The sequence below is a fragment of the Niallia sp. Sow4_A1 genome (assembly GCF_052116745.1).
GTDB classification, from domain to species: domain Bacteria; phylum Bacillota; class Bacilli; order Bacillales; family Cytobacillaceae; genus Niallia; species Niallia hominis.
This window is the reverse complement of record NZ_JBQKKM010000043.1, coordinates 1-42,362: the sequence shown is the minus strand read 5'-3', so window position 1 is coordinate 42,362 and position 42,362 is coordinate 1. Positions and strand designations below refer to the sequence as shown.

43 protein-coding genes and 1 riboswitch are annotated in these 42,362 nt (G+C 36.2%); of the genes, 8 read left to right on the top strand and 35 right to left on the bottom strand.

The features are described from left to right. Nucleotides 1–284: 284 nt before the first annotated feature. The 4 genes from ACTQ5K_RS19765 to ACTQ5K_RS19750 form a co-directional block, all read right to left on the bottom strand. Nucleotides 285–1,157 (bottom strand): nucleotidyltransferase-like protein, encoded by an 873-nt coding sequence (locus ACTQ5K_RS19765; protein ID WP_349205025.1) that lies wholly within the window; start codon nucleotides 1,155–1,157, stop codon nucleotides 285–287. 280 nt (nucleotides 1,158–1,437) lie between these two features. Continuing rightward, nucleotides 1,438–1,893: a peroxide-responsive transcriptional repressor PerR gene (gene perR, locus ACTQ5K_RS19760; protein ID WP_269320393.1), complete on the bottom strand. Its 456-nt coding sequence runs from the start codon at nucleotides 1,891–1,893 to the stop codon at nucleotides 1,438–1,440. A 387-nt stretch (nucleotides 1,894–2,280) separates the two neighbouring features. Further along, the gene (bcp, locus tag ACTQ5K_RS19755; RefSeq protein WP_031539768.1) at nucleotides 2,281–2,751 is read right to left on the bottom strand and encodes a thioredoxin-dependent thiol peroxidase; all 471 of its coding nucleotides are present in this window, start codon (nucleotides 2,749–2,751) and stop codon (nucleotides 2,281–2,283) included. Nucleotides 2,752–2,821: 70 nt separating this feature from the next. Further along, nucleotides 2,822–3,226, bottom strand: a complete 405-nt coding sequence (locus ACTQ5K_RS19750) for an ion channel (RefSeq protein WP_031539766.1) — start codon at nucleotides 3,224–3,226, stop codon at nucleotides 2,822–2,824. Between the two features lie 218 nt (nucleotides 3,227–3,444). On the opposite strand from ACTQ5K_RS19750, the gene ACTQ5K_RS19745 reads away from it, so the two are divergent. Then, nucleotides 3,445–4,749, top strand: a complete 1,305-nt coding sequence (locus ACTQ5K_RS19745) for a glutamate-1-semialdehyde 2,1-aminomutase (RefSeq protein ID WP_031539763.1) — start codon at nucleotides 3,445–3,447, stop codon at nucleotides 4,747–4,749. A 382-nt stretch (nucleotides 4,750–5,131) separates the two neighbouring features. After that, complete coding sequence (locus ACTQ5K_RS19740; RefSeq protein ID WP_031539762.1) at nucleotides 5,132–6,217, top strand: FUSC family protein; 1,086 nt, start codon at nucleotides 5,132–5,134, stop codon at nucleotides 6,215–6,217. A gap of 39 nt (nucleotides 6,218–6,256) precedes the next feature. Here the strand turns inward: ACTQ5K_RS19740 and ACTQ5K_RS19735 are convergent, their stop codons facing one another. From ACTQ5K_RS19735 to fabL, 5 genes are all read right to left on the bottom strand, one after another. After that, the gene (locus tag ACTQ5K_RS19735) at nucleotides 6,257–8,005 is read right to left on the bottom strand and encodes an ABC transporter ATP-binding protein (RefSeq protein WP_031539759.1); all 1,749 of its coding nucleotides are present in this window, start codon (nucleotides 8,003–8,005) and stop codon (nucleotides 6,257–6,259) included. A 385-nt stretch (nucleotides 8,006–8,390) separates the two neighbouring features. Beyond that, entirely contained in the window at nucleotides 8,391–8,921 is a 531-nt protein-coding gene (ntdP, locus tag ACTQ5K_RS19730) for a nucleoside tri-diphosphate phosphatase (RefSeq protein ID WP_031539758.1), read from the bottom strand. 188 nt (nucleotides 8,922–9,109) lie between these two features. Further along, nucleotides 9,110–9,373 carry a YgaB family protein gene (locus tag ACTQ5K_RS19725; protein ID WP_031539757.1) on the bottom strand — a complete coding sequence of 88 codons (264 nt, stop codon included), beginning with the start codon at nucleotides 9,371–9,373 and terminating at the stop codon, nucleotides 9,110–9,112. A 234-nt stretch (nucleotides 9,374–9,607) separates the two neighbouring features. Then, nucleotides 9,608–9,787 (bottom strand): gamma-type small acid-soluble spore protein, encoded by a 180-nt coding sequence (locus ACTQ5K_RS19720; protein WP_251629704.1) that lies wholly within the window; start codon nucleotides 9,785–9,787, stop codon nucleotides 9,608–9,610. Between the two features lie 138 nt (nucleotides 9,788–9,925). Next, nucleotides 9,926–10,669 carry an enoyl-[acyl-carrier-protein] reductase FabL gene (fabL, locus tag ACTQ5K_RS19715; protein WP_031539753.1) on the bottom strand — a complete coding sequence of 248 codons (744 nt, stop codon included), beginning with the start codon at nucleotides 10,667–10,669 and terminating at the stop codon, nucleotides 9,926–9,928. A gap of 118 nt (nucleotides 10,670–10,787) precedes the next feature. On the opposite strand from fabL, the gene ACTQ5K_RS19710 reads away from it, so the two are divergent. Continuing rightward, nucleotides 10,788–11,012 carry a hypothetical protein gene (locus ACTQ5K_RS19710; RefSeq protein WP_031539751.1) on the top strand — a complete coding sequence of 75 codons (225 nt, stop codon included), beginning with the start codon at nucleotides 10,788–10,790 and terminating at the stop codon, nucleotides 11,010–11,012. Nucleotides 11,013–11,034: 22 nt separating this feature from the next. Here ACTQ5K_RS19710 and mutY read toward each other — a convergent pair whose 3' ends face one another. Continuing rightward, a complete protein-coding gene (mutY, locus tag ACTQ5K_RS19705; protein ID WP_031539750.1) occupies nucleotides 11,035–12,144 on the bottom strand; it encodes an A/G-specific adenine glycosylase in 1,110 nt (369 codons plus the stop codon). Between the two features lie 416 nt (nucleotides 12,145–12,560). Between mutY and ACTQ5K_RS19700 the strand changes: the two genes are divergently transcribed. Next, complete coding sequence (locus ACTQ5K_RS19700; RefSeq protein WP_235252041.1) at nucleotides 12,561–13,541, top strand: metal-dependent hydrolase; 981 nt, start codon at nucleotides 12,561–12,563, stop codon at nucleotides 13,539–13,541. Between the two features lie 51 nt (nucleotides 13,542–13,592). Here the strand turns inward: ACTQ5K_RS19700 and ACTQ5K_RS19695 are convergent, their stop codons facing one another. After that, nucleotides 13,593–13,862: a YfhJ family protein gene (locus tag ACTQ5K_RS19695; protein WP_235252044.1), complete on the bottom strand. Its 270-nt coding sequence runs from the start codon at nucleotides 13,860–13,862 to the stop codon at nucleotides 13,593–13,595. 126 nt (nucleotides 13,863–13,988) lie between these two features. On the opposite strand from ACTQ5K_RS19695, the gene ACTQ5K_RS19690 reads away from it, so the two are divergent. Then, on the top strand, nucleotides 13,989–14,138 hold the full coding sequence (locus ACTQ5K_RS19690; RefSeq protein WP_031540334.1) for a small, acid-soluble spore protein K: 150 nt from the start codon (nucleotides 13,989–13,991) through the stop codon (nucleotides 14,136–14,138). 55 nt (nucleotides 14,139–14,193) lie between these two features. Here ACTQ5K_RS19690 and ACTQ5K_RS19685 read toward each other — a convergent pair whose 3' ends face one another. Further along, the gene (locus ACTQ5K_RS19685) at nucleotides 14,194–14,514 is read right to left on the bottom strand and encodes a YfhH family protein (protein WP_235252040.1); all 321 of its coding nucleotides are present in this window, start codon (nucleotides 14,512–14,514) and stop codon (nucleotides 14,194–14,196) included. A gap of 69 nt (nucleotides 14,515–14,583) precedes the next feature. Beyond that, on the bottom strand, nucleotides 14,584–15,393 hold the full coding sequence (recX, locus tag ACTQ5K_RS19680; RefSeq protein WP_251629706.1) for a recombination regulator RecX: 810 nt from the start codon (nucleotides 15,391–15,393) through the stop codon (nucleotides 14,584–14,586). 228 nt (nucleotides 15,394–15,621) lie between these two features. Between recX and ACTQ5K_RS19675 the strand changes: the two genes are divergently transcribed. Further along, a complete protein-coding gene (locus tag ACTQ5K_RS19675; protein WP_235252038.1) occupies nucleotides 15,622–15,738 on the top strand; it encodes a YfhE family protein in 117 nt (38 codons plus the stop codon). Between the two features lie 304 nt (nucleotides 15,739–16,042). Here the strand turns inward: ACTQ5K_RS19675 and ACTQ5K_RS19670 are convergent, their stop codons facing one another. The 4 genes from ACTQ5K_RS19670 to ACTQ5K_RS19655 all read right to left on the bottom strand — a co-directional run bounded on the left by ACTQ5K_RS19670 (nucleotide 16,043) and on the right by ACTQ5K_RS19655 (nucleotide 20,514). Then, the gene (locus tag ACTQ5K_RS19670) at nucleotides 16,043–16,225 is read right to left on the bottom strand and encodes a hypothetical protein (RefSeq protein WP_031540268.1); all 183 of its coding nucleotides are present in this window, start codon (nucleotides 16,223–16,225) and stop codon (nucleotides 16,043–16,045) included. 285 nt (nucleotides 16,226–16,510) lie between these two features. Continuing rightward, nucleotides 16,511–17,578 (bottom strand): aromatic acid exporter family protein, encoded by a 1,068-nt coding sequence (locus tag ACTQ5K_RS19665; protein ID WP_349205026.1) that lies wholly within the window; start codon nucleotides 17,576–17,578, stop codon nucleotides 16,511–16,513. 173 nt (nucleotides 17,579–17,751) lie between these two features. Then, a complete protein-coding gene (locus ACTQ5K_RS19660; RefSeq protein ID WP_349205027.1) occupies nucleotides 17,752–18,831 on the bottom strand; it encodes an ATP-grasp domain-containing protein in 1,080 nt (359 codons plus the stop codon). Nucleotides 18,832–19,284: 453 nt separating this feature from the next. Further along, on the bottom strand, nucleotides 19,285–20,514 hold the full coding sequence (locus ACTQ5K_RS19655) for an IS110 family transposase (protein WP_031540352.1): 1,230 nt from the start codon (nucleotides 20,512–20,514) through the stop codon (nucleotides 19,285–19,287). Between the two features lie 427 nt (nucleotides 20,515–20,941). Between ACTQ5K_RS19655 and ACTQ5K_RS19650 the strand changes: the two genes are divergently transcribed. After that, on the top strand, nucleotides 20,942–21,991 hold the full coding sequence (locus ACTQ5K_RS19650) for a lactonase family protein (RefSeq protein ID WP_031539191.1): 1,050 nt from the start codon (nucleotides 20,942–20,944) through the stop codon (nucleotides 21,989–21,991). Nucleotides 21,992–22,230: 239 nt separating this feature from the next. On the opposite strand, the gene ACTQ5K_RS19645 is transcribed toward ACTQ5K_RS19650, so the two are convergent. The 17 genes from ACTQ5K_RS19645 to ACTQ5K_RS19565 form a co-directional block, all read right to left on the bottom strand. Then, nucleotides 22,231–22,941: an ABC transporter ATP-binding protein gene (locus tag ACTQ5K_RS19645; protein WP_031539192.1), complete on the bottom strand. Its 711-nt coding sequence runs from the start codon at nucleotides 22,939–22,941 to the stop codon at nucleotides 22,231–22,233. A 13-nt stretch (nucleotides 22,942–22,954) separates the two neighbouring features. Next, on the bottom strand, nucleotides 22,955–23,731 hold the full coding sequence (locus tag ACTQ5K_RS19640; RefSeq protein WP_031539194.1) for an ABC transporter ATP-binding protein: 777 nt from the start codon (nucleotides 23,729–23,731) through the stop codon (nucleotides 22,955–22,957). 30 nt (nucleotides 23,732–23,761) lie between these two features. Beyond that, entirely contained in the window at nucleotides 23,762–24,994 is a 1,233-nt protein-coding gene (locus ACTQ5K_RS19635; protein ID WP_031539196.1) for a branched-chain amino acid ABC transporter permease, read from the bottom strand. A gap of 9 nt (nucleotides 24,995–25,003) precedes the next feature. Beyond that, complete coding sequence (locus tag ACTQ5K_RS19630; protein WP_031539197.1) at nucleotides 25,004–25,981, bottom strand: branched-chain amino acid ABC transporter permease; 978 nt, start codon at nucleotides 25,979–25,981, stop codon at nucleotides 25,004–25,006. A gap of 342 nt (nucleotides 25,982–26,323) precedes the next feature. Next, a complete protein-coding gene (locus tag ACTQ5K_RS19625; protein ID WP_031539198.1) occupies nucleotides 26,324–27,517 on the bottom strand; it encodes a branched-chain amino acid ABC transporter substrate-binding protein in 1,194 nt (397 codons plus the stop codon). Nucleotides 27,518–28,233: 716 nt separating this feature from the next. Continuing rightward, the gene (locus tag ACTQ5K_RS19620; protein WP_031539199.1) at nucleotides 28,234–28,755 is read right to left on the bottom strand and encodes an acyl-CoA thioesterase; all 522 of its coding nucleotides are present in this window, start codon (nucleotides 28,753–28,755) and stop codon (nucleotides 28,234–28,236) included. A 24-nt stretch (nucleotides 28,756–28,779) separates the two neighbouring features. Continuing rightward, nucleotides 28,780–30,138 carry a HAMP domain-containing sensor histidine kinase gene (locus ACTQ5K_RS19615; RefSeq protein WP_251629712.1) on the bottom strand — a complete coding sequence of 453 codons (1,359 nt, stop codon included), beginning with the start codon at nucleotides 30,136–30,138 and terminating at the stop codon, nucleotides 28,780–28,782. Between the two features lie 64 nt (nucleotides 30,139–30,202). Next, on the bottom strand, nucleotides 30,203–30,895 hold the full coding sequence (locus ACTQ5K_RS19610) for a response regulator transcription factor (RefSeq protein WP_349205029.1): 693 nt from the start codon (nucleotides 30,893–30,895) through the stop codon (nucleotides 30,203–30,205). Between the two features lie 117 nt (nucleotides 30,896–31,012). Further along, the gene (locus ACTQ5K_RS19605; protein WP_251629714.1) at nucleotides 31,013–32,191 is read right to left on the bottom strand and encodes an ABC transporter permease; all 1,179 of its coding nucleotides are present in this window, start codon (nucleotides 32,189–32,191) and stop codon (nucleotides 31,013–31,015) included. Continuing rightward, nucleotides 32,188–32,889 carry an ABC transporter ATP-binding protein gene (locus tag ACTQ5K_RS19600; RefSeq protein WP_235252035.1) on the bottom strand — a complete coding sequence of 234 codons (702 nt, stop codon included), beginning with the start codon at nucleotides 32,887–32,889 and terminating at the stop codon, nucleotides 32,188–32,190. Before ACTQ5K_RS19600 ends, ACTQ5K_RS19605 begins: the two co-directional genes overlap by 4 nt. Beyond that, the gene (locus ACTQ5K_RS19595; protein ID WP_048717298.1) at nucleotides 32,889–33,896 is read right to left on the bottom strand and encodes an efflux RND transporter periplasmic adaptor subunit; all 1,008 of its coding nucleotides are present in this window, start codon (nucleotides 33,894–33,896) and stop codon (nucleotides 32,889–32,891) included. Before ACTQ5K_RS19595 ends, ACTQ5K_RS19600 begins: the two co-directional genes overlap by 1 nt. Nucleotides 33,897–34,615: 719 nt before the next feature. Beyond that, nucleotides 34,616–35,854, bottom strand: coding sequence for a M20/M25/M40 family metallo-hydrolase (locus ACTQ5K_RS19590; protein ID WP_235252034.1), 1,239 nt, complete (start codon nucleotides 35,852–35,854; stop codon nucleotides 34,616–34,618). 62 nt (nucleotides 35,855–35,916) lie between these two features. After that, complete coding sequence (locus ACTQ5K_RS19585) at nucleotides 35,917–36,744, bottom strand: energy-coupling factor transporter transmembrane component T family protein (protein WP_031539211.1); 828 nt, start codon at nucleotides 36,742–36,744, stop codon at nucleotides 35,917–35,919. Further along, nucleotides 36,729–38,447 (bottom strand): ABC transporter ATP-binding protein, encoded by a 1,719-nt coding sequence (locus ACTQ5K_RS19580; protein WP_031539213.1) that lies wholly within the window; start codon nucleotides 38,445–38,447, stop codon nucleotides 36,729–36,731. Before ACTQ5K_RS19580 ends, ACTQ5K_RS19585 begins: the two co-directional genes overlap by 16 nt. Nucleotides 38,448–38,554: 107 nt before the next feature. Next, nucleotides 38,555–39,121: an ECF-type riboflavin transporter substrate-binding protein gene (locus ACTQ5K_RS19575; protein ID WP_031539215.1), complete on the bottom strand. Its 567-nt coding sequence runs from the start codon at nucleotides 39,119–39,121 to the stop codon at nucleotides 38,555–38,557. 72 nt (nucleotides 39,122–39,193) lie between these two features. Next, the gene (locus tag ACTQ5K_RS19570) at nucleotides 39,194–39,316 is read right to left on the bottom strand and encodes a hypothetical protein (protein ID WP_441994215.1); all 123 of its coding nucleotides are present in this window, start codon (nucleotides 39,314–39,316) and stop codon (nucleotides 39,194–39,196) included. A 230-nt stretch (nucleotides 39,317–39,546) separates the two neighbouring features. Next, entirely contained in the window at nucleotides 39,547–40,407 is an 861-nt protein-coding gene (locus ACTQ5K_RS19565; protein ID WP_031539216.1) for an EamA family transporter, read from the bottom strand. 229 nt (nucleotides 40,408–40,636) lie between these two features. Then, nucleotides 40,637–40,681, top strand: a riboswitch (PreQ1 riboswitch). An 11-nt stretch (nucleotides 40,682–40,692) separates the two neighbouring features. Here ACTQ5K_RS19565 and ACTQ5K_RS19560 point away from each other — a divergent pair. Further along, nucleotides 40,693–41,181, top strand: coding sequence for a QueT transporter family protein (locus tag ACTQ5K_RS19560; protein WP_031539217.1), 489 nt, complete (start codon nucleotides 40,693–40,695; stop codon nucleotides 41,179–41,181). Nucleotides 41,182–41,472: 291 nt separating this feature from the next. On the opposite strand, the gene ACTQ5K_RS19555 is transcribed toward ACTQ5K_RS19560, so the two are convergent. Further along, entirely contained in the window at nucleotides 41,473–42,144 is a 672-nt protein-coding gene (locus ACTQ5K_RS19555) for a 5'-methylthioadenosine/S-adenosylhomocysteine nucleosidase family protein (RefSeq protein WP_031539218.1), read from the bottom strand. Nucleotides 42,145–42,362: the final 218 nt, after the last annotated feature.

Sequence of the window (42,362 nt, the reverse complement as noted above, 5' to 3'; positions counted from 1 at the left end):
GATTAGCTCATTGCTAAACTCTAGCTTTTTATTACTTGTTGTCATTCTATAACATTCGTTATAAAACGATTATTGTTGACGTTTGTTTGTTCAGTTTTCAAAGAGCAATTTAGTTAGTCACTCAAGAAGCGACTTTCCTAATATAACATCTATCAACATTCACTGTCAATAGTTTTTCAAAAAAACTTTTCCCGTCGTTTACTTCAACATTTCGTGTTGTTTCAGCGACGGATATAAATATAACATTATTCCAACATAATGGTCAATACTTTTTTAAAACTTTTTTAGTTTTTTTCTAAAACCTTATAATATCGATGGTATACGCCTGGACTTTTCGTTGAAACATTAACTACCTCTATTAAATGTTTATCGATCAAATATTCTAAAAGCATCCCTAGATCAACTGCATAAATAAAAAGTTCTTCTTTTTCTAATAGCTCATTAAATGTCCAAGCTTCCTTCTCTTTTAAAACATCAAGAATATAGCTTGTACTAGTTCTCATTCTGGAATGAATTAAGAATTCACTTGCTAAGAATAATAACTCAAGCCTTTTTTCAATAGGCTCATCACTATTTACTAGCTCTACATATAATTTATAGATTTCTGGCTCTATTTGTTTTACTTGGCTCCAAACGGTTACCTCTGGATGGAATCCATTTTCAATCACAGCTAAACGTGCTAAGTGATGTAGGGAGTGAACAATATCATTATAAGCGTCAAGATAATGCTTATTTTCAAAGAAAGCTTTCCCGTCCATATATCGTTTAATAAGCTTAGCGAATTCTAACGCCATCTTTTGTTTTCGTTCGTTAACGGGAAATTCCTTTAACTCATTTTTGAGTTGATAGATATATTCGTTTCGATCGAAAACAACTCTTCCATTGTATATCCATTCAAATATTCTTTTATTATTCCCCAATAAAATCCAATTTCTTAATTGTTGTTCTGTGACAATATGCAAAGCTGCTTTCTTTTCCGCATAAGTATAGTGCTTTATAAAAACAGGGTGTTCTGCTTCTTTTACAATAATTAGCATCACTGTATCAAAAGTATCTGTCACGGTCATTTCATTTTGTTTTTTATCAATGATTAATACGCCCAATGTATTTGTCTGGCTAGCTCTTTCTTGATATATAGGACGAAGAATATCTTCCATCGTTATTCCTCCATCTCCATGAATAAATTTTATTCGTTTCGTATTATTTCGACATTTTCTATTAAAATCCTGCCCTATTTCCATGGCATACATGAAATCTTACTACAACTTCTAAAAAAATAGTATTACTTTTTTTCTTTATATTCCCCATCTATTATTTCCGTATAATGAAGAACCTTCTTTAGGAAAACAGAAAAAAGAGGTATCTTTTTAAGATTAACCTTCGCATGCATTTATACGAAAGCTAATCTTAAAAAGACAACCTCTTCTATTTCTTACATTAGTGCGCTTCTTTTTTAGCACAATCAGGACAAGTACCGTAAATTTCTAGACGGTGGTGACTGATTTTAAATCCTGAAACATGGCTGGCAAATTGTTCGACCTCATCCAGTCCTGGATAATGGAAATCAACTATTTTGCCACACTCTTTACAGATAATATGATAATGGTGAGAAGTAATGAAATCAAACCGACTAGAAGAATCTCCATATGTCAGTTCCTTTACTAAATTTACTTCACGAAAAACTCTTAAATTATTATAAACAGTGGCTACACTCATATTTGGGAATTTACCTTCAAGTGCTTTATAAATTTCATCGGCAGTCGGATGTGACATTGAGCTTATTAAATATTCAAGTATCGCATGACGCTGCGGGGTAATGCGCACTCCTGTTTCTTTCAGCTTGTCAAGAGCTTCCTGTAACTCATTATGCTCGCTATGCTCATTATGTTCCACGGACATGCACCCCATTTCTAAAAGATATTCTTATTTTATAATGTTTATAAATAGTGTACTAATAATAGGTGGGTTTTGTCAATACAGTTACTGTAATAACGCCGTTTATAGATGAATAAACCGTTTAAAATAACAACGATAATGATTATTTAACAATACAAACTATTAGATAATAGCAGTTGCCTGATTGCTATTGATAATACACTTTCATTATATGCATGTCACGCGCTACTTTTCACCAGAATTTTTATCCAATTCTCTTTTTATTCTAAAAAAAGACCAACGAACGCTTCGTTGGCCACCGACATATATATGAGGAGGTATATGCTCACTATACAATATGCTTATCGCTCCCTAATGAGTGGACAAAAGTCCCTAGCTTTAAAATTAGGCTTCGATTTTTTCTAATGCTTGTTTTATTTCGTCTACATGGCCAGCCACTTTCACTTTACGCCATTCCTTAACGAGCTTGCCTTCTTTATCAATCAAGAAGGTTGATCTTTCAATCCCCATATATTCTTTTCCAAAATTCTTTTTCCATTTCCATACATCGAAGCTTTCTGCAACTTCATGATTTTCGTCGGATAGTAATGGAAATGGCAACTCGTGCTTTTCGATAAACTTCTTGTGCCTTGAAATCGGATCAGGGCTAACGCCAAGTACCACTGTATGAAAGCCTTTAAAATCTGCATGGTTATCGCGGAAGTCACAAGCTTCTGTTGTACATCCAGGTGTCATATCTTTTGGATAAAAGTATAAGACTACATTCTTTCCTCGAAAATCTGACAGTTTTATTTTTTCTCCATTATCTGCTTGTAGTTCAAAATCTGGTACTGTATCTCCCAATTGAATCGACATCGTATCCCGCCTTTCTTTTCCTATACCAAGCGTACCGAATTTACTTGGATGAAGCAAGAAAAGGAGTTTGCTAATGATTCAAATCTAGGACGGCTCTTGTGACAAAGGCGGCTGGAATCGTGTAGCCTATTAATGCCTCGATAAGAACGATCATTCTTCCGATTCCAATAGGCATTAAATCACCAAACCCTACAGAGAATAAGGTGACACCACTAAAATAGATGCTAGTGTGTAACGTATGAAAGAAATCATAGTTTAGAGAAGGAGTCTGTCCATCATTATATACAGGGATTCCATTCATTTGAAACAACGTATAGATTAAGCCAAAGCCAATCATAATGGTGATATAAACAAAAATTAAGTACATAAAATTTTCAAAGGATACCCATTTTTCTTTTACGCGGTAAGGAACAAACAATGTTCTTAAGCTCATCGCAATAAAAAAAAGGATTAAAGCTAATAAGACATAAAACATCTCCTTACCCCCTTACTTTATTGCTGCACGTCCTTAAATACTCCATCATTAATATTTATGCTTGTCTAAGGTAATTATGCGTTTATCCAGTTACACCTATTGGGATCGTATGAAAGTTGCCTGTTGTTTAAAAGCTGTTTCCCTTTATCTTCTTTCAAAAAGTGCTAAAATGAGGGAAGGTATTCTATACAGAATGTTACGATTTATAGGAGGTTTATATGTTACATACCAATTCAGAACGATTACATGAAGAAGCTTTAGAGATTATTGTCGGAGGTGTCAACAGTCCTTCTCGCTCTTACAAAGCCGTTGGTGGCGGATCACCGATAGTGATGGAAAAAGGGCAAGGTGCATACTTCTTTGATGTAGACGGAAATCAATATATCGATTATTTAGCTGCATATGGTCCTATTGTGACTGGACATGCTCACCCACATATCACAAAGGCAGTCACTCGTGCAGCAGAAACAGGACTACTATTCGGTACTCCAACACCCCATGAAGTAAAATTTGCAAAAATGCTTCAGGAAGCAATCCCTTCCATGGAAAAAATCCGTTTTATGAATTCTGGAACAGAAGCCGTGATGACAACGATTCGTGTTGCGCGTGCTTATACTGGCAGAAACAAAGTCATTAAATTTGCGGGCTGCTACCATGGTCACTCTGATCCAATGCTAGTTGCAGCAGGTTCTGGACCTTCTACACTTGGCACTCCAGACTCTGCGGGTGTTCCTGCGGTAATTGCAGCTGATGTCATTACTGTTCCTTTCAATGATTTAGATGCCTATAAAGATGCCTTGGATAAATGGGGAGATCAAGTAGCAGCTGTTCTTGTGGAGCCAATCGTTGGAAACTTCGGTATCGTGGAACCTGTGGAAGGATTTTTACAAGGAATCAATGAGCTAACACATGAAGCTGGCGCACTTGTTATTTATGATGAGGTAATCACCGCTTTCCGCTTCACTTACGGTGGAGCACAGGATTTATTAGGCGTTTACCCCGACTTAACTGCCTTAGGAAAAGTAATTGGCGGCGGTCTACCAATTGGCGCTTATGGTGGTAAAAAAGAAATTATGGATCAAGTTGCACCAGTTGGACCAGCATACCAAGCAGGAACTCATGCCGGAAACCCAGCATCCATCCAAGCGGGCATTGCATGTCTCGAAGTATTAAAACAAGAAGGCGTATACGATTATCTAGATAAACTAGGCGCATTATTAGAAAAAGGTATTTTAGAAGCAGCTACTAAGTACAATGTTCCAATTACACTCAACCGTCTAAAAGGAGCACTTACTGTCTTCTTTACGACGGAAAAAGTATACAACTACAAGCAAGCAGAAAGCACAGATAGCGAAATGTTCGGCCGCTTCTTTAAACTATTAGTAGAACAAGGAATTATGCTAGCACCATCCAAATACGAAGCATGGTTCCTCACCATCGCACACACAGAAGAAGACATCGAAGCAACCCTACACGCTGTAGATCAAGCATTCGCTTCATTACAAGAAGAGTATAAATTTTAAATAGTTGTAAGGAAAAAGGTTCAGAGGAATTCTGGACCTTTTTTTATTTTCACAAAGGGGATCTTCCTCTTATAAATTAAAAAGATTAGAAGCTTTTTCTAATTTCCAACCACAGATAAATGAAGCGAACGCCTGTAGCGGAAATCAGCATCCCATTAAAACGTTTCACACCTCGAATATCGTTTAAATCCATTTCAATTTTAACAACAATATGTCCATTTTTTTAAAATCCATCGAAAAAAGAAAAAATCCGGCATTAGTCTATTGAAGTTAGCATCTAATCACTGTATAGTACATTATTGTGTTTACTTTTCGTGTTTTCCGCAAAAAGTAAGGGGTATAAGAAAATATGTTATTACGTTAAAGAAAGGAACACTTATTTATGACATTAGGAGCGCGTATTCTGAAAACAGGAATCGCCATCGTTTTAGCTTTATTTCTAGCACAACTATTAAATGCACCAACTCCTGTTTTCGCAGGAATTTCTGCCATTTTCGCCATACAACCAACCGTCTATCGTTCTTATTTATCTATCATTGAACAAGTGCAAGGGAATATCATCGGCGCCATTATAGCAGTAATATTTGTATTAAGCTTTGGAAACAACGTCTTTATTATCGGACTTGCTGCCATTATTGTTATTACTATTAACTTAAAATTAGGCTTAGAAAAGACGATTACCTTATCTGTTGTTACATTAATTGCGATTATGGAATCACCTACAGATGATTTCATCACATTTGCGATTATTCGTTTCTCTACCGTAATGCTAGGGATTCTGTCTTCATCAATCGTCAATCTGATTTTTCTACCACCTAAGTATGAAAATAAATTGTACAACCAAATTTCCGATATGAGTGAGGAAATAACAAAATGGATTCGCTTGAACATTAGACATGCATCCGAGCACAGTCTTTTAAAAAATGATATTGATAAAATGTCCGACCGGTTAATGAAAATAGACCAGTTATATATACTGTACAAAGAAGAACGGAATTACTTCAAAAAAACAACCTTATTAAAAACGAGAAAGTTAGTGATTTATCGGCAAATGATTGCAACATTAAAAAAATCATTTCAAACATTGAAAAAGATTCATCGCTATGAAAATGAGTTATTGAGTTTACCTGAATATTTTCAAAATATTATTCAGCAACAACTCGATTGTCTGATTCACCACCACGAACATGTGATGCTAAAATTTATTGGAAAGGTAAAGCCACATGTTATTTTTGAAGAAGGTAGCATTTCCCTTGACCGAAACATGCTATTCCAAGAATTGATGCAGTACTACAAGGAGACAGAGTCACTTGTCCACGAAAATGAAGAAGAACTAAAGCAATATCATATGATGCAAATCGTTTCAGCCATTATTGAGTATGATGAGAATGTGGAGCATCTTGATACATTGATTACCTCTATCCAGGTTCATCATAACCATGAAGCAGAGGTAACAATTGAAGAATAAAAAAACGATCCAGAGCGAAAATGCTTCTGGATCGTTTTTTCAATTCCCCAATTGCTGTATTTGAAATAGATCATGATAATGACCTTGTAATTTCATCAGCTCATTATGTGTGCCATCTTCCATGATTTTTCCGTGTTCGATTAAAACAATTCGATCTGCATGGGTAATCGTGGAGAGTCGATGGGCAACAATCAAGGTTGTTCTATCTTTTGCCAGTTCTTCAAGGGATTCTTGAATTGATTGTTCACTTTCCAAGTCTAAAGCAGAGGTTGCCTCGTCCAAAATTAAGATAGGTGGATTTTTCAAGAAAACGCGAGCTATCGCTACTCTTTGTTTCTGTCCTCCACTTAATTTCACTCCTCTTTCTCCAACTTTCGTTTCATAACCTTCTGGCAGCTGCATAATAAAGTCATGGGCATTCGCAGCTTTTGCGGCGGCAATCACTTCCTCTTCCGTCGCATTTGGTCTCCCAATCATAATATTTTCTCTAATGGATTCACTAAAGAGAATATTTTCTTGAAGAACCATTCCAATATGATCCCTTAAGGAACGAGCTTGTAAATCTCTTATATCTTTTCCATCTAAGAGAATCCTTCCACCTGTCACATCATAGAATCTTGGTATAAGACTAATTAACGAAGATTTTCCGCCCCCACTCATTCCAACAAATGCGATAGTCTCCCCTGGCTTAATATGTAAAGAAACATTATCTAATACTTTCGGATCCTTTGTATCATAGGCAAAATCAACCGCTTCAAATGCAATGTCACCTTTTACATTTGCACAAGGAATGGCATTTGGCTTATCCTGAATATCATATTTTTCATCAATCAAATCAAATACTCGATCCATTGAGGCAATCGATTGGGTTAATGTTGTCGAAGAATTCACTAATCTTCTTAATGGATTATACAATCTTTCAATATAGGCAAAAAATGCAATCATAGCCCCTAAAGTTAGATCACCATTTAATACTTGATAGCCAGAATAGGCAATCACAAACAATGGAGAAATATCGGTAATCGTATTAACAACCGCAAATGCTTTAGCATTCCACTTCGTATGATTGACCGCTTTTTCTAAGAAGGCATTATTATATTTTTGAAAATGCTTTTGTTCATGATTTTCCGTAGCAAAGCTCTTAATAACAGAAATTCCTTGTACCCTTTCATGCAAAAAGCTTTGTACTCCTGCTAGCGCCTGTGACCTTTCTCTTGTCAGCGTCCGTAAATTTCCAAAGAAATAACTCACGGAGAAAGCATAGAAAGGCAATAAAATGATGGAAACAAAGGTTAGCTTTATATTCATCGTGAACATGATAGCTATTGTAATCAATATTGTTACGGCATCTAACCATAAATTCATTAATCCTGTTAAAATAAAGTTTTTCGTTTGTTCGACATCATTTATTACACGGGAAATAACTTCTCCTGCCCGGGTATTAGAATAATATTTTAAACTTAATTTTTGAAGATGCATAAATAGCTGGTCTCTAATATCATATAGAATTTTATTAGAAGTCCATTGTGCGAAATATTGACGATAATACTCGATTGGTGGCCTTACTACGATAAAAATAATCGTCATGATGATCATAATCGTCCATAAATTGCTCATTTTAGTTGCCTGTGCTAAGTCTGGATTATTGATTATGTCATCGATTACGTACTTTAATAGCAATGGTATTAATAGCGGGATGGCAAATTTAACAATGCCGATGATAATGGTGCCAATGATTTGCCACCGATATGGCTTTACAAAAGCCATATATCTTTTAATACTGTCCACATATACTCCCCTCTCTATGTTGCCTTTGTTCTATTTCCTTTTTGGTAGTTTTGAAAACTTGTTTTGTGTTTGGCTTTGTTTACAGCTGTTAGGAAAACTTAGTGATTTCCTCTGTTACTTTTTCATTTTTCATGCTGGAATGGGCATGAAAATGTTGGCTTCAGTTACCTTTTGCTGTTTTTACCAGATGAATCGGGCACTGAAATGTTCTCTCTCAGGTTACCTTCCAAACTATCCCAACCACAATGCAAGCATTGATAATAAATCACACAATCTCTTCCATAACTAACTCTTTGATAACAATGAATCATTTTATCATTATTCGAAGCATATGCATAAGAAAAAAGCCTGCTGAATACCAACATGCTTTTTTCAGTCATCCATATTAACTTCTGTACGTTAAGTATCTTTCATACCACAAATCAACAAAATCTGGTGCAAAGGGACCTTTTCTTTGTCTTATCCATTGTATTAATTGATTTACTTGCGACTTTAAAATATGATCGATGACATCTGGATATTTCATTTCTTCACGGTGACGTTCATATTCATCCTCATCTAATAAATTGAATGTCATATCCGGGAAAATTTTGATGTCCAAATCATAATCAATATATTTAAGTGCCTCTCCATCGTATATAAATGGTGAGCTTAGGTTGCAATAATAATGAATGCCATCTTCTCTAAGCATGCCAATGACATTAAACCATTGTTGTGAATGAAAATAACAGATTGCAGGTTCACGCGTTACCCACGTTCTTCCATCTGATTCTGTAACAATTGTACGATCATTACCACCTATAATTAAGTTTTGCGTCCCTTTAAGTATCGTTGTTTCGTCCCAGATTCGATGGATGTGCCCATTATGCTTATAACTGTGAATTTGTATTGGTTCACCCTCGATAGGTACGCCCATTTTTATTTCTCCCCTACTTTCTATTTACGGACGCTTTGTAACCTGTTACATACTAAAAGCGATTCATTATTTCATTTAAGGCAACAAAGTACGATTCCTCTTTTTTCTTATTATAACGGTTATCTGGTAAATTTAAAACAAAAGAACCATTGAAATTACACAATGGTTTCAAATATTCCATATTTTTTTTATGAACTCGATGATAGTTTTAGCTCATTTTCTTGATAGACTCGAATGACTTTTTCTGTTTGCAATTCAAAAATTTGTTGTATTTGCTTAAGTTCTACTTTCATTTTGCCAATTTCTATTTGCACTTCTTTTAATTCGGTTTCTTTTTGCAGCATTTGTAATTGTGCTTCAATTTCTTCGCACCGCTCTAATTCTCCTTGTAAATATAGTAGTTTTTCCATTATTCGCATTTGCTCTCCAACTAAACCGTTAAATACATCCATGAAAAAACACATCCTACTCTTTATTTTTAGGTTCGGTAATACTTTATTTATCATCTTTCTTTAACTATTTCTGTGTATGTATGATTATTCCTTTGACTACTTCTGTAGACAAAGAAGAAGTTTTGTCGAACTATTTTTATTGTAAGCGGCACCGTATATTAAAAAAATTAATAATAGCTATTTCCATAAAAAGCAAAGGGCACTCTCCCGTAAGTGAAGTGCCCTTTGTTTGCATTATTTGCTTGTGTTTTGAGATTTTTTAGCTTCAGCTTGTTGGTTAGCTTTTCTTACTTCTGAAGCGTTTGTTTCGCTTGCAAATTCAGTACCAAATTGACCTTGGCCTGCTTGAGCGTTTTGTTGTTTTACTTCTTGGATGTTAGTTCCTGATTGAGTTACACCAGATTTTTTAGCCATGAATATCACCTCCACGCCTATTAATTTGTCCCAGACATTTCGGTTCTATCCAAAGTTTTTATTCTCCAATAAAATCCAATTTTTTCTCTAAAGAGAAAAAAGAGAATCTTCCTCAGAAGGAAAATTCCCTTTTCTTACTTACACTAATAACGAAATACCACCATCCACAATAATCGTTTGCCCTCTTATCATACTAGCGTCATCGCTTACTAAAAACATAACTGCGTTCACTAGGTCTTCCATTTCCACCATTCTTCCCGCTGGCGTTTTATCTGCTGCCGCTTGAAGCAATTCTTCTCTATTTGGGAAATGTGTTAATGCTTCTGTATCAACAGCTCCACCAGAAACAGCATTAACCACAATATTTTTTGGAGCTAATTCTACTGCTAAATATCTAGTCAACGCTTCTACTGCCGCTTTACTTACCCCAACAGTCGTATAGTTTTCTAAATAGCGAATCGCTCCTAATGAACTGATGCTGACAATCTTGCCTCCTTTATCCATTAATTTCGCCGCTTCTTGCGCACAGAATAATAACGCTTTACTGTTAATATTCATTGTCCAATTCCAATGAGACTCTTCTAATTCCATAATTGGTCGTAACACACCAGATGCTGCGTTATTAACGAAAACATCCAAACGCCCGAATTCTTCTTTCACTTCTGCGAACATTGCTTTAATTTTATCAACATCCCCAACATTCGCTTTTACTAAAAGAACTTTTCTTCCTAATGCCGTTATTTCATCGGCTGTTTCTTGGGCAGCCTTTCTGCTTCTTGCATAGTTAATAACGATATCATAGCCCTCTTTTGCTAATCGAATCGCTGTTGCTTTTCCTATTCCTCTACTGCTTCCTGTAATTAATGCTACTTTGTTTGTCATTCTTTTAATTCCTTTCCCATCCATTTACTTTTCATTTTACCTCTATTAATGCATAGTTCGCAAACAACATTCGCACAATAGATATAGATATGCTTAAGGTAAAGGAAGGTATTGGATAATGTATGTTGGTAGAGATATGACTGAATTAGCAATGATCGCTAAAGGCGAATGGAAGGATAACGAGCTTGCCTACTTCCATCATTCCTTACAGCAAATGACTCCCTATTTAAATAGCGAAGGAGCAAGTATTCATCGTGAAATTATCGTGGAGATTGAAAATAGAGGCGGCTTAAAAAGAAACGAAGCAGATTATACACATGGAACAGAAGTGAACGATGATTAAAAAACAAGGGGACCAACTGTGGTCACCCCTCGTTAATTTGCTCTGATAAAAACTTCAGCATCTTTTGATGAGACACTGGGAATGGGAATGGCTCTATCTCTTCGGAATTCACTTTTCGTAGATCTTCCCTTTCCTCTTTCAAATCAATCAATTTTCCACTATAGACATTGATATTCCAAATCAAATGGGAAAAGACATGTTCAATTCTTGTAATCATTTCGCCAACTTCTACTGTTGCTTGAAAGTCTTCCAAAAGCCTTTCCTCTAGCTGCGCTTTCTCGCTTTTTAACACTTGAACGATTTCCATATTAGGAAATTCCCATAGATTTGCAAGCAATCCTGTGCTAGGTCGCTTATGAATCAATGTTCTTCCATCTTCATCTGTCAAAACGACAGCAGCAAGCTGGATTGACTTTTGCTTCTTGCTTTTCGTCTTAACCGGCAGTTCCGTTACTGTTCCTTCATCAAATGCATGACAATGCTCTCTAACAGGACAAAGCAAACAAGACGGCGAAGTAGGTGTACAAATTAAGGCACCTAGCTCCATTAAGGCTTGATTAAAATAGGATGGATTCTCATGTGAAATCAGGACGCGCACGGCTTCTTCAAAAGTTTTTCTCGTTTTCGGCTTGGCAATATCTTCCCAAATCGAAAGAATTCTAGATAAGACCCTCATAACATTTCCATCAACAGCAGGTTCTGGAACACCATAGGCAATACTTAAAATCGCTCCCGCCGTATACGGGCCTACTCCCTTTAAGCCAGAAATTTCTTTTGGCGAATCTGGCACTTTGCCCTCATACTTTTCATGGACTTCCTTTACAGCGGCATGAAGGTTTCGTGCTCTTGAGTAATAGCCTAACCCTTCCCAAGCCTTTAATACCTTCTCTTCTTCCGCAACTGACAATGCTTCAATTGTTGGAAACTGAGAAATAAATCGGTTAAAATAGGGAATAACCGTATCAACCTTAGTCTGCTGAAGCATTATTTCAGACACCCATACTTTATAAGGATCCTTATCCTTTCTCCATGGAAGATCTCTTTGTTCCTCGGTAAACCATTTTAATAAATCTTCTCTAAATTGCTCTACATTCACTTGGTTCTTTATCATTTCTTGCCTTTCTGTCACCATAAACCTCCATATGTTAATTATTAATTTTTTTGGGAATAACAATGTATAGACTTCTTTTTATTCTATTGGACATAACATGCATCATAGGATGAAATGGGATAGAATGAAAGTATGAAAAATCTTACTAACAAGTGATATCCTAGCCAAAAGATTTGATGTTATTAAAGTAAGTATAAATAAGTAAATTTGTCTCATTTTAAATAAGAGAACTATTTTTTTATAAAAATTATGCGATTGTCCGATGTATATTATCGATTTTTATTATTTAATAACATTATCCGCATTTTTTGTCCTATGCTTTTCTTTAGCTGTTTGTAGTGTATCTTTTGTTAAGAAAAAAGAAAAGCATATTTTAATTGTAATTATGGTGTTTTCATCCAAATAATGCTGGAGAAAAATCAGGGAGGTTTGGTATTTTGGATACAGGAACACATATCGTCATGGGGATTGCACTTGGTGGGTTAGCGACGTTAGACCCGGTTGTTGCTTCAAGTCCTGTAACAGCTACAAGTGTTATGATCGCCACAATAGTGGGCTCTCAAATACCAGATATCGATACGGTTTTAAAATTAAGAAACAATGCCGTTTATATACGTAATCATCGTGGAGTCACACACTCAATACCTGCAGTAATTTTATGGCCATTGCTCATCACCGCGGTCATTTATCCGATTTTCTTAGAAGCAAATTTATTGCATTTATGGCTTTGGTCCTTTTTAGCGGTTTTTCTGCATGTTTTTGTAGATATTTTTAACGCTTACGGTACACAGGCCCTTCGCCCCTTTACAAATAAATGGGTTGCGTTGGGAATTATTAACACATTTGATCCAATCATTTTTTCTATGCATATTATTGCTATTTTATGTTGGATATTTGGCTCCAATCCTGGATATACTTTTTTAACGCTCTTCATCGTTCTAATCGGTTATTATCTGCTGCGAATTATCACACAGCGGCAGGTAAAAATAAATGTGAAAAAGAAGATTCCGAACGCAACTGAAATCATTTTATCACCAACGATGAGATTTAATCACTGGCGTATTGCTGTAATGACTGATGACTCCTTCTATGTCGGTCGATCGCATCAGCATGAAATTGAAATTTACGATAAATTTCATCGCATTCCAATTCCAAATACACCAGTTCTCGCAGCAGCACAAAAAGATAAGAACCTATCTGCATTCTTATCCTTTTCTCCTGTTTTTCGCTGGGAAGTCTTGGAGCTCGATGACCAATACCAAGTCCGTTTCATTGATTTGCGCTATCGAAGCAATGGACATTATCCATTTGTCGCTGTCGTTCATCTAGATTTAAATTTAAATATTATTACCTCGTACACAGGCTGGATCTTTAGTGAAGATAAACTTAAAAAGAAACTCGATATACTAACAAATTAGTATAAGACAGGTCGACTCAAACGTCGACCTGTCTATTATTTAAATGAATTTTCAATGCAATTTCTTTTTATCATCTGTAAGAAATTCTTTATATTTTGGATTTTCTGCGACAAATTCATGTAGCTTTTCTCCATAGTTTTCAATCCACTGACTGACAACTCTTTCAGTTACTTCTTCTCCTTGATATTTCCGACCAGCTTTTGCATAAGTTGCTTCGAAATCTTCCCATAATAATTCAACCCATGTTTGCGCTTGCCCTACTGAAATAAATGAATTAAGCTCCAGTAGCCGTTCCACTAACTTTTTCTGTACTTCATGCATCATTGATTCCTTCTTTCTTTTTCTGTTTTTACTTATAGATTGCAGATGGATAACAAATACTATCCGTAGTAATAAACAAATATACGTTTATTACTGTTTACTTAGTTGATTCTTGGAGGTATAACGATGGGAAATGTAGATAATACAAATGATGTAAAGCTTGAAGGAGAACCGAGAGCTAAAGCAGAATTTGCTTCTAAAAGAGCAAATGGGACAATCAATACACATCCTCAAGAGAGAATGCACGCTTCCTCTCATCGCAGACCGAAAAAATAAGGAAGTACTGTAGGAAAGAGGGAGAGACCATACACGGTCCCTCCTCTCCTTTCCCTCAATCCTTCTTTTTCAATAACGCAATCGGAATACCTTCTTCTTGGCTTCCATCTATTTTCCGTTTTCCCCAGGCAAATACACCATTCATATAATCGATTTGAAAAAGAACTCCAGGATCTCCTTCTATTTCATACACTTCATTCGGTTTAAAATCTTTTGGATTTAATAAATAGGATTTTGCGAGAACTGCTTTTCTTTCTAAGACTGCATACTCATTAATCATTCCAAGCTGTTCCGCCTTTTTTGCTTGATCATTTAAAGTGGATATTTCCATACGGAGCTCATGTTCTGTCATCATGCTATATCTTTTTGTCAGCATTTATATTCCCTCCACTACAAACTAGTGTAATAAAATTAACCAGATTCGGCAAAAATTTAGATTATTTATTTACATTTCCTCTTCCATTTCATCTAAATATTGTTCGATAAGATCCATCGAGAATCCTTTACGGTATAAAAATTGTTTCATTTTCTGTGTGAATTCATAGCCTGTAAATTTTGCAAATTTCCTTCTTGCCTTCTCGCCATGAATCCGAATGGTTTCTAATCCATCGCTATCCATTTCAAGAATCTCTGGCATCCTTTTCACTTCCTGAATAATAGCAGTGGTAAATCCTTTGCGAACAAGTGTCTGCTCTAGCTTCTGTAATAAAATTTTCTTAGAATCCTTTTTCTTCCCCGCTAAAAATTTCACCATTACCTTTTGTGCAGACTGAAGTTGATCTTCATATGCAAATTCCTCCATGGCACGCTCGATCAATTCGATCTGAACGCCTTTTTCTTTCAGCTCTCTTTTAATCGATTCTGGTCCTTTTGTTGTTGTATTCCGTTGGGTGCGCACATAGGAGAAAGCATAATCTTCATCATCGATAAATTTCATATCCTTTAATTTCATCATTACTTCTGATACGAATGACTCGTTTTCCATTTTAGCAAGTAGATGTTTTCTTACTTCCTTTTCCGTCCTTTTCACTTTAGCCAAATACCTAACTGCCAGATGGTAACCTTTTCTTATTTCATCCGTATATTGAATTTCATTTAATAAGAGAGAATCGAGTTCCATCCCTTTCTGCAACTGGTACTTCACTAACACAGCCTCATCTACACTAAATGCATAAACCTCTTTCCCTTGCTTTATCGTAAAAATATTATAACGGTCGTTTAATTCCTTTTGTCTTGTAATTTTACTAATAATCATCCCATCACCACATTATTATCTATTTTGAGATTTTCTTATTCTTAGCTTTAACAGAAACTTTTTATTAACATTCACTTAAACACTTCTCCTTAAAATGTAGCATAGAAAAAAAGGAATAGCAGTACTTTTGCCTTCTTACACTAATTAATTTACATCCTGTGTGCATCTATATTACCCAACTAGGAAAGAATAAAGAAGATACTTTGGAATGAGAAAGGAATGATATTGATGGATAGAAAGAAAAAGCAAAAACAAAAACATACACTATCTAGTATGCAGGCAGTAACCTATCAACATGAATTTAAAATGGCTGATCGAGCTGCTAGCAGAAAAGATAATAAATAAGCCAAACTTATCCTTCTTAAGGAGAGAATTTCCGTATATTCTCTCCCCCTCTTTTATGTTAACCCTTACATTTATGTGGATAAAATAACCTCCATTCTGTTGATAATGTGGATAAGCCTGTGGAATACTTTATTTTCAGCATTTATCTTGTTAGTAAATAAGTTGATAATCTAACCGTTTTTCCACAGTTAATATTGCGATTATTTTCAGAAATATACAACAAAAAAGGACCTTTCCACTTTATTAATGGCTAAGACCCTTTTTTTAAATAGTATAAGAATTGATATAATAGCATATAAGTCTTTTAAATGATTTCTTCCTTGTTTCTACCTTCTTCCAATAAATTAGCTTTATTATAGTAAAAGATGTATTTTTGAAAATAATGGTTTCTCTCTAAGCCTCCTTTTGCTCGATTCGATTTTTGCGAATATTTAGTAGCCAGCCGTTTACTGTGTCTAATTTTTATTGTTAGTAAAACAGAATTCATCATTTTCCCCCTTCCAACCATTCTTAATAACGAACAAATAATCAAAAAAATAATCAGCTTTATTTTTATATTTTTCTCTTTTTTATTGATTCGTTATTAAGAACACGTTTTGTATATAAACCCCTTTATACTTTTAAATATACTCATATATGTTCTTTATGTCAATGAATTTTCGTTTCTTTTAAAGAACACATGTATAAACAGCTATTTGTTCTTTATAAGAAATAGCTATTTGGTAAAACTGAAATTTATCATGGTAAAGTACAAGGGTTCATAAGATAATCTTTATAAAGATTGGATTGAGGAATAGCAGGATAACTTTTTACGCTCTTCTATCCTTTCTATCTGTTTTAATTCCTTTAATAAATCACCTATACAAACTAACTCCATAAATAAATAAGTTATTTTCCAATTGTTGTCACTATTTATTTCTTCCTTTAATTCACTTGGGAGTAACCTACAACTTTGTATTAAAAGTGTTTTACTTATAGCGGAGTCCAGTTCTTTTACATCGTCCATCTCTATTATTTCTTGTATATGGCCAATTGCATTCATCATTTCTTCTTTCTTTTCATCGCTTAGAGATATTTTTGTGAAGTTTGAAGAGCTTAACAGCCCAAGGTGATAAATTAGCTGTCGCAAAATAGCTACCTTTTTATATTCATAATGAAAAAGCTTCATACTTTCTCGACTCGAATGATATAATTTCCACTCCATTTTCTGATAGGAACAGAGCGTTTCTATACGATCCAAGTTCTTCCTCAATACATCAAAGGTATTTTTTGTGCTCTTATGTAAAGGCTGTTGGGCTATGATTTCCTTCCCCCTCATTTGAAGAAAGTTTCCAGCTTCTGCAGATAAAAATCTAATTTTATCCATAATCCCTTTTGAATAATCTGGGTGAATGACTAAAAGATTTACCAAAGAAGATACGATTAACCCAATTCCAGTTGTCCCTAATCGAACGAAAAATGATAAAGTATAATGGTCATGAACAGTGGAAATCATCGCTACTCCTGTAAGCGTGGCAACTAAGATACCTGCATGTAATCGTAATTTATGGCATGTAAACAAAGTACCAAGCGCTACGATTGTATACGTGTATGGTTGATCTCCTAACAGATATGTAAAAAGAACAGCATATGCTGCTCCTATTGCGGATGCAGGAAAACGGATAAATGCTTTTTTTATTGAGTCTCTTGCAGTTGGTTCTATCGTCACTATGGATGTAATAACTGCAAACATTACTGGCCATTCCAACAAATAGCAAAAAACAGAGGTTAACAAAACCGCTATCCCTGTTTTTACGATCCTTCCACCTACTATTTTATTATTTATTAATGCTGTTATCATAGATGATACCTTCTTTATTTATTCATTAATTATCTTTATTATACTGCAGGAAAAATCCTCATAGGGGAAATTAAACATTTTATTTTTAGAAAATAGAGGAGAAACAGAATAATGAACCTATCTTCAAAAAAAGCAAAGAAGTTTGCATATATCAAACTCCTTTGCTTTCGCATTCACTTAGAAAGAAACGCTCTCTCCTGCGAACTTTTTTCGATAATGTTCTTCAATATTACTTCTTTTTCAAGATAACTGGATTTAATTCCAAAGTGGGGTTCTATACGTTCTATCGCTTTATTGCCCATCAATAATAATTTAACTGCTCGATAAGGCATATTAATTCCAGCAAGACAACTATAATGTAGACCCCCAGACATTCGTGGGTTAATCTCTAATAATTTTGGCTTGCCCTCTTTGTATTTCACTTGAATATTATAAACAAAGGGAATTTCTAAAACTTGATTTATTTTCTCCGCCAATGTAATTAATTCTTGATTGTGTTCTAGTTCCCTTACTCTTCCTTTTCCCTTTTTCCTTGGAATAGCTACCATTAACTCTCCATCGTATCCTAAACAATCAATACTATATTCTGTTCCATCCAAGTATTCCAACACCATTAAGGGTGGAAATTCTGATTGCTGCTTTAATATACTATAAGCATGATCAAATGTTATTTTATGAGAAATGCCTTTGTTAAATAGTTCTTCAATGCTGTCTAGGCGATCCTGAATGATTCGAAAACCATTCCCACCTTCTCCTATCACAGGCTTAAAGCATACAGTATGTCCTTTATCCTTTAAAGCATAATAAGCTGCTTTAAAAGCTTCTGCATCGCTGACAACAAAGTAATCAGGAATAGCAACATATTCCTTCAGTAGGGAATGTCTCTCTATTAACCGATAGGTAGCTTCTTTGTCATCGAGCTCCTCCATCAAACGAGCATCTGGGCAAACAAGTACCTTAACTCCTAAATCATTGAATTCCTTTATATGCTTGGCAATAAGGACATTTTCCTTCCGCGGAACAAATAGATCAATCGAATGGATACGACAAAATTCTAAACAAAATTGAAGATAATCTTCTCCCGTAACAGTTGGTTCTTTGAAAGCTGCATCACAATAACTTAAGTAAAGGGCATCTTCATTGCTAGAAGTTCCGTATACTTCAAATTCGATTCCATCTGAATTATAACGGATCATATCAATAAAATGTGCAACTGTTGTGAACCATTGGTTAAACCAAATTCTTTTTTTCATTTCTCTATCCTTTCAGCTATACTAATGATTTCCATTTTTTAGCTCTCTGAAATTTTTATTATGGATAACCTATCTTCTTTTTATTCCTATTGTTAAACAAAAATTCGACAACCTCTGTCAAATTCCTGCATCTTGCAGTACCCTTTTCTGAAACTTCTTTTTATTCACTCTGTTTCAAGTTTTTAAATTCAGGGAAAATAGATACAAATAATACTTTTATTTGTATAGACAGATTCTAATTTGTACTATTCTATTAGGCTCATGCTATAATTAATAAATAGTATTAATTTTGTAAAAATGTTAAAAGTCCTGCGGTAATATGTCAAGTACCAAAATCTAAGGAATTGGAAATTGTAAGCCAACCAATACCTAAAAAAGACAATACTTAAGAAACCCAGTAAGATATTAAACCATTTACTGGAAAATATTGAAGGATTTAGGATGTTTTATCCTTTAGTTATTCACCTTCCTTCTTGGCGTGTAGACTTGATCGTTGCGTAGCAGCGCATCGACCAACCGCACAAGTTTTCTTGCCGTTAAGACGAGTGCTCTTTTGTGTTGATGCTTAGGAACCTCACGATATTTTTTCAGGTAGTATGCCCGAAATTCAGGTTCATTTCGTTGAACCGAGTTGGCAGCTTCAACAAGGTAATAACGAAGAAATCTATTTCCTGAACGTATCATTTTGGTTTCCTCAGCTTGGAACTTTCCTGATTGATTCTTGGACCATGTAAGTCCACTATATTTGGCAATGGAAGCTTGGTTATCAAAGCGATCAATTTGTCCAATTTCGGCTAAAATACCAGCGGTATAGACTGGGCCTATTCCTGGAATCGTCTGTAAGGTATTAGGGATACCTTCTAGAAGCTTTTGGATGGCTTTGTCAAGTTCTTTAATCTGTTTAGTTATACTACGGATGGACTCTATTGAAGTCCCTAATAATAGGTCGATAGAATCTTCCACACACTTTGATAATCGGTAGGAAGATCTCGCAGCCTTTTGAATGGATTTCGCCACACACTCGGCGTCAGTAAAGCGATTTTTGCCCTTATCTTGAAGATAATTCGCAAGTTCTTGAAGATCCATTGAGCTAATTTCATCTAAGCTATATTGTTCAAGAAATAGCTCTAACATGGCATTTCCAAAAACCGAACTATCCACTTCAGTCGTAAAGGAACTACACTTATAAAATAAGTGTTGCAGAAAATATTGCTTTTCTCGCGTTAGGTTGTGAACGAGATGATATCTCATTCTTGTCAACCTTTGAAGAGCAATAAATTGTTCCTGCATCACCGCCGTTAGTGGAAGACGTCCAAACCGTAAGCGATCTGCAATAATCCAAGCATCGACTTGGTCTGTTTTATCCAGGTCAACATATGACTCTTTAAATTTTTTAATTAGTTTTGGATTAATAGTAAAGACTGTTGTTTTAAATTCTTTAAGAGATTCATCCTCGTGAAAAAACATAGCAGGATGCCAACTATAGACTGAAGTGGCCTCCATCCCGATTTGAATCTCGGAAATTGAGTTACTTTGGGCTATCTTGACAATCTGATCTTTCAGATAAGATGCCCCAGTCAAATTGTTGTCAACAGTGAGAGCAGTTAATGCTTCTCCTTCAAAATTCATGACACAAGCTTTCATATCTTGAGAGCTAACGTCTATTCCAACAAATAATTTCATGGTGGCTAACCTCCTTTCAATCTAGGATCAAGGGAAGGACTCTTCGGGATATCCCCAGTGTACTTGTCGGTCAATCACCCTCGCGTATTAGAACTCACTTTGGTCCATGAGCTGCCTGGAAGCTGCAACTTCCAGCATGGGCTGCCAAAGGGAACAGCCTGCGGGTTAGAAGTTCGAACAAGGACTGGGGAGACAGACTTTTGTAGTAGTCAAAGCTACAGGAGATGATAGAAATCCCCCAAATGATCCTAAGACCATTATCTAGGGACATCACGAAAAGTCCACCCTTTGGAAAACTTTTTCAGATAGTGGGGGGCTAGCCCCCCACTATCTGAACTAACATCTATAGAATTATCAAAGAACAATATTTTAATTGGAAATTACCTCGAAAGAGGACTATAAACTTACTATACGAGGAGATCTGTTTATGACAAAATTCACTGGCTACATTGGCACATATACAAAGAAATCGAGTAAAGGTATTTATTCCTTTGTACTAGACACAGATGCAAAAAAAATCACGGATGTTTCGCTTGCAGCTGAAATTGAAAACCCTACCTATTTAACAATCACAAACGATAATCAGCATTTATTTGCAGTCGGCAAAGAAGGCTCTACAGGTGGAGTTTCTGCTTATTCTATTAGTGCTGACGGAATTCTCTCTCTCATTAATCGCGAATATTCAGAGGGAGCATCACCCTGTCATGTAAGTGTAGATGCTGATAAAACAATCGTTCTTTCTGCAAATTATCACAAAGGAACTGCTGAATCCTACTCATTAAATACAGCAGATGGTTCATTAAATCGTGTGGCATCTATTATTGAACATACTGGGACAGGCCCTAATACTGCACGCCAGGAAAAACCGCATATGCATTTCGCTGGTTTTACTCCAAATGATCAATACGCAGTCTCTGTTGATTTAGGTACAGACCGCGTAGATACTTACAAGCTCGTCGATAATAAGCTAGAAGAGGTTAGCAGTTTGTCTGTTAAACCTGGAAGTGGTCCAAGACATATTGCCTTCCATCCTAATGGTAAATTTGCTTATGTCATGACAGAATTAAGCAATGAAGTTATTGCTTTATCCTTTAACTCCGAAACAGGAGCATTTGAAGAATTACAATATATCTCTACTTTACCAATTGATTTCACAGAAAATAGTCAAGGAAGTGCAATCCATCTTTCTTCCGATGGAAACTTTGTATACGCAGGTAACCGCGGACATAATTCCATTTCTATTTTCCAAGTTAATAGTGAAACTGGCCAATTAACCTTTATCGAACGAACTTCAACAGAAGGAAACTGGCCAAGAGATTTTGTTTTGGATCCAACAGAACAATTCCTTCTTGCATCAAATGAACAGTCTGACACTCTTACTTTATTTGAGAGAGATTCTGTTACAGGAAAACTTACTCTATTACAATCAGAAATAGAGGCACCAGAACCAGTTTGTGTTAAATTTTTAAATAATTGAGAAAAGCGAAGGGCAACCGTTTAGGGGCGTGTGGGGTGGAAAAATCGTTCCTGAGATAAAGGAAACATGAAGAGCAATAGCGATTCAATGTTGACTTATCGAAAGGGAAGGTTGAGTAGCCCATCAGCTCCTAGATGCCCGGTGCTAGACAGCAAATTGACTTCAGAAAACTTTACATTCTTAACGTCAAGAAGGAGGAGGCGGATAGCCTTCTCCTTTATTTACAGTCTAAGGTTTTTTTAAGCTAAATATGCTTCCTGAACTTGTTTATTCGTAATGAGCTCTTCTCCTGTTCCTTCTAGTACAATCTCTCCTGTTTGAATAACATATCCTCTACTTGCAATTTGCAATGCTTGGAATGCATTCTGTTCCACCAATAATATCGTCATCCCTTGTTTATTAAGCTCTTTGATAATTTCAAAGATTTGCTCCACAATAATAGGAGCAAGCCCCATTGATGGTTCATCTAACATCAGCACCTCTGGCTGCATCATGAGTGCTCGACCAATTGCAAGCATTTGCTGCTCTCCGCCACTCATTGTTCCACCTTTTTGCTCCACTCTTTCTTTTAATCTAGGAAAATATTCAAACACTTTTTGCATTCTTGTTTCAATTAATTGTTTGTCTTTTACTGCAAACGCTCCAATTAATAGATTCTCTCGTACCGAAAGCTTTGGAAAAATCCTTCTTCCCTCAGGCACTTGTGAAATGCCCATCACAGCTGTTTTATGTGCTGCTATATTAGCAATATCCTTTCCATAATAAAGAATGCTTCCCTTTTTTATCGGCACCTGCCCACTAATGGATTTAAGCGTTGTGGATTTTCCGGCACCATTGCTTCCTATTAGTGTTACAATTTCTCCTTTATTCACATGTAAGCTTATTCCTTTTAAAGCTTGAATTCCACCATACCAAGCTTCGATTCCTGTTATTTCTAGTATCTTTTCCACGCTGCTACCCCCTTTAAGCAAGTGATACCGCTCCTTTTCCTAAATAGGCTTCGATTACTTTAGGATTGGAACGAATCTCTTCAGGACCACCTTCTGCAATTTTCTCTCCATGATCTAGTACGATGATATGATTGGAAATTTCCATGACTAGCTTCATATCATGCTCTATTAAAATAATCGTTAAATCATATTTCTTACACATATCTTGAATTAAATTTGTTAATAACCTTGTTTCCTTTGGGTTCATACCAGCAGCAGGCTCATCTAATAATAAAACGCTAGGCTTTGTGGCTAAAGCACGAGCAATTTCTAATCTCCGTTGTGCCCCATAGGACAAATTTCCAGCTGCTTCATTTAATAGATCAGCAAGCCCTACATATTCTAATATCCGGTATGCCTCTTTCATCGCTTCCTCTTCTTCATGTCTTGCCTTTGGTAATTGAAACAATGTTCCAATCAAGCTTCCTCTAATATGGTTATGCATACCGACCATGACATTTTCCAATACTGTAATATCACTGAAAAGACGGATATTCTGAAACGTTCTCGAAATCCCTTGTCTTGCCACAACATGAGGCTTAAATCCAGCAATCGATTTTCCAGCTAGAACTATTTCTCCAGACGTTGGTTTATATACACCTGTTATCATATTAAAAAAAGTAGTTTTTCCAGCACCATTTGGACCAATTACAGCTGTAATCGAATTTTTTTCGACTGACATATCAATATTGGCATTCGCTACAAGTCCGCCAAAAGTTTTGGTTAATCCTTTCACCTCGAGTATATTCACTTGATGCCCCTCCTTAAGCAATTTAGTAGATTACTGTTTTTCCGCTATGCTCTCTTTTAATTTCTTTTCATTAAATTTCTTGTTTTTAGCAGGTATCAATCCTTGAGGACGATATAAGGTCATAACAATTAAAAGTGCACCGAAGATAAATCTTTGCATTTTTGCTGGAGATAAGGCATCTGGAATAGTTGTCACTTGACTTAACCAACCAGTTAATTCTGTTAATACCTGTAAATTCAAAATTGTAACAACTGCAGCTCCCAATATAACGCCTGGTACGCTTCCCATTCCTCCTAAAATAACCATAACTAGAATAGTCGTAGATTCTAAGTAGGTGAAACTTGTAGGATCAACAAACATCTGCTTGGCAGCAAAGACAACTCCCATCATTCCAGAGAAAGAAGCTCCGATAGCGAATGCTGTTAATTTTGTTTTTACAAGGGGAATTCCCATTGCTTGTGCCGCAATCTCATTTTCTCTTACCGCTTTCCATGATCTCCCTAACTTTGTATGCTCCATTCTAGTAACTGCATAAATAACAATAATGAACATAACTAAGACAATATAATAGAATTGATTTGGCTGGGCTAAGGTGATGCCAAATATTTCAGGCTGTTGAATGCTTGGAAGCCCCATTGCTCCATTTGTTATATTTACTGGCTTATCTAAGTTATTAAATACAATTCGGATTATTTCACCAAAGCCTAAGGTTACAATGGCTAAATAATCTCCTTTTACTCTCAGAACAGGAATCCCTAATAATACACCAAATAATGCTGCTACAAATAACCCGATTATGATAAAAAACCAAAAGCTGTTTCCAGACAAAGGATAGGTTCCAAAAGGCATGAAATTATTTGCCTGTGCACTAGCAAAAATACCATATGTATATGCTCCAACAGCAAAAAATGCTACAAATCCTAAATCAAGCAAACCGGCAAGACCTACTACAATATTTAAGCCTAGTGCCATACATACATAAATTCCTACCATTGTTGCTACTTCCATATAAGCCTGATAGGAGGGCCCTTGACTAGCTGAAACGGGCAACACAATTACTAAAATAAGTAAGGCTATCCCCCACTTCATTTTATTTCCTAGATTCATATAATAAAGAATCAGAAGTGACAATAGTAGAAGTAAAAAGGCAATAACTGATTTTTGCGAAAGGGCTAAAGCTGCAGTAGTAACTAATACATAGGCAAAGAAAAGAATGATTTGGGCCACTTTATTTGTTTGGATTGTTTTGATCATGTTAGCCATCTTTTCCACCTACACTTTCTCTGCTACGGCTTTGCCAAATAAGCCTTCTGGTTTAAAAATAAGAACGATAATCAATATGGCAAATGCGACAACATCTTTATATTCTGCGCCCATAATACCACCTGTTATAATGGAAAGATTGGCAGCAGTAAACATTTCAATTAATCCAATGAGCATACCACCGAACATTGCCCCACGAATATTTCCAATTCCGCCAAGTACTGCTGCTGTAAATGCTTTAAGTCCTAGTATAAATCCTATATAAGGATCGATTGTTCCATACTGCACTGCAAATAGTACGCCTGTTGCACCACCTAAAGCAGATCCTACAAAGAAGGTCACGGAAATTACTTTGTTCACATTAATGGACATTAAGGAGGCAGTATCTCGATCTTGGGCAACTGCTCTCATTGCCATGCCCCATTTTGTTTTATTAACAAAAAAGTCTAATCCAACCATCAAAATAACCGCGACAATAATGACAACTAGAAAGGAACTTTTGAAGCTTGCTGCATGGGAACCGAAAATAGATCCGATGCTAATCTTATCGGTGAACAGACTTGGTGATGTTAAAATATAATTCCCTTTGAATAATTCTGTGATAAAACGAACGATATCCTGTAATAAAAAGGAGATACCAATTGCTGAAATAAGGGCAATTAGCTTTGGCGCCTTACGTAGCGGGCGATAAGCAACTCTTTCAATTCCCATTCCTAAAAATCCTGTTAGCAGACTTGTAAATAGGAGCATAATAATTAATGATATAACCGCAGGTAACATGGATGTCCATCCTAAGCTTGTTAAAACGATTAAGATACTTGTCCCAATGAATGCTCCTGTCATAAATATTTCTCCGTGAGCAAAGTTTATTAATTCTAATATTCCATAAACCATTGTGTATCCTAATGCAATAACGGCATATACGGCTCCTAATGTTAATCCATCAATTAAAACTTGCGGTAACGTTTGTAAGATTTCTGTTAGCATTTTCTTCCCCACACTTTTGATTTAATTGTGTTTAGTAGATAGATAGGAATTATCATGAAGCCCGTTGATTTCCGCTACAGACACTTGCTTTCCGCGGGAGGGATGGGAGCCTTCTCAGCTTCGCCTGTGGGGTCTCCCATTTCCCTCATTTCCCGCAGGAGTCAAGGTGTCTTCCGCTCCAATCTACTCAGCAATATTAACGTCAATGAGCTTGGCATTTATAGTTACTATCTATCTACTAGAATATATATTCAACCTAAATTGGTAGACTTTCTTAGTTATGTAATGCTTGTAAAAAATAGAAAGGGTACAGGATGATCCATACCCTTTCTATGTTCTTGCTTATTGGCTGATTTCATCCTCTAAATTAGCTGGATATTTTGCTTCGTCAAATTTGTAGATAAAGATTTTCGCATACTTGTTATCGCCTTTTTCGTCAAATCCAACTTCTGTTACTACCCCTTTGTAATCTTGTGTTTCACGTACAGCATTTGTTACATCTTCACGTGATGGTAATTTGTTATCATTATCTTTAATAGCTTTCTCAATTCCTGCTAGCAATACGGCAGCTGAGTCGTATGCATATGCTGAATAGGATTCAATGCTTTTGCCAAAAGCTGCTTGATAGTCTTCAGCGAATTTCGTTCCTTCTTCTGATTTTGTTGTGTCTCCAGCAACAGAAGTAAGGAATGTATTTTTAACAGCATCTCCAGCAATTTCCACAAAAGTAGAAGAGTCTAAGCCATCTCCACCCATGAATGGGATATCTAGTCCTTTTTCACGAGCTTGTTTAACAAGGATTCCCCCTTCTGCATAAAGACCTCCAAAATAGATTAAATCAGGCTTTTTAGAAGCTACTTGGTTTAACACACCATTGAAGTCTTTTTCCCCCACTGTAATTCCTTCATATCCAACAATTTCTGCTCCTAGCTCTTCTGCAGCAGCTCTAAATGCATCTGCTAGCCCAGAACCATATGCTGTTTTATCTTGGACAACAAAAATTTTCTTTGCTCCTAATGTTTCCACCGCATATTGTGCACCTGCTGGACCTTGGAAGTCATCGCGAGCTACAACCCGGCTAACGGTTTTTAAACCGCGATCTGTATAATCTGTTGCTGTACTTGCAGGAGATACACTTACTAGATTATTTTTCTCATATACTTCAGATGCTGGGATGGAAACACCTGAATTCAAGTGTCCCACTACGCCTAATACGGATTGATCTGCTACAACTAAGTTAGCATTCGCCACTCCTTTTTTCGGATCTCCCTGATCATCTTGTGCATCCAATTTAATTTCAAAACCTAACTCAGCAAATTTGTCCTTCTGTTGATCAATTGCTAGTTGTGCTCCTAGTTTAATTGCTTCTCCTAAAGTTGCACTTCCTCCAGAAAGTGGAGATTGTGTAACAATTTTGATTACTTTATTGTCACTAGATCCTTCACTATCAGAGTTTGCATTTGAAGCACAGCCACTCATAAATCCTAGTGCCAATGTTGCTGTCATAGCTAAAGAAAGTACTTTTTTAGATAACATAGTTTGCCCCCTATAATTGTTTTTATCTATGAAGCTCCGGGAGATTTTCCCAATTGCTCCTGTTCCATGTATGGATTATAATCCTCTTCTAGACAAGTGTCTTTAATTTTGTCAGATATTCTGACACTATATTTTCTAAAAAGTTAATATATTCTGACACTTTTCTTAGTATTTCGAAATTATTTGCAATAATAGCAACGTTTCTTCTATTTATTCGACTTATTGTTGTGGTGGTAAGTTTATAAATGGTAAAGAGGGAGGAAGATATAGTTATAGAGTCGGCTGAGAGAAAAGGTAATAAGTAGATTATGCAAAATGTGGGGGTTTTAAGTGGAAGAATTCGCTTTGTAAGGGGCGAAAGTGAATAGTTTTGATGCTAAATTGACTGTTTTATAGTTTTATTAGCGATATTCTAGTATTTATATTTAAGATTAAGGGAATCAGAGCTTATAATTAATTGGTTATGGTATGAATCTAGCTGATATCAGCTAATCTTGCACTGATATCAGCCAAACTCGGCACTTTATCAGCAAATCCAGCACCATTTCAGCCAAACTCGGCACTTTATCAGCAAAACTTATACCGATTTCAGCCAAACTCGGCACTTTATCAGCAAATCCAGCACCGTTTCAGCCAAACTCGGCACTTTATCAGCCATTCCTTCACCATTTCAGCCAAACTCAGCACTTTATCAGCCATTCCTTCACTAGGTCAACTTACCCCCAAGGCATTTCTGTACTAATAACATTTGCAAATGCTTTACTATGCTCTCTTCTATCTTTGCGGATTTTCACACGCTGCTCCGCTGTATTGTAGAGCATTGTTTCTTCCTCTGATTGCGGAATAACCTTGGGAATACGCTGTGGCTTGCCATTTTCATCTAAGGCAACAAAGGTTAAGAAGGATGTTGCTGCAAGTCTTCTTTCGCCTGTTTTTAGGTTTTCAGCTATTACCTTCACAAATACTTCCATTGAGGATTTACCTGTATGTGTTACATATGATTCTAAGCATACAGAATCAGTAGGGCTAATAGGAAATAGAAAATCAACAGAGTCTGTTGAAGCGGTAACTACATCACTTCTTGAATGCCTAGATGCTGAAATAGAAGCTACATCATCTATATAACTCATTAGCTTTCCACCAAATAATGTATTATGATTATTTGTATCAATAGGGAATATTCGGCTTGTTTTAACTACCAAAGATTCCTTGCAATATTTTTCTTGTTGAACCATCATCTCCGAACAACCCCTTCCTTTATTTTATGCAAGTAATGGAAATTGCAATAAAAATATTGTAGAGGAACCTTCTGAATTTTGTAAAGATAAATGCCCTCCTTGTGCTTTTGCTAAAAGAAGGCTATATGGTAATCCTAAGCCTAGGCCACGCTCGATATCTTTCTTATTCTTTCCTCGATAGAATCGTTCAAAAATATAATCCTGCTCATCTTCTGGAATACCATAGCCATTATCCTCTACCAAAATGTTTACATTCTGTTGGTCATAGGTTAGGCTGATGGTTATTTTTCCATTTTGCTTTCCCTTGATTGCATGTAAACTATTATTTAATAGATTGACGATAATTTGCTGAAAACGCACACTATCTAGCATAGCATAAAGCGGTTTCTCTGGATTTACAAAGGTTATCTCCGTAGTTGCTAAAGCGCCTCCATGGACAATTTCCCATTGATAAATAATTTCCTTTAACGTGGCCTGTACATTTAGCTTTTCCTTATTCACTTTAATCGAACCTGCACTAAAGCTATTAAAATCTAGTAAATCCTCCACCATATTCTGCAGTCTTCCCGCTTCCTTCAAACTCATTGTTAAAAATTGTTTTTTCTTATTATCAGGTATGACATTGTCATTTACAGCTTGTATTAATGCACTAATAGAAGTGATCGGTGTCTTTAATTCATGGGTGACACCTGCTAGTAATTGGGTCCGCAAACTTTCTAATGCATAGAGCCTTTTTGTCATTTCATTAAACGATAAAACCAATTGGTAAAGTTCTTTTTCCTGCACATCTTCATTTAACTTAATATGATAATTTCCATTCATTAAATGTTGGGCAGCACTGGCAACCTCTTCTACGGGCTTTGCTAGTTTTTTAGACAAGAAATAAATGACAAACCAGCCAAGAAATGCTAAACTCAGCAGCAATAATCCTAGCAATTGATATTCTTCTTTATTTAAATGTTGTAGCTGATTATGAGGCTGAATAATATAGACAGAACCTATTTGCTCCCCTCCATTTATAATGGGAGCAATGACAACAGATGCTCTTTGCTTATTCCATAGCGTTACTTTTTTAATGGTTAATTCACTTACTAAAGGCAAAGACTCAATCAACTGCTGACTTTCTAGAGAACTTAGAGGAAAATTCTGATTCAGAGAACGGACATTTCCTGAAGTATCTTTAAGAAAGGCATCTAGTGGCTGTCCTTCATTAATAAATTTCTGTCTATCCTGCAAAAACGGTAGCCGAATATCTTTGAGCCTTCCTTCCTCCATCTCATTGGCATGCTCCGCTATTTCCTGGGCAACTAATTTTGTTAGTTCTAGGCGATTCTCCAATGCATTATGGCGAATCCATAATATAGAGACAATGCCAATAATCAAGAGGCCCCCACATAATGTGAGCAAATACCTTTTCGTCCAATAATAAAGAAGAGGCGTTTTTTCTTTATTGTTTTTCCTGAATATAAAATTGATAGCCAAGTCCCCGTAATGTTTTAATTTCGCCATCTTTCGGATCCCACCCATTTAATAATTTCCTTATTCTTTTAATCGCCAGGTCAACTGCCCGATCACTCCCATCATAGTCTCTTCCCCACACATGGTCTAGAAGTTGATCCCTTGTAAAGGTTTGATTGGGATTACTTGCTAGAAAGAGAAAAACAGCAAGATCACGAGGGGTAAAGGGAACCTCAATTCCATTAAGAAAAACCTGATGTGACACATAGTTGATTTTTAAATCACCATAGTATTTAACACGCTCATCATCGTCTTGATAATGAGAAGACCTTCTTAAAACCGCTTGTACACGCGCAATAACTTCCTCTCCTACAAAGGGCTTTGTTATATAGTCATCAGCCCCATTTTCAAATCCTTTTAACTTCTGTTCTGTATCGGATAAGGCCGTAAGCATAATAACTGGACATGCTGATTTCTTCCGAATATAGGATAGGACACCCCAGCCATCCAAATAGGGCATCATGATATCTAATAGGATTAAAGCGGGCGTTTCCTCTTCAAGCTTTTGTAAAGCCTCGTCTCCATCATACGCATAATCCACATCGTATCCTACGTTTTCTAAATATGCTCCTAGAACCATGGAAATTGCTAGTTCATCTTCTACAATTAGAATTTTTTTCATCTACTTTTTTCCTCATGCTTTATTTTTTCCTAGTGAAATCCATTATACCGCTAATTTAAATAATAAAAAAATAGATCAGACCTTTTCTGCTAATAGATGGCTGATCTATTCCTTTTATTATTGATATCTTAATGCTTCTAGTGGACTTAAATTGGAAGCCTTGTTAGCTGGGAAGATTCCAAATATAACCCCAATCAAGACAGAGAAACTAACCGACCCTCCAACTACCCACCAAGTAATCTGGGAAGTCATATCTAATGTACTAGACAAAATTTCTGCGCTTCCTATTCCAATAGCTGCTCCAAGAATTCCACCTAACGCGCTAAGTACAATTGCTTCAATTAAAAATTGGAGCATAATGTCTTTTTTTCTAGCACCGATTGCCTTTCTAATTCCAATTTCCCTTGTTCTTTCCGTAACCGAAACAAGCATGATATTCATGATTCCAATTCCCCCAACAATTAAGGAAATACTCGCAATACCGGCTAATAATAAGGTCATTGTATTAGAAACAGAATCCAAAGCCTCTGACACAGAAGATTGATTTCGCACAGAATATAAAGTTTCATCTCCATCAAACTGATTGTATAATTTCTGCTTCATTTTTGCCATTCCCATTTCTACTGAATCCTCATCCGTCATCAATACAGTTGCTGATGTAACGTATGTTTGTCCGATAAAACGCTGTGCTGTTGTAAATGGGATAAGAACGGAATCATCAACCGATCCAGTTAACTCTTCTCCTTTTTCTGCAAGCACGCCGATTACTTTATATGTTGTCCCATCAATTTGAACCGTTTGATCGACTGGATTGGTGAATCCGAATAATTCTGTTGCTACATTATACCCGAGGACTACTACTTTATTGCGATTGTCTAAATCAATATCCATCACATTTCTTCCTGACTGTACAGTAATATCCTGCACGGTTTCATAAGAAGTCGTAACACCAGTAACGGTAACACCAGAACTTGATGTTGTTCCATTTTTAAGTGTACTAGAAGTTGTGACTGTTGGAGAAACTGCCTTCACTTCATCATATTCCTCAAACGACATCAGTTCATCATAATCTACAACCTCTTCATCACTCGAATTTCCTGAAAGATTGACAGAAACGGTTGTCGTTCCTAACCCCGAAATTTCATCGGAAACGGAATTAGAGGCTCCCATTCCTAATGAGGTTAATGCAATGACCGCTGCTACACCAATGATGATACCAAGCATGGTAAGCACCGCTCTTAATTTATTCATTGTAATATTTTTAAAAGATATCTTGATTGCTTGTCCTAATCTCAAGAGACAACTACCTCCTTTGTCTCTGCTAACCGGCCATCCTGAATGCGAATAACTCGCTTCGCCTGTTTCGCAATTTCTAAATCATGGGTTATTAATATAATGGTATGCCCTTGTCTATTTAGATCTTTCATTAAATTCATTACTTCTACTCCTGTTTTACTATCAAGGGCTCCAGTAGGCTCATCAGCAAGTAAAATCGGAGGATTCCCAGCAAGAGCACGGGCAATTGCCACGCGCTGTTGCTGGCCGCCAGATAATTCTGTTGGTTTATGTCCTGCTCTTTCTAATAGTCCTACTTTTTTCAAAGCTTGTAAGGCAATTTCTTTTCTTTCCTTACTACCAATTCCTCTATAAACCAATGGTAATTCTACATTTTCAAATGCAGATTGTTTGGTTAGAAGATTAAAGGATTGAAAAATAAAACCGATCTTATGATTTCGAACCTCTGCTAACTGTTTGCTTTTTAAGGAGAAAACATTTTGTCCGTCTAAGTAATATTCCCCAGAATCTGGAGTATCTAAGCAACCAATCATATTCATGAGCGTTGATTTACCAGAGCCTGACGGACCAATAATCGCAATAAAATCGCCTTTATTGACAGTGAAACTAACATTATCTAATGCAGTAACCGTTTCTCCTCCAAGCGTATACTCCTTCTTTACATTCTTTATCTCAACAAGTGCATGCTGTTCAATCATTAATTTCCACCTCCAAATCCACCGGAAGGCATTCCGCCACCTTGGCCTCCTTCTGGCATCTGACCTCTACCTTCACCACTTGGCATTTGGCCGCCGCCAGGGAACATACCTTGTGTCTCACTATCACTTGATGATTCAAATGTTGGCAGTACAACAGTTGTTCCTTCCTCTAAACCACTCTTTATCTCTGCTACCTCAGTATTTTCAAGTCCTACTTCAACTGTTTGTTTAGTAGATTCAGTTTCTGTTGTTCCATCTTCATTTGTTGTTGTTCCAGATGCCACTAGCACATAATATTCGTCATCTTCCTTCTGTACTGCTTCAATCGGAACAGTGATGACATCTTTAGCTGTACTTGTTGTGATAGTTGCTTCTGCTGTCATACCAACTAATAACCCACTAGGCTTGCTTATTTTGACCGTTACAGCATACTTAGCAACACTAGTATTATCGCTATTTGCTTCTTTCGCAACACTTGTTACCTTTCCAGTAAATTCTTTGTCTTCAAGTGCGCTCACGCTTATACTTGCTTCTTGTCCAACCTTCACTTTAGAAATATCTAATTCATCTACATTTACAACCATTTCTAGATGATCATAATCCGTAACAGTAACGACTTCTGTTCCCATCGATACATTTCCATCTTCCTCTACATTCAAGGCAGTAATTTCACCAGAAAAAGTAGCTTCAATTGGATCAAGTGTATCATCTTCAAAAGTTACTAGTTCATCACCTTCTTCTACTTCATCCCCAACTTCGACTAGCACTTCATCAACAGTTGCGTTGCCTGTAGAAGTATAGGTTTCTTTATTAATGGTTGCAATGCTTCCTGTCCCACTTATCTCTATTTCTACATCACCAGTTTCAGCAGTCGCCGTTTGGGTTCTAACCTGTGCTCTTACTTCTGTTTGATTATCATTTGTAAAATAATAATAAGATCCAATTCCTGTACCTATTACTACTACCGATACTCCACTAATAATCCACTTCTTTATACTTTTTTTCATCTTTTGCTTCAACCTCTTTCTATTCTATTAAAATAATTATTTATTCGTCTGAATGTCTTGTCCTGCTGCTTACAAGTAATAGAATAAAAAAGAAATGTGTCAGGAATAAGTCAGGGGGAAATTTATTTACAAAAAATTTTTCGTTGGTGAAAATAGTTTACATTTTTTTGGGGATGATGACTCTGGGGAAGTAGTGGTGGAGCTCTATTACCTTTTCCTTCTTTTCTCCTTTGCTTTGGGCTTTGAGAATGGCTTTCTATTACCTTTTTCTCCTTTTCTCCTTTGCTTTGGGCTTAGAGAACGGCTCTCTGTTACCTTTTTCTCCTTTTCCCTATGCTTTGGGCTTAGAGAACGGCTCTCTGTTACCTTTTTCTCCTTTTTCCCTATGCTTTGGGCTTAGAGAACGGCTCTCTATTACCTTTTTCTCCTTTTTCCCTATGCTTTGGGCTTAGAGAACGGCTCTCTGTTACCTTTTTCTCCTTTTCCCCTTTGCTTTGGGCTTAGAGAATAGCTCTCTATTACCTTTTTCTCTTCCACAACTGTCTAATGGTAACTGATAGGGATTCTCTATTCCCTTTTGCCCTATTCTCCCCAACCTACGGGCACAGACTCAAGACGCATCGCCCCACTTAATTTCCCACAAAAAAAGCCATCGACAACTTCTACGTTGCAGACAGCTTTACTAAAACTTATCTTTTCCCACCCCACTCCAGCCAACTTTACAATAAAGGCTCGGTACTATCCTTTATGCCTACTAATCCTAAAATTGTTAAAAATAGATTTTGTGGGCCAAGATATGCATCTTTTGGATCAAAGTATTCTTCTAACGTATGAATGCCACCGCATGCTCCTCCTGCTCCTAATGTAACAGCAGGGATTCCTAAACTGATCGGCACATTTGAATCAGTGCTACTAGCAGATGAACGAACAGGTATTAACCCGATGCTTTTTCCGGCTGCGATAACCGTTTGAACAATCGCAGCCTCTGGATCTTGTGTTCCTGCTGGGCGATTTCCAACTTGTTTTATCACAACCTCAATCGCTGTTTTTTCACTGCTCCAGCGGTTATTTTCCTCTTCTGCCGCTTTTTCCAAAATAACCAATACCTTTTCCTCTAACTGAAGAAGTTCTTCTTGTGAATTAGACCGTAGATCAACCATCATGCTTGCCTCTTGCGCAATCGTATTGACAGAAGTTCCTCCAGTTATGGTACCAACTGTAAAAGTCGTTTTCGGATCAAGCGGTGTTTCTAAATCTGCCATTTCACTTACCGCTCTACCTAAAGCATGTATGGCGCTCGGTATTCCAAAATCCCCAAAGCTATGACCACCAGAGCCTTTATACGTTACATGATAGCGGTGGCTGCCTGTCCCTAAATAGGTAATCTCTTCTGGCGTACCAGGCTCTAGGGAAATAAATGCATCAATATCCTCCCTATCCTTAAACAAGCCTTTCACGCCGCGCAGGTCTCCTAATCCTTCTTCCCCAACCGTTGCTCCGAAGATAATATCACCTTCTGTTTCAATATTCGTTTTATGAAAAGCACGTAAAACCGTCAACACTGCAGCTAGTCCTCTTCCATCATCCGATATTCCAGGTGCGTACACTTTTCCATCCTTCCACTCTGCTGTAATGACTGTTCCTTCCGGAAATACTGTATCTAAATGGGCACAGACAAAGATTCTTGGTCCTTTTCCTGTTCCATATCTTATTCCAAATACATTCCCATGCCGATCCTGTTGAATATCATCTAAACCAAATGATGCTAATTTCGATTGAAAAAGCTTTCCTTTCTCTGCTTCCTGAAAGGACGGAGCTGGAACTAAGGTAAGCTCAATTTGTTCATTTAATGTGTTCTCATCATCCTCTTGCAAAAACACGAGTCCTTCTTTTACAAGCTGATTTTCAAGCATTTTCGTAAATACACTTTCCATTTTATTCATTCCAATAATCGACATATCTCATTCCTACTCTCTTTGTATTTGGGATTAAAATGCTGATTCTTACTGTCCCATAGCTTCTACTCAAAAGGATTGTAGAATCGTTGACCATCATAAAAGGTAATAACAATACTACTAATAAATAAAATTGCTATTAGTGAAATAGCGAGATAATCTCCTATATCAAATGGTTTTTCCCGGTACCAAGTTCTCGTTTTCTTTTTGCCAAATCCTCTTAGATCCATCACATTGCTTATTGCTTCAATTCGATTTAAGCTTACAAAGATTAATGGAATAATGATTCCCATTGCATTTTTCCCACGTGTTATAAGAGAAGCCTTTCTTGATAAATCATTTCCTCTAGCTTGCTTGGATAAGGCGATATTGCGGTAATCTCTTTGAATATCTGGAATATAGCGCAAGGTTATACTAATTGCATAGGTAATGCGGTAACTTATGCCAATCCGATGAAAGGATGAAGCAAATTCACTAGGATTGGTCGTTAAAATAAATAATAGAGCGATTGGAATAACCGTAAAGTATTTCAATGTCACATTAAACAAATAAAACAGCTGCTCTGTTGTTACCTCATAGGGACCTGCTAGTGAAAAAAGCAAATGCTCCGTGCCATAAATTTCGACGCCTTGTTTCGGTGAAAATAAAAAAATAGCTATATTGTTTAGCAAAAGAAATAAACCAAAAAGGAGTACAACAAAGGAAACTTCTTTCCAGCGAATTTTAGATAATTTAAACAGCGTAAGTCCAATGACTAGCATGAACACTAATATCCGCGTATCATATGTAAGCATGGCTGCAAGGGACCATAGTATAAAACAAAGTAATTTAGTAGCGCCGGCAAGACGATGAATGGGTGAATTTTTGTCTAAATAGGCTAGCATTTCTGCCATGTTTTTCTCCCCTCTTGCTCATATGAAATAAATGCGTCAATGAATTCACTTGGACTTTCCACCTGCAAAAGCTTTGCCATTTCATAGAGAGACGTTTCTTTCAAATTGGCAGCTTTCATTATTTGTGGATTTGTTAATATATTCGCAGGACTGCTATCTGCGATGATTTCTCCATCCGCTAGCACCATCGTTCTACTTGTATATTCCTGAATTAAATGCATATCGTGAGTAATGATCATCAAACTTATTCCTGTGCGATTTAACTCGAGTAAAAAATCCATTATTTCTGTATAATGATATAAGTCTTGTCCTGCGGTTGGTTCATCTAATATCAATATCTCCGGATTTAATACTAAGATGGATGCAATCGTTACCCGCTTCTTTTGCCCATAGCTTAAAGCAGAAATCGGCCATTTCCGATAAGGAAGCAGGCCACAGATATTCAGTACTTTCTTTACTCTCTTCTCTATTTCAGTTGGATTCATCCCTTGATTGATTAGACCTAATGCAACTTCCTCCTTAATCAAGTGCTTTGAAATCATATGATTTGGATTTTGGAGGACAAATCCTATTTTTTGCCCCTTTTCTTTAATGGTAAGCTTGGTAATATCCATACCATTTAAGAAGATGGACCCTTCTTTCGGCACTTCAAACCCACTAATTAGCTTAGCAAGAGTCGATTTCCCAGCGCCATTTTTCCCAACAATGCTGACCATTTCTCCCTTTTCTAATGAAAAAGACAAATTTCTTATCCCTCTATTCTGATTTGGATAAGTAAAAGACAGCTTATCTACTTCTAGTAAAGTCGCTTGTTTTTTTCGTTGTAATTCTCGACTTCTCCCTTGAAACCACTTGATTACATTCTGTCTATATTCCTTTAAGGGAATCATAGACAGAGGGTGAATGGGTATATGATTAGGCAAACGAACGCCTGCGTCCTGTAATAGTTTTACATAAAGTGGTTTTCTCAAACGATGCTTATCTAATAAGCTAGAAGTGAGTAATTCCTGGGGAGAAAGATCTGCTATTAAGGTTCCATGATCAATGAGTAAAATCCGATCGACCTCTGCCTCTAATACCTCTTCTAATCGATGTTCAATAATAATAATGGTGTTATTATGCCTTTTATGAATGTCTGCGATTAGATGCATCGCCTGTTTGCCAGCTACCGGATCTAAATTTGCTAGTGGTTCATCAAAAAGTAATATGTCTACTTCTTGTATTAAGACACCTGCTAATGCGACTCTTTGCTTTTGTCCCCCAGATAGTTGATGAATCGAAGCATCTAGATACTGCTCCATCCCTACTAAAGAAGCTGCTTCCATTACTTTTTCTCGCATCAATTTCGAGGAAACCTGATTATTTTCTAATACAAATGCAATATCCTCTCCTACTGTTAATCCAATAAACTGAGTATCTGAATCTTGCAATATAGTTCCCACAGATTGGGATAGCTCATAAATAGTCTCCGATTTAGTTTCCTTCTCTTTTATCCTAAGGCTCCCTGAAATCTCGCCTTCATAAGAAAAAGGTATTAATCCATTTACACAATGTGCCAGGGTGCTCTTTCCGGATCCAGAAGGTCCTACGATTAACACTTTTTCCCCTTCATAGATTGTTAGATTGATATTCGATAAGGTTGGCTGAGACTGACTCCTGTATTTAAAGCCGAAATCTTTAAACTCTATTATTGGTTTATTCATCCTACTCTCCCACTTTTAAAAACATATATCTCGTTGTATTCTCGAAACTCAGTAATTGGGAACAAACTGTCGTTCATATGGTCCACTTCCTATAATTGGCCAATTTGCTAAAATGTCTCTTCTTTTTCTAAGCTATTAGTTTTACTAATTGTTTTGGAGTAAGCATAGATTAATAATGTTCCAAGCACTGCTACTGTAGCGATATTTAAACCGCCTGCAACTAGCCCTTGTAAAATAACTTTATTGATAGGTTCTGCATAAATTAGCACATCCAATAGAGGTGCCAGTACGAACCAGCCAATTGCTTGAACGATTATTTGGACAACATTAAATGTAAGTATCTGTTTCCAGCCAAAAATGCCTTCTTTTATGTTTATTTTTTTCCAAGCTAGACCAAACCCAACTCCGACTATTCCAGATACAATGATCCAGCTCCACCAAGGTGAGCCCCATACTAGAATATCTTTTAATGCGTGACCTATAAATCCTATTAGCCCACCTACGACTGGTCCAAATACTACAGACATTAATGCAAGAAAAGCATAGGAGGTTTCAAAGGATGTATTTGGAACTCCTGTAGGAATAGCGGCAAATCTTCCTAGAATAATAAATACAGCGGCACCAATCCCAATTGCTACAACATTTTTTGTTGATAAAACGGTTTTTCTTCCCATTTTTTTGTCTCCCCCCTTATTTTCTTCTATATTATTTTTAATAGAAAAACCAACTTTTTTAACCCTATGTAATCAATTCGATTTATATCTTCCAATTAATCCAGTTCCTTTTTTATACATGGCACATACCGTCCCATCACTCCAAAGCCAGACTGAAAACGAATGCTCCCATGTTTCATCCTTCCTCTCATTCATGTGTAGTTAACCTATTATTATGTCACTTTGATTTAAAATAAGCCTTATTATTTGAAAACTTTTATTTTTCTAACAATTAACATTATCTTACAAGATTACAACCTTTCATGCAAGATACCTCTTGGCAATTCGTGTTAGTTAAGAAAGAAATTCAAGAAATCCGAGCGCTCTATTCTATAAAAAAGACCTAAATATACTTGATGTATAGTAAAGGTCTCTTAGTATCCACTTTAAAATAAAAGAAATATTGTTCCTATTGTAATAATCACACAGCCAATCAGTGTGTTTTTCGTCGGCTTTTCTTTTAAGATAATAATGCTTAAAATGACGGTAATGACGACGCTAAACTTATCAATTGGTGCTACGATGGATACTTTTCCAATAGAGATTGCTGCAAAAAAGCATAGCCATGACAATCCTGTTGCTATTCCTGATATGATTAAGAAAAGATAGCTTTTTCTAGATATTGTTTTTATTTGTGTTTGCGTTCGTTGGAAAAAGACTATTCCCCAAGCAAAAATAATAATAACGATTGTACGAATAAAGGTAGCCACATTTGAATCTACTTCTTCTATCCCAATCTTGGCGAGAATCGCTGTTAATGCCGCAAATACTGCTGATAGCAACGCTAAAAATATGTATGAATTGGAATACGATGTTTCAGCACTCTTTTTAATTTTTCCTATTAAAACAAAAGTTCCTATCGCTATTAGCGTACCGCCGATGACAATTGCCGTCGTCACAGGCTCTCCTAAAAAAACAAACGAAAAAAGAATCGTTAAAATAACACTCGATTTATCAATTGGAACTACTTTTGAAACATCGCCAATTTGGATTGCTTTAAAATAGCATAGCCATGATAGACCTGTTGTTATTCCTGATAAAACAAGAAAGACAAGAGACTTCTTACTAACAAAAAATATACTATCTAATTGTTTCGTAACCAAAACCATTAATAAAGCCATGATTAATACAACAATTGTTCTAATTGCCGTTGCTAAATTTGAATTTACATCTTTAATTCCTATCTTTGCAAATATTCCTGTTAATGCTGCAAATACTGCTGCTAGTAGTGCCAATATAACACTCATTGAATCACCTCTTGATCTATATATTCCTATCTTAGTTTCAATAAGACTCCCGTTTGCTTATCCGTGTAAAATCGTGTTTATTCATACACAGCCCCTCTCGATGAACAATTATTGGGAAAAATACCGTTTTCACTCTTTTTATTCTTACTTCCTGTTTAAATCGGGATAAAATTCCATTGACGGACATACGGTATCTATTATATGATTATTCACTGTGTGAAAGATATCGTTTAACGTGGTTCGAGACCATCCCACGTAAAAAAACTAAGGGAGAGAAAAGCAAAAATGAAAACAAAAACACTTGCAGTTAACGGCTTGGTGGCAGCATTATATGTTGCTGTTACGATTGCAATTGCGCCAATTGCATTTGGAAACATTCAATATCGCGTTTCGGAATTATTTAATCATCTAGTTGTATTTAACAAAAAATATATATATGGGATTGTCGTTGGCGTATTTTTAGCAAACTTATTCCTTTCAACCATCAAGCTATACGATTTAACTTTTGGGGTTGCTCATTCCATTATTTGTTTGTTAATCACAATTGGTATAAGCAAGTTTGTTAAAAGTCATCTTTTACGAATGATCATTAATACACTTGTATTTACTTTTAATATGTTTATTATTGCCTTTCAATTGCATCTTGCACTTGGATTCCCTTTCTTAATCACTTGGGGAACGACAGCTATTGGTGAATTTGTTGTCATGGCAATCGGAATACCTATTATGCACTTCTTAAATAAACGGATTTCCTTTGGGAAGTTAATGGATTAAATAAACAGATCAAAATAATCTTGCTCATTAAGATTATCTTGATCTTTTTTAGTTTTATTCCTTTTCTTTTATATGAAATATATATTAGTATTTAATATGGACTATTAAAATCCAATCATTCTTTGTTCTCTGAAGGCTTTCACATGGAATAACCCTGTTCCATGAAATAGGAATAACCACATCCATTTTCTGTATTTTTATACTTAAATAAAGTAAACTTAGTATAATTACGCTGTTTCACAAATAATTAAAACAACCTTTTTCAAGAAAATGCTCTTCATTAAAATTCATTTATATAAATCTCTTTAAATATTCGCCAAATATTTTATTCATAACTTTGGGGGTATTTTCTAAATAAACATTAATTTGTTCCATATTTGATTCAAATTTATCAGCGTTTCTTTCATCTGTTGGAAAATCAGATATTCCTTTAATAATAATACATTCAACATTATTCTTCTTACAGATATAAGCAATTGCCCCCGCTTCTGTATCAGCTATTGTTATTTCGTTTTCTTTAAGCTCTAAATAGTCCTTCCACATAACTACTGCTTTATCAGCGGTGCCAATTGTTCCGGTATAAAAACCATTTCCATATTTAGACAAATCTATATCAACTATGAAAGATTGTTTAATAAAAGGCTCGATTTCTTTTACTGTGCAATCATATTGAACGGCTGCATCAGGTACAAAAATATCTAAATTACTGAACCTATCATCAATTCCTGCACATGTTCCAGCAACGATTACTTTCATTAAATTAAATTTAGAAATCATATACTGATTAGCACCAACACCATTTACTTTTCTTACACCAGTACTATAAAAAATAAGTTCGGTATCATTAATAGCTCTAATGAAATACTCCCCATAAGGATAACTAAAGCGTTCATTATCTTTTATGTCGAAATATTCCAATGTCGCTTCAAATTCCCACTTCGTTGCTATACTAATTCCTATCATCACCTTAACACCCTTCCGTCTTTACTCTGTTCACCAACAATTCGTTATCAATATGTAAATATCCTTTTTATTAACTTGCCCCGTCAGTTTACTAAGCTTATAGTAGAAAAACATACTAAGATTAGTGGGTAAGGTCATCGACGGATGACTTTGCCCACTATTTTTCTTTTTAAGTTATAGTGAGAAGTGAAAGAAAGCTCGACCAGCCTCAGGGATCT

Coding starts and splice junctions, on each gene's coding strand:
- ACTQ5K_RS19570 (WP_441994215.1), bottom strand. CDS start 39,316: ATGAATGAGAGGAAGGATGAAACATGGGAGCATTCGTTTTCAGTCTGG.
- recX (WP_251629706.1), bottom strand. CDS start 15,393: ATGATTATTAGTAAAATTACAAGACAAAAGGAATTAAACGACCGTTAT.
- ACTQ5K_RS19745 (WP_031539763.1), top strand. CDS start 3,445: ATGTTACATACCAATTCAGAACGATTACATGAAGAAGCTTTAGAGATT.
- ACTQ5K_RS19555 (WP_031539218.1), bottom strand. CDS start 42,144: ATGATAGGAATTAGTATAGCAACGAAGTGGGAATTTGAAGCGACATTG.
- ACTQ5K_RS19635 (WP_031539196.1), bottom strand. CDS start 24,994: ATGGCTAACATGATCAAAACAATCCAAACAAATAAAGTGGCCCAAATC.
- ACTQ5K_RS19725 (WP_031539757.1), bottom strand. CDS start 9,373: ATGGATGTATTTAACGGTTTAGTTGGAGAGCAAATGCGAATAATGGAA.
- ACTQ5K_RS19765 (WP_349205025.1), bottom strand. CDS start 1,157: ATGGAAGATATTCTTCGTCCTATATATCAAGAAAGAGCTAGCCAGACA.
- fabL (WP_031539753.1), bottom strand. CDS start 10,669: ATGACAAACAAAGTAGCATTAATTACAGGAAGCAGTAGAGGAATAGGA.
- ACTQ5K_RS19625 (WP_031539198.1), bottom strand. CDS start 27,517: ATGTTATCTAAAAAAGTACTTTCTTTAGCTATGACAGCAACATTGGCA.
- ACTQ5K_RS19585 (WP_031539211.1), bottom strand. CDS start 36,744: ATGGCAGAAATGCTAGCCTATTTAGACAAAAATTCACCCATTCATCGT.
- ACTQ5K_RS19590 (WP_235252034.1), bottom strand. CDS start 35,854: ATGTCGATTATTGGAATGAATAAAATGGAAAGTGTATTTACGAAAATG.
- ACTQ5K_RS19660 (WP_349205027.1), bottom strand. CDS start 18,831: ATGAAAAAAAGAATTTGGTTTAACCAATGGTTCACAACAGTTGCACAT.
- mutY (WP_031539750.1), bottom strand. CDS start 12,144: ATGGTGACAGAAAGGCAAGAAATGATAAAGAACCAAGTGAATGTAGAG.
- ACTQ5K_RS19610 (WP_349205029.1), bottom strand. CDS start 30,895: ATGAAAAAAATTCTAATTGTAGAAGATGAACTAGCAATTTCCATGGTT.
- ACTQ5K_RS19675 (WP_235252038.1), top strand. CDS start 15,622: ATGGATAGAAAGAAAAAGCAAAAACAAAAACATACACTATCTAGTATG.
- ntdP (WP_031539758.1), bottom strand. CDS start 8,921: ATGGGCGTACCTATCGAGGGTGAACCAATACAAATTCACAGTTATAAG.
- ACTQ5K_RS19685 (WP_235252040.1), bottom strand. CDS start 14,514: ATGCTGACAAAAAGATATAGCATGATGACAGAACATGAGCTCCGTATG.
- ACTQ5K_RS19670 (WP_031540268.1), bottom strand. CDS start 16,225: ATGAATTCTGTTTTACTAACAATAAAAATTAGACACAGTAAACGGCTG.
- ACTQ5K_RS19575 (WP_031539215.1), bottom strand. CDS start 39,121: ATGGGAAGAAAAACCGTTTTATCAACAAAAAATGTTGTAGCAATTGGG.
- ACTQ5K_RS19750 (WP_031539766.1), bottom strand. CDS start 3,226: ATGTTTTATGTCTTATTAGCTTTAATCCTTTTTTTTATTGCGATGAGC.
- ACTQ5K_RS19565 (WP_031539216.1), bottom strand. CDS start 40,407: ATGAGTGTTATATTGGCACTACTAGCAGCAGTATTTGCAGCATTAACA.
- ACTQ5K_RS19560 (WP_031539217.1), top strand. CDS start 40,693: ATGAAAACAAAAACACTTGCAGTTAACGGCTTGGTGGCAGCATTATAT.
- ACTQ5K_RS19665 (WP_349205026.1), bottom strand. CDS start 17,578: ATGATAACAGCATTAATAAATAATAAAATAGTAGGTGGAAGGATCGTA.
- ACTQ5K_RS19740 (WP_031539762.1), top strand. CDS start 5,132: ATGACATTAGGAGCGCGTATTCTGAAAACAGGAATCGCCATCGTTTTA.
- ACTQ5K_RS19695 (WP_235252044.1), bottom strand. CDS start 13,862: ATGCATGAAGTACAGAAAAAGTTAGTGGAACGGCTACTGGAGCTTAAT.
- ACTQ5K_RS19595 (WP_048717298.1), bottom strand. CDS start 33,896: ATGAAAAAAAGTATAAAGAAGTGGATTATTAGTGGAGTATCGGTAGTA.
- ACTQ5K_RS19620 (WP_031539199.1), bottom strand. CDS start 28,755: ATGATGGTTCAACAAGAAAAATATTGCAAGGAATCTTTGGTAGTTAAA.
- ACTQ5K_RS19690 (WP_031540334.1), top strand. CDS start 13,989: ATGGGAAATGTAGATAATACAAATGATGTAAAGCTTGAAGGAGAACCG.
- bcp (WP_031539768.1), bottom strand. CDS start 2,751: ATGTCGATTCAATTGGGAGATACAGTACCAGATTTTGAACTACAAGCA.
- ACTQ5K_RS19650 (WP_031539191.1), top strand. CDS start 20,942: ATGACAAAATTCACTGGCTACATTGGCACATATACAAAGAAATCGAGT.
- ACTQ5K_RS19710 (WP_031539751.1), top strand. CDS start 10,788: ATGTATGTTGGTAGAGATATGACTGAATTAGCAATGATCGCTAAAGGC.
- ACTQ5K_RS19655 (WP_031540352.1), bottom strand. CDS start 20,514: ATGAAATTATTTGTTGGAATAGACGTTAGCTCTCAAGATATGAAAGCT.
- ACTQ5K_RS19580 (WP_031539213.1), bottom strand. CDS start 38,447: ATGAATAAACCAATAATAGAGTTTAAAGATTTCGGCTTTAAATACAGG.
- ACTQ5K_RS19600 (WP_235252035.1), bottom strand. CDS start 32,889: ATGATTGAACAGCATGCACTTGTTGAGATAAAGAATGTAAAGAAGGAG.
- ACTQ5K_RS19630 (WP_031539197.1), bottom strand. CDS start 25,981: ATGCTAACAGAAATCTTACAAACGTTACCGCAAGTTTTAATTGATGGA.
- ACTQ5K_RS19720 (WP_251629704.1), bottom strand. CDS start 9,787: ATGGCTAAAAAATCTGGTGTAACTCAATCAGGAACTAACATCCAAGAA.